At 34.0% G+C, this 56,566-nt stretch carries 49 protein-coding genes and 5 tRNA genes; 40 read left to right on the forward strand and 14 right to left on the reverse strand.

Translation table 11 applies throughout. The features are described from left to right. Window positions 1-139 precede the first annotated feature (139 nt). The 28 genes from gmd (at window position 140) to wecB (ACSSV9_RS14215) (ending at window position 27,443) form a co-directional block, all read left to right on the forward strand. On the forward strand, window positions 140-1,174 hold the full coding sequence (gene gmd, locus ACSSV9_RS14080; RefSeq protein WP_437347950.1) for a GDP-mannose 4,6-dehydratase: 1,035 nt from the start codon (window positions 140-142) through the stop codon (window positions 1,172-1,174). A 9-nt stretch (window positions 1,175-1,183) separates the two neighbouring features. Then, entirely contained in the window at window positions 1,184-1,711 is a 528-nt protein-coding gene (locus ACSSV9_RS14085; protein WP_437347902.1) for a dTDP-4-dehydrorhamnose 3,5-epimerase family protein, read from the forward strand. Beyond that, complete coding sequence (locus ACSSV9_RS14090) at window positions 1,708-2,886, forward strand: DegT/DnrJ/EryC1/StrS family aminotransferase (RefSeq protein WP_437347903.1); 1,179 nt, start codon at window positions 1,708-1,710, stop codon at window positions 2,884-2,886. The genes ACSSV9_RS14085 and ACSSV9_RS14090 overlap by 4 nt, the downstream gene beginning before the upstream one ends. Window positions 2,887-2,975: 89 nt before the next feature. After that, window positions 2,976-3,350: a GxxExxY protein gene (locus ACSSV9_RS14095; protein ID WP_437347904.1), complete on the forward strand. Its 375-nt coding sequence runs from the start codon at window positions 2,976-2,978 to the stop codon at window positions 3,348-3,350. Between the two features lie 85 nt (window positions 3,351-3,435). Beyond that, window positions 3,436-3,675 (forward strand): hypothetical protein, encoded by a 240-nt coding sequence (locus tag ACSSV9_RS14100; RefSeq protein WP_437347905.1) that lies wholly within the window; start codon window positions 3,436-3,438, stop codon window positions 3,673-3,675. Between the two features lie 154 nt (window positions 3,676-3,829). Further along, complete coding sequence (locus tag ACSSV9_RS14105; RefSeq protein WP_437347906.1) at window positions 3,830-4,357, forward strand: GNAT family N-acetyltransferase; 528 nt, start codon at window positions 3,830-3,832, stop codon at window positions 4,355-4,357. Window positions 4,358-4,514: 157 nt separating this feature from the next. Beyond that, on the forward strand, window positions 4,515-4,760 hold the full coding sequence (locus ACSSV9_RS14110) for a hypothetical protein (protein ID WP_437347907.1): 246 nt from the start codon (window positions 4,515-4,517) through the stop codon (window positions 4,758-4,760). Continuing rightward, window positions 4,760-4,999, forward strand: coding sequence for an LbetaH domain-containing protein (locus tag ACSSV9_RS14115; RefSeq protein ID WP_437347908.1), 240 nt, complete (start codon window positions 4,760-4,762; stop codon window positions 4,997-4,999). Before ACSSV9_RS14110 ends, ACSSV9_RS14115 begins: the two co-directional genes overlap by 1 nt. Further along, the gene (locus tag ACSSV9_RS14120) at window positions 4,986-5,969 is read left to right on the forward strand and encodes a glycosyltransferase family 2 protein (protein WP_437347909.1); all 984 of its coding nucleotides are present in this window, start codon (window positions 4,986-4,988) and stop codon (window positions 5,967-5,969) included. Before ACSSV9_RS14115 ends, ACSSV9_RS14120 begins: the two co-directional genes overlap by 14 nt. Further along, the gene (locus ACSSV9_RS14125; protein WP_437347910.1) at window positions 5,956-7,413 is read left to right on the forward strand and encodes a lipopolysaccharide biosynthesis protein; all 1,458 of its coding nucleotides are present in this window, start codon (window positions 5,956-5,958) and stop codon (window positions 7,411-7,413) included. Before ACSSV9_RS14120 ends, ACSSV9_RS14125 begins: the two co-directional genes overlap by 14 nt. Window positions 7,414-7,436: 23 nt before the next feature. Next, entirely contained in the window at window positions 7,437-8,153 is a 717-nt protein-coding gene (locus ACSSV9_RS14130; RefSeq protein ID WP_437347911.1) for a class I SAM-dependent methyltransferase, read from the forward strand. Then, the gene (locus ACSSV9_RS14135) at window positions 8,150-9,346 is read left to right on the forward strand and encodes a glycosyltransferase family 4 protein (protein WP_437347912.1); all 1,197 of its coding nucleotides are present in this window, start codon (window positions 8,150-8,152) and stop codon (window positions 9,344-9,346) included. Before ACSSV9_RS14130 ends, ACSSV9_RS14135 begins: the two co-directional genes overlap by 4 nt. Continuing rightward, on the forward strand, window positions 9,346-10,797 hold the full coding sequence (locus ACSSV9_RS14140) for an O-antigen ligase family protein (RefSeq protein WP_437347913.1): 1,452 nt from the start codon (window positions 9,346-9,348) through the stop codon (window positions 10,795-10,797). The genes ACSSV9_RS14135 and ACSSV9_RS14140 overlap by 1 nt, the downstream gene beginning before the upstream one ends. Window positions 10,798-10,802: 5 nt before the next feature. Next, entirely contained in the window at window positions 10,803-11,843 is a 1,041-nt protein-coding gene (locus tag ACSSV9_RS14145) for a glycosyltransferase family protein (protein ID WP_437347914.1), read from the forward strand. Beyond that, a complete protein-coding gene (locus tag ACSSV9_RS14150; protein WP_437347915.1) occupies window positions 11,843-12,928 on the forward strand; it encodes a glycosyltransferase family 4 protein in 1,086 nt (361 codons plus the stop codon). Before ACSSV9_RS14145 ends, ACSSV9_RS14150 begins: the two co-directional genes overlap by 1 nt. Continuing rightward, a complete protein-coding gene (locus ACSSV9_RS14155) occupies window positions 12,921-13,919 on the forward strand; it encodes a polysaccharide deacetylase family protein (RefSeq protein WP_437347916.1) in 999 nt (332 codons plus the stop codon). Before ACSSV9_RS14150 ends, ACSSV9_RS14155 begins: the two co-directional genes overlap by 8 nt. Then, a complete protein-coding gene (locus ACSSV9_RS14160) occupies window positions 13,892-15,109 on the forward strand; it encodes a carboxylate--amine ligase (protein ID WP_437347917.1) in 1,218 nt (405 codons plus the stop codon). The genes ACSSV9_RS14155 and ACSSV9_RS14160 overlap by 28 nt, the downstream gene beginning before the upstream one ends. Beyond that, window positions 15,106-16,098, forward strand: coding sequence for an NAD(P)-dependent oxidoreductase (locus ACSSV9_RS14165; protein ID WP_437347918.1), 993 nt, complete (start codon window positions 15,106-15,108; stop codon window positions 16,096-16,098). Before ACSSV9_RS14160 ends, ACSSV9_RS14165 begins: the two co-directional genes overlap by 4 nt. Window position 16,099: 1 nt before the next feature. Continuing rightward, a complete protein-coding gene (locus tag ACSSV9_RS14170; RefSeq protein WP_437347919.1) occupies window positions 16,100-17,884 on the forward strand; it encodes an asparagine synthetase B family protein in 1,785 nt (594 codons plus the stop codon). 9 nt (window positions 17,885-17,893) lie between these two features. Further along, the gene (locus ACSSV9_RS14175; protein ID WP_437347920.1) at window positions 17,894-19,045 is read left to right on the forward strand and encodes a glycosyltransferase family 4 protein; all 1,152 of its coding nucleotides are present in this window, start codon (window positions 17,894-17,896) and stop codon (window positions 19,043-19,045) included. A gap of 131 nt (window positions 19,046-19,176) precedes the next feature. Then, the gene (locus tag ACSSV9_RS14180; protein WP_437347921.1) at window positions 19,177-19,875 is read left to right on the forward strand and encodes a class I SAM-dependent methyltransferase; all 699 of its coding nucleotides are present in this window, start codon (window positions 19,177-19,179) and stop codon (window positions 19,873-19,875) included. 1 nt (window position 19,876) lies between these two features. Continuing rightward, window positions 19,877-21,763, forward strand: a complete 1,887-nt coding sequence (asnB, locus tag ACSSV9_RS14185) for an asparagine synthase (glutamine-hydrolyzing) (RefSeq protein ID WP_437347922.1) — start codon at window positions 19,877-19,879, stop codon at window positions 21,761-21,763. An 8-nt stretch (window positions 21,764-21,771) separates the two neighbouring features. Next, a complete protein-coding gene (locus tag ACSSV9_RS14190) occupies window positions 21,772-22,785 on the forward strand; it encodes a lipid II:glycine glycyltransferase FemX (RefSeq protein WP_437347923.1) in 1,014 nt (337 codons plus the stop codon). Further along, window positions 22,785-23,876 (forward strand): DUF354 domain-containing protein, encoded by a 1,092-nt coding sequence (locus ACSSV9_RS14195; RefSeq protein ID WP_437347924.1) that lies wholly within the window; start codon window positions 22,785-22,787, stop codon window positions 23,874-23,876. Before ACSSV9_RS14190 ends, ACSSV9_RS14195 begins: the two co-directional genes overlap by 1 nt. After that, a complete protein-coding gene (gene wecB / locus ACSSV9_RS14200; protein ID WP_437347925.1) occupies window positions 23,873-24,931 on the forward strand; it encodes a non-hydrolyzing UDP-N-acetylglucosamine 2-epimerase in 1,059 nt (352 codons plus the stop codon). Before ACSSV9_RS14195 ends, wecB (ACSSV9_RS14200) begins: the two co-directional genes overlap by 4 nt. Window positions 24,932-25,077: 146 nt before the next feature. Further along, window positions 25,078-25,452, forward strand: coding sequence for a four helix bundle protein (locus ACSSV9_RS14205; RefSeq protein ID WP_437347926.1), 375 nt, complete (start codon window positions 25,078-25,080; stop codon window positions 25,450-25,452). A gap of 57 nt (window positions 25,453-25,509) precedes the next feature. Next, the gene (locus tag ACSSV9_RS14210) at window positions 25,510-26,334 is read left to right on the forward strand and encodes a hypothetical protein (RefSeq protein WP_437347927.1); all 825 of its coding nucleotides are present in this window, start codon (window positions 25,510-25,512) and stop codon (window positions 26,332-26,334) included. Next, complete coding sequence (gene wecB, locus ACSSV9_RS14215; RefSeq protein WP_437347928.1) at window positions 26,331-27,443, forward strand: non-hydrolyzing UDP-N-acetylglucosamine 2-epimerase; 1,113 nt, start codon at window positions 26,331-26,333, stop codon at window positions 27,441-27,443. Before ACSSV9_RS14210 ends, wecB (ACSSV9_RS14215) begins: the two co-directional genes overlap by 4 nt. A 65-nt stretch (window positions 27,444-27,508) precedes the next feature. On the opposite strand, the gene ACSSV9_RS14220 is transcribed toward wecB (ACSSV9_RS14215), so the two are convergent. After that, window positions 27,509-28,315, reverse strand: coding sequence for an O-antigen ligase family protein (locus tag ACSSV9_RS14220; RefSeq protein WP_437347929.1), 807 nt, complete (start codon window positions 28,313-28,315; stop codon window positions 27,509-27,511). Between the two features lie 346 nt (window positions 28,316-28,661). Between ACSSV9_RS14220 and ACSSV9_RS14225 the strand changes: the two genes are divergently transcribed. Next, the gene (locus ACSSV9_RS14225) at window positions 28,662-30,593 is read left to right on the forward strand and encodes a sugar transferase (RefSeq protein ID WP_437347930.1); all 1,932 of its coding nucleotides are present in this window, start codon (window positions 28,662-28,664) and stop codon (window positions 30,591-30,593) included. A 1-nt stretch (window position 30,594) separates the two neighbouring features. Continuing rightward, window positions 30,595-31,281, forward strand: a complete 687-nt coding sequence (locus ACSSV9_RS14230; RefSeq protein ID WP_437347931.1) for a YjbH domain-containing protein — start codon at window positions 30,595-30,597, stop codon at window positions 31,279-31,281. Between the two features lie 1,205 nt (window positions 31,282-32,486). Here ACSSV9_RS14230 and ACSSV9_RS14235 read toward each other — a convergent pair. The 3 genes from ACSSV9_RS14235 to tnpA form a co-directional block, all read right to left on the reverse strand. Continuing rightward, window positions 32,487-33,119, reverse strand: a complete 633-nt coding sequence (locus ACSSV9_RS14235) for a sugar transferase (RefSeq protein ID WP_437347932.1) — start codon at window positions 33,117-33,119, stop codon at window positions 32,487-32,489. Between the two features lie 339 nt (window positions 33,120-33,458). Then, entirely contained in the window at window positions 33,459-34,964 is a 1,506-nt protein-coding gene (locus ACSSV9_RS14240) for a sensor histidine kinase (protein WP_437347933.1), read from the reverse strand. 625 nt (window positions 34,965-35,589) lie between these two features. Next, window positions 35,590-36,051 (reverse strand): IS200/IS605 family transposase, encoded by a 462-nt coding sequence (gene tnpA / locus ACSSV9_RS14245; protein WP_437347934.1) that lies wholly within the window; start codon window positions 36,049-36,051, stop codon window positions 35,590-35,592. Window positions 36,052-38,504: 2,453 nt separating this feature from the next. Here tnpA and nifJ point away from each other — a divergent pair. After that, on the forward strand, window positions 38,505-42,095 hold the full coding sequence (gene nifJ, locus ACSSV9_RS14250; protein WP_437347935.1) for a pyruvate:ferredoxin (flavodoxin) oxidoreductase: 3,591 nt from the start codon (window positions 38,505-38,507) through the stop codon (window positions 42,093-42,095). A gap of 63 nt (window positions 42,096-42,158) precedes the next feature. Continuing rightward, entirely contained in the window at window positions 42,159-43,157 is a 999-nt protein-coding gene (locus tag ACSSV9_RS14255) for a dihydroorotate dehydrogenase-like protein (RefSeq protein ID WP_437347936.1), read from the forward strand. A 415-nt stretch (window positions 43,158-43,572) separates the two neighbouring features. On the opposite strand, the gene ACSSV9_RS14260 is transcribed toward ACSSV9_RS14255, so the two are convergent. After that, window positions 43,573-43,710 carry a hypothetical protein gene (locus ACSSV9_RS14260; RefSeq protein ID WP_437347937.1) on the reverse strand — a complete coding sequence of 46 codons (138 nt, stop codon included), beginning with the start codon at window positions 43,708-43,710 and terminating at the stop codon, window positions 43,573-43,575. Window positions 43,711-43,773: 63 nt separating this feature from the next. Continuing rightward, the gene (locus ACSSV9_RS14265) at window positions 43,774-45,579 is read right to left on the reverse strand and encodes a TonB-dependent receptor (protein WP_437347938.1); all 1,806 of its coding nucleotides are present in this window, start codon (window positions 45,577-45,579) and stop codon (window positions 43,774-43,776) included. 110 nt (window positions 45,580-45,689) lie between these two features. Here ACSSV9_RS14265 and ACSSV9_RS14270 point away from each other — a divergent pair, with 110 nt between their 5' ends. Both ACSSV9_RS14270 and ACSSV9_RS14275 read left to right on the forward strand, forming a co-directional pair. Continuing rightward, complete coding sequence (locus ACSSV9_RS14270; protein WP_437347939.1) at window positions 45,690-46,163, forward strand: GlcG/HbpS family heme-binding protein; 474 nt, start codon at window positions 45,690-45,692, stop codon at window positions 46,161-46,163. Continuing rightward, on the forward strand, window positions 46,160-46,993 hold the full coding sequence (locus ACSSV9_RS14275) for a VOC family protein (protein WP_437347940.1): 834 nt from the start codon (window positions 46,160-46,162) through the stop codon (window positions 46,991-46,993). The genes ACSSV9_RS14270 and ACSSV9_RS14275 overlap by 4 nt, the downstream gene beginning before the upstream one ends. A 362-nt stretch (window positions 46,994-47,355) precedes the next feature. Here ACSSV9_RS14275 and ACSSV9_RS14280 read toward each other — a convergent pair whose 3' ends face one another. The 8 genes from ACSSV9_RS14280 to ACSSV9_RS14315 form a co-directional block, all read right to left on the reverse strand. Further along, entirely contained in the window at window positions 47,356-49,140 is a 1,785-nt protein-coding gene (locus ACSSV9_RS14280) for a M28 family peptidase (protein WP_437347941.1), read from the reverse strand. Window positions 49,141-49,153: 13 nt separating this feature from the next. Next, window positions 49,154-49,876 carry an MBL fold metallo-hydrolase gene (locus tag ACSSV9_RS14285; protein WP_437347942.1) on the reverse strand — a complete coding sequence of 241 codons (723 nt, stop codon included), beginning with the start codon at window positions 49,874-49,876 and terminating at the stop codon, window positions 49,154-49,156. 9 nt (window positions 49,877-49,885) lie between these two features. After that, complete coding sequence (locus ACSSV9_RS14290) at window positions 49,886-51,910, reverse strand: FeoB small GTPase domain-containing protein (RefSeq protein ID WP_437347943.1); 2,025 nt, start codon at window positions 51,908-51,910, stop codon at window positions 49,886-49,888. A 2-nt stretch (window positions 51,911-51,912) separates the two neighbouring features. Next, window positions 51,913-52,140: a FeoA family protein gene (locus ACSSV9_RS14295; protein ID WP_437347944.1), complete on the reverse strand. Its 228-nt coding sequence runs from the start codon at window positions 52,138-52,140 to the stop codon at window positions 51,913-51,915. Beyond that, the gene (locus ACSSV9_RS14300; RefSeq protein WP_437347945.1) at window positions 52,133-52,591 is read right to left on the reverse strand and encodes a Fur family transcriptional regulator; all 459 of its coding nucleotides are present in this window, start codon (window positions 52,589-52,591) and stop codon (window positions 52,133-52,135) included. Before ACSSV9_RS14300 ends, ACSSV9_RS14295 begins: the two co-directional genes overlap by 8 nt. A gap of 95 nt (window positions 52,592-52,686) precedes the next feature. Then, window positions 52,687-53,385 carry an ABC transporter ATP-binding protein gene (locus tag ACSSV9_RS14305; RefSeq protein WP_437347946.1) on the reverse strand — a complete coding sequence of 233 codons (699 nt, stop codon included), beginning with the start codon at window positions 53,383-53,385 and terminating at the stop codon, window positions 52,687-52,689. Next, entirely contained in the window at window positions 53,378-54,604 is a 1,227-nt protein-coding gene (locus ACSSV9_RS14310; protein ID WP_437347947.1) for an FtsX-like permease family protein, read from the reverse strand. The genes ACSSV9_RS14305 and ACSSV9_RS14310 overlap by 8 nt, the downstream gene beginning before the upstream one ends. Before the next feature lie 2 nt (window positions 54,605-54,606). Next, window positions 54,607-55,719 (reverse strand): ABC transporter permease, encoded by a 1,113-nt coding sequence (locus ACSSV9_RS14315; protein ID WP_437347948.1) that lies wholly within the window; start codon window positions 55,717-55,719, stop codon window positions 54,607-54,609. Between ACSSV9_RS14315 and ACSSV9_RS14320 the strand changes: the two genes are divergently transcribed. From ACSSV9_RS14320 to ACSSV9_RS14345, 6 genes are all read left to right on the forward strand, one after another. Beyond that, the gene (locus ACSSV9_RS14320) at window positions 55,706-55,963 is read left to right on the forward strand and encodes a hypothetical protein (protein WP_437347949.1); all 258 of its coding nucleotides are present in this window, start codon (window positions 55,706-55,708) and stop codon (window positions 55,961-55,963) included. The genes ACSSV9_RS14315 and ACSSV9_RS14320 overlap by 14 nt on opposite strands. Beyond that, window positions 55,954-56,028, forward strand: a tRNA-Pro gene (locus tag ACSSV9_RS14325). The genes ACSSV9_RS14320 and ACSSV9_RS14325 overlap by 10 nt, the downstream gene beginning before the upstream one ends. A 48-nt stretch (window positions 56,029-56,076) precedes the next feature. After that, window positions 56,077-56,150, forward strand: a tRNA-Arg gene (locus ACSSV9_RS14330). Between the two features lie 39 nt (window positions 56,151-56,189). Beyond that, window positions 56,190-56,266: transfer RNA gene (locus tag ACSSV9_RS14335), tRNA-His, on the forward strand. 4 nt (window positions 56,267-56,270) lie between these two features. Then, window positions 56,271-56,342 (forward strand) — tRNA-Glu (locus ACSSV9_RS14340). Between the two features lie 28 nt (window positions 56,343-56,370). Next, window positions 56,371-56,442, forward strand: a tRNA-Glu gene (locus ACSSV9_RS14345). Window positions 56,443-56,566: the final 124 nt, after the last annotated feature.

Consider the following 56,566-nt stretch of genomic DNA (forward strand, 5'->3'; position numbering starts at 1 on the left):
ATGATTTATTTTTTCAATGAAAACGACAATACTTATAAATCTGTTCCTCTAATTGAATTTTTCAGATGTCTCTAAAATAAAGTAAGTATAGCAATTATTATATATGTTATCGAACATAATAAGTTAGGATTAATATATGATTAAAAAAGCCCTAATAACCGGAATTACTGGTCAAGATGGTTCATATCTTTCTGAGTTTTTATTAGAAAAAGGTTATGAAGTACATGGAATTATTAGACGTACAAGTGTTTTTAATACAGAACGAATTGATCCTATAGCTGAAAAATATAATCGTGAAGAAAAAAAATTTTTTGGCTATTATGGAGATTTAACAGATTCAAGTAATTTAAATCGAATATTAGAAAAAGTACAACCTGATGAAATTTATAATTTAGCAGCGCAAAGCCATGTAAAAATTTCTTTTGAAGTTCCTGAATATACTGCTGAAGTGGACGCTTTGGGTGTTTTAAGATTTCTTGATGCCATAAAGGAAACAGGTCTAAAAACAAAATTTTATCAAGCATCGACAAGCGAATTATTTGGTAAAGTTCAGGAAATTCCTCAAAACGAAAATTCGCCTTTTTATCCAAGGTCCCCATATGGCGTGGCAAAATTGTATGCATATTGGATAGTCAAAAATTACAGAGAAGCTTATAATTTATATGCATGCAATGGAATTTTATTTAACCATGAATCTCCTAGAAGAGCAGAAAATTTTGTTACAAGAAAAATAACTTTATCTGCAGTACGTATAAAGCTAGGATTACAAAATAAACTATTTTTAGGTAATTTAGACGCAAAGCGAGACTGGGGATATGCTCCCGAATATGTAGAAGGAATGTGGTTAATGTTGCAACAAACTGAACCAGATGATTATGTTCTAGCAACAGGAGAGACACATTCTGTCAGAGAATTTGCCACAGCAGCTTTTAGAGAAGTTGGAATCGAGATTGAATGGGAAGGTGAAGGAATAAGTGAAAAAGGAATTGATAAAAAAAGCGGTAAAGTTTTAATTGAAGTTGATCCAACATATTTTAGGCCTACAGATGTAGAGCTTCTAGTTGGAGATTATACAAAAGCAAAAAAGGTTCTAAATTGGGAACCCAAAACAAAATTTGAAGAGCTGGTTTCTATCATGGTCAAAGCTGATTATGAGCTACTAACTAAAAAATAGGATCCAACAATGAGTATAAAGGATATTAAAATAAGTAGATCAAAAATTTTAACAGAAGTAGTAATTTTTGAACCATCTGTTTTTATAGATGAAAGAGGAGATATTTATACTTCGTATATTAAAGAAATTTATGATCAGTTTCTGCCTGAAGGTACAACATTTATTCATGATAAATTTGCGATTTCTAAAAAAAATGTTTTAAGAGGTTTACATGGGGATACTAAAACTTGGAAATTAATTTCATGTGTTAAAGGGGAAATATTTGAAGTAGTTGTAGATTATCGTCGTGATTCTCCTAATTACTTAAAATGGGAAAGTTGGATTCTAAACGATAAAAACAAAAGGACAATTTTAGTACCCCCAAATTTTGTTAATGGTTATTGTGTTGTCGGAGATGAAGCTGTATTTCACTATAAATTGAGTTATAAAGGAGAATATATTGATGCCAAAGATCAGTTTGTTGTTAAATGGAACGATCCAAGGTTAAATATAAATTGGCCATGTAAAAATCCTATTTTACAGGAGAGAGACAAATGATAAATAAAAATAAACCGATTTTAGCAATAAAAGGCGGTCATCCTGTATCGAATGTAATTATACCTATTCATAAAACTTATCTAGATGAAGAGGATTTTAAAGCGGTAGAAGAAGCTATGCGTTCTACAATAGTTAGTGGTAATGGACCTGCCTGTATGGAATTTGAAAAGAGATTATCTGAATATTTAGGCGTTAAGCATGTGTTTTATACAAATTCTTGCACAACGGCTTTAGATCTAGCCTTTAGGGCAAAAGAATTTCCACCGGATTCAGAAGTATTAGTACCCAATTTTACCTACACATCCACCGCACTTGGTCCTTTGCTTAATAATTTAAAAGTAAAACTTGTGGATGTAGACCCGGATAATGGTAATATTGATGTTAACAAGATCGAAACCTCTATCAGCGAAAAAACAGTGGCTATAGCTCCTGTAGATTATGCCGGGAATCCAGCCGATATGGATCCCATCGTGGAAATTGCTAAAAAATATAACCTTTATGTAGTGCATGATACCGCCCAATCCATAGGATCTGAATACAAAGGACAAAAAACAGGTACCTTAGCGCATGTTTCTACCTTTAGCTTCCATGGCACTAAAAATCTCACCACAGGCGAGGGTGGTGCACTGGTAACCGATGATGATGGTATTGCCGAAAAAGTAATCTACATGCGCGAAAAAGGTACCAATAAGCAATCCTTTTTAGTAGATAATAAAGACCGTGGTTATTATGAATATGTAACGATTGGTAATTCTTATGTGCAGTCCAATATTTTAGGTGCTCTGGGCTTATCGCAATTGAAAAAGATAGACTGGATGAATGCGAGACGTGCTGAAATAGCGGAATATTATATCGAGCAATTGAAAGATTTACCGAACATAAAATTGCCCAAAATTACACAAGGTGCCAAAACCAACTGGCATATTTTTTACATCCTGGTACCACCTGAACATAAATATTGGATCATGGATGCTTTGCGGGCAGAAGGAGTGTATGCCAATGTGCATTATACGCCGCTCCATCGCAATAAATTCTACCAACACCTGGGCACGGATGAAGAATTACCCAATTCCATGCGGTTCTTTTCGGGATTGTTGCGATTACCTATTTATCCATCTTTGACAGAAGAAGAAATGAAAAAAGTTGTTGAAGCCGTAAGAAAGGTATGTGGTTAAATTTTAAAACCACAGATGGCCACAGATATGTCACGGATTTTTCTGTGTTAATCTGTGCCAAAATCTGTGTAAATCTGTGGTAAAAACAAATGGAAACTTTAAACAAAATATCTTATGACATCATCGGCTGTGCTTACAAGGTGCATCGTAACCTCGGCCCGGGTTTATTGGAATCTACCTATCAGGTATGTCTGGCTTATGAGTTGCGGAAAATGAAATACCAGGTTGAGGTAGAAAAAGCTTTACCGGTTGTATATGATGAAATAAAACTTGATGCGGGATACCGTATTGATTTATTGGTTAACAACAAGGTCATCGTTGAGTTAAAATCAGTTGAGGCCATCAACGAGGTTCATATTGCTCAAATACTGACTTATTTAAAGCTTGCCAAAATAAAATTAGGGCTGTTAATCAATTTCAATGTGGCTGACCTTAAAAAAGGAATTAACCGGTATGTCATGTAGATGAACCACAAAAGGCCACAGATATGTCACGGATTTCTTTGTGTTAATCTGTGTCAAAATCTGTGTGAATCTAGGGTAAAACACGATGCAGAAAAAAATTTTAATATTTGGCGCCGGACTGAACCAGTATAGCCTGATAGAAGCTTCAAATAATTTAGGATTAATATCCGTAGTGGTAGATCCCAATCCGGATGCGCCCGGGAAAGCAATTGCCGATTATTTTTATGTTGTAGCAGGTGATGATTACCATACCACAAGGGAAATAGCCTTAAAGCATAAAGTGGCTGGTTTCGTGACAACACAAATGGAAAAACCGTTACGTTAGATGGCGTGTCTGGCACAATATCCTGGATTGCGATACCCGTCTACTGAAGTAGCTAAAATAAGGCTTGATAGGTGGTTAAAGAAGTGGCGTTTCTTGAATGTCAGGCTATCAATGCTAAAAAGAAAATTTTCAATAATTTTGAAGAGATTATAATATGTTTATATATCAAGATTTATCATTTAGGGTAATAGAAAAAGAAGATTTAGAAATATTACGCAAGTTGCACAATGATCCCAGTACCTGGATGAATCTGCTTAATATTGACTTTATCGATGAAGAAGACCAGATCGAATGGTGGAAAAATTTACATAAAAAGAAAAACGATCAACGTTATGTGATTTGCTTTGCCGAAAAACCAGAAGAAATTATAGGTAGACTTCGAATACAAAACATTAACTGGTTGCATAAAAATTGTGAAATTGGACTTGATATTTTGCCGGAATACCGCGGTAAAGGGTTTGGCAAAAAAAGTTATGAAATGGTCTTGGAATTTTTGTTTAACCATTACAATATGCATATGGTTTATCTGAAAGTTGCTGATTTTAATCCCAATGCAAAAAAGCTTTATGAAAAAGTGGGCTTTAAAGAAACCGGCCGACTCCCTCAATTTTATTTTCGGCATGGTAAGTATTGGGATTATATAATAATGAGTATGCTAAAAGATGAATATCAAAAAGCTTAAACTCTTTTTATTGGGGCTTCCAAAAACACTCTTGTTTAATTTTCATTACTTTGATTTTAGAACAGCTATAAAATTACCAGTTTGATTGACGCATAAAGTGCGCCTACAGTCACTAAAAGGGAAAGTTTTAATTGAAACGTCTCACATAAAAAAAGGAATGATCTTCATTGGTTTTGCTCATGTTTCGATTAATGATACGAATGAATATTCTTTATGGAATGTTGAAGGAACAGTTGTTTTTAAGGGTAAAGCTGGTTTTGGCGCCGGGTCTAAGATAGCTGTTGGAAAGAATGCCGAACTTACTTTTGGGCAGAATTTTTTAATTACAGCCAGTCAGAAATCTCTTGTTTTAAAGAAATACATTTTGGAAATGGTTGTTTGCTTTCATGGGATATTTTGGTGATGGATACGGATGCCTACTCGATTTATGATGAACAGAATAAAAGAATTAATGAAGATAAATCCATCATTATAAGTAATCACGTTTGGATTGGATGCCAAACTTTGATCTTAAAAAAAGCTGAAATTGGAGATGGATGTATTGTTGGGGCTAATAGCTTGACCAATAAAAAATTTATTTATAACGAAGTAGTTTTGGCGGGAAATCCGGAAAAATTGGTGAAAAAAAATGTCAAATGGTAAAGAAACCTTAAGAGTATCTGTGGCCATTCCTGTTTATAATGGGGCCAAATTTTTAGAAAGGGCAATTAATAGTATTCTAAACCAATCTAAAAAGGTTCATGATATTATTATTGTAGACGATGCATCCACTGACAATAGCACGGAAGTGATACTATCTATAATAAATAAAAATCCACAAACTAATATTAAGTATTATCGCATTGAGACTAATATAGGTTATCCTTCTAATTGGAATAAATGTTTTGCGTATTGCAAAACGGAATATTTATTAATATTGCATCAAGATGACATGTTGCAAACCAATTCAATTGAAACACTGTACAATTTTTTTCAATCTAATCCTGAATACGCACTTGTAGGTGGTTATGAGGAATTTATTAGTGAGAATGGTGAAATAATTCCTTCAAAAAAAAATCCACAAGCACATTATTACAAAAAGGGGCAAATTTACGAATTTGTGGTTAATCATGGATCCTACATAGCATGCTCCAGTGTAATGTTTTATATGGATAAGATAAAAAAAGTAGGATTTTTTGATGAAGATGTGATTGCTACTGATGAATTATACTGGCCAAAAGTATTAACAAAATATCCAATAGCTATTCTCGGAGAAAAACTTATTTACCGTGGAATTCATAAAAATCAAACAGAGTATGCCCACTTTGTTCAATATGAAAAAGAGGCTTTTGATATTTATAAAAAATTTCAGAGAATCATAAAATATGAAAGCAGAGAGCAATACAAAAAGGAACTTTCAAAATATTTAAAATATAAATTTTCAAAAAGTTGGGTTGGGATTGCCGTCAATGTTGCTAAACAAGGGTATAAAATAATTCCTATCAAATATATTTACCGGGCAATAAAATTAAACCCAGCCATAATATTATATTTTCCAAAAATGTGGAAATCGTTTGGCAAGCTATTCATTTTTTTAATGGGAATAAAAAAAGAGAAAATTGCAAAATCTTAGAAATAAAACTCTAAAAGGTTTGTTTTGGAGCATCTCTGACCAATTTGGTGTATATTTTATACGATTTGGTTTTAGTATTTGGATAGCCAGATTACTCTCACCGGAAGACTATGGATTAATCGGGTTAATGGCAATTTTCATCGCTGTTGCTGGTATGTTTTCCGAAAGCGGTTTACAGATGGCATTAATTCAAAAAAAAAATGCGGATGATAAAGATTTTTCAACGGTTTTCTGGTTTAATTTAACGGCAGGCTCTTTATTTTATATATTGATATTTATTTTTTCAGATTATATTGCCGCATATTTTGAAGAGCCGGCTTTAGTGTCGATTGCCAAAGTGGTATCATTAAGTTTAATCATTGGACCCTTTGCGGGAGTTCAACTTACAATACTTTCCAAAGAAATAAATTTTAAAAAACAGGCAAAAATAAGTTTTATTTCCACTATTTTTTCAGGAGTAACAGGAGTTCTATTTGCAATAAACGGATTTGCAGTTTGGGCACTGGTATTTCAGACTTTGGTAGGAGCATTTTTACGTAGTTTACTGTTATGGATAAAATGCAATTGGAGACCAAATTTTGTTTTTAGTATAAGCCGTTTTAAAGAATTATATAATTATGGTTGGAAAATATTCCTGCAAGGGCTTTCAAATGCAATTTTTACTAATATGTATTTCCCGTTAATCGGTAAATACTTTTCAACTGCTGATCTAGGCTTTTATACCAGAGGTAAAAGATTTTACGATATGTTTATTCAGCAATCAACCATTGCTTATGGACGTGTAACTTTCCCGGTTTTCTCATCAATACAGGATGACAGAGAGAGATTCTTGCGAGCTTATATAAAAACGCACCGATTGCTGATTCTTTTTTCTATCCCTTTGGTTACACTACTTATTGTAACAACCGATCCTTTTATTCATTTATTATTAACAGAAAAATGGATGCCTGCGTCGCCTTATATTAAGTTGTTTTATTTAATGGGGATATACTTTCCTGTTTTTATGCTGAACCAAAATATTTTTAATGCTATAGGTAGGAGTGATCTATCTCTAAAAATCGACATTTTATTAAAATCCATATTATTTGTAGCTTTATTAATAACTTTTAAATTTGGTATTTCTATAATTATTACAGGTCAGATAATAGCTGGATTCATTACTTATTTGGTTACAACTTTTTTAATTAAGATTCAACTTAAGTATCCAGTTACAGAGCAATTAAAGGATTTGTTTACAGTGGTATTTATTTCAATTTTAGTTTATTTTGTGCTGGAGGGTATTAAGCTTTATATAATAGGTGATATATTGATTTTAATAAGTTTACCATTCGTCAGTATAATATTTTTCTTTGTGTTTTTTAAACTTACTAATCTTAGAATTTATAAGGCATTTAAAGATGAAATAATACCATATATTCCTGCAAAGTATAGATTTATTTTTTAACAAATTAATAAATAAGGAAGGATATGTTGAATAATCCTAAAAAACTCGTTCTCTCAAATGTGAAAAGGATCATTAAAAATTTTCCAATTAAAATAAGGAAAATTATTAAGCCTAATCCAAAATCATATAAAGATATAATTTACAACTATTCAAAGTATCTTAAAATACAAACAGAAAAATATAAAAGCCATGAATCACAAAATGTACATTGGGCAAAGGGTCAAGAAAAATATATAAAAAGTGAATTTATTAATATCCCTCGTTATGCAAAAATTTTGGATATAGCGTGTGGCGATGGAGTCGGTTTAAAAGTTTTTAAAGAATTAGGATTTTTGAATGTAGTAGGAGTTGAACTTTCTGAAGAAAAAGTTAAGTTAGCTAGAAGTTATGGTTTTCAGGTAATTAAAGCGGATATGCATAAATTAGAAATGTTCAATGAAGGTGAATTTGATATTATCTATTCTTCGCATACTCTTGAACATGCATATAGTCCTACAATTGTATTAAAACAATTTTTTAAGATATTGAAAAACAATGGGCTTTTAAAAGTAGTATTACCTTATCCTGATTTATCGAAAGAAAATGATGAAGCACATGGTGGAAAATATGAATTACAAACAAATATTAATGATAATGGTGAATCTGTAGTTAAATTTTTTGAAAATATTGGATTTACATTTATTGATAAGAAATTTGATTCTTTTAGAGAACCTGAAATTTGGTTAACATTTAAAAAATGAATAAGATCTTTGTTACCTATTTCCCTAATTATTCTGACATTCATTTATTTAAGGATCCCGGACAAATTCCTTTTAGGTTCAGAAAAACCCTGGGATATGATAGTTATATTATAACTAATGAAAGTTGTGAAAAATTAAAAGAAACGAAAGAATATTTAAAGATAATATGTTTACCAAAAAATAAAATTGTTAGATATTTCAAATTAATTCTATTTTTCTTAAAAACCCGGGGGCGCCTGCAAATATTCAATATATTTCACATTGGATTTCATAATATATTTGTGGCATTATTATGCAAACTGTTCGTTCATGATGTGTTTATTTATTTAAAAATGGACAACTGCAATTACACAGGTCCATATCCCTGGGAAAAAATATTTGACAAAAAAATAATACCTGCAATGGTATTTGAGGAAAATAAAAGGGTAAGTTTTGGGCAAAGAATAAAGAATTTTTTATTAAAGAATTATTTAATTCATATTGTTGACTTGTTTAGCGTTGAAGATGAAGAATCGAAAATATTTTATGAAAACAAATATCCTTTTTTTAAAAATAAAATAATAATCGTTTATAATGGACATGTTGTTGATTTATTTGAAAATAAAAGTAGGCAACATGGAGCTAAAAAAAAGGATAATATAATTTTAAATGTTGGGAATTTGGGAACGTATTCTAAAGCGACAGATCTGTTATTAGAATCCTTTGCGAAAATAAGAGAAAATCATAATTGGGAATTGCATTTTGCAGGTACTATAGATGAAAAATTTAAATCTTATTTGGAAGATTATTTTATTCAATATCCAGAACTCAAATCCAGAATACATTTTCATGGTCATATTGATAAAATTAAGTTGTTTCAGCTATATCAAAAAGCTAGAATATTCTGTTTACCTTCCAGATATGAGGGTTTTGCAAACGTATTTTCGGAAGCAATGTATTTTAGAAATGCTATTATTACCACTAAATATGTTTCCCCGCGTAAAATTATTGAAAATAAAGCTGGTATTATCATTGAAAAGGACGATCCAAAAGCTTTAGCTAATGCCCTGAAATATTTAATAAACAATCCACATTTAATTGAAAAATATGGTGAATACGGTCATCAGTTTGCAAAAGATAAATTGAATTGGGATAATATTGTTAAAAAATTACATCAGGAAATGGTAGAAAGAGGTTTAATAACAGAATCCTAATGAAAAAATTTAAATTAACGAAAAATGAAACCTTACAATTATATGCTCTTTTTGTAATTTCTGTTTTGATCATCTACAAAACGCCGCAAATTATTGGTACCGTTTTTCAAATCATTTTGCTCATCGCCTTCTGGCGATCTAAACGAGATTACTTCTGGTTGGCGTTTGTATTTATTATTTCAAGTGAACCAGGTTTTCTATTTTCTAATAGCGATGCTGTCCATTCTTTTTCACTGCTTTCTAATAGTCCATTTGGTAATCTATATTTTAATTTAGTGTTAATTATTGTTGCATTTCTTAAGTATTTTCAAAAAAAGAGGAAAGTACCGATATTCTTAAAGACCAATTTCGTTTTAATATTTTCCTATTTCATAATACAAATCATTGCTTTTGGTTTTTATAAAACCACTGCTACTATACGCATGACACTCCCGTGGTTGCTTCTGTTTATTTTGCCAAATGCTTTAAAAGATGAAAAACAACTTTTTTCTTTTTTTCGGTTAATATTTTCCTTCGTATTTTTTGTTTTAATCACACAAATTTATAAAATTGTTACCGGGCTGGAATTTTCGACTTTTTTTGGAGGAATGGCCAGTGAAGTGGTAGATGCACCCGGAGGTATTGAAGAAGTCGAAGCTGCATTGCGTCCGGTATATGGCATATTTATTCCATTTATTGCCTTGTGGGGCAGTATTTATTATTTAACTATTAAAAATGAATATTTTAATAAAAAATATCTCAACTCGATTCTGGTGCTGTCTGTTTTCAGTATTTATATAACGGCCACACGTTCCTGGTTGATTGCGTCGCTGTTTCTGGCAGGATTTTACATATTGGTTTCTGTCCAAAATCCACTAAAAACCTTTATTCAGATTGCTACTTCTGCGATATTCATAATAAGCTTAATGATGACATTACCGGTTCTAAAAAAACAGGTGGAACTCTCGTTAGAACGCTATGAAACCTTGGAATATTTCCTTAAGGGAGATATCACCGCAGGGGGAACCGTTCAACGTTTTGATGTACGAGCTAAAAGACCTATGGAAGGTTTCAGAGAAAATCCAATAATCGGTTGGGGAATTGGTGATGAGTATCAGCAATATGGAGACGGGCATGTGGGGTATCATAACCTTCTCATGTCTTCTGGATTGATTGGTTTTACGCTCTGGATGCTTTTATGGGGGAATTTTATTAAGAAGATGTTAGAGAAATATCAACGCTTAAAAAAGGGTAAGACAAATAAAAATGTTCCTTTAGTTTTAATTTCTTTTTCCTTAAGCATTCTGATCATACACACTTCAGTTCAATGGTTTGGCTATTTAATTGGTTTTAATAATGCTTTTGCTATAGCTCTGTTATTTATGATGGGTCAAAGGGTTTTTTATTACGTCAGTACAATAGAATCTATTGAGAGAAATTACAAAACAAACGTAATCACAGAAACGAGTTGAGTAAAATGAAAATATTATTACTAATCCCTTCATTTTATACTTTACATAAAACTATAGCAAGTGGTTTTAAGCGACTGGGTTTTACGGTTTATCATCATGATTATCGCAATTACATAAATAAATGGCAAAATCAGATGAATACCCAGATTTTCCGTTTACCATATAGATACCGTGAAAAATGGGAAACCTATTTTTTGCCCCAAATCAACAAAAAACATCGGGAAATATTCGATCAGCAGAAACCGGATATGGTTTTCATTTACAATAATGAGATGCTCTTACCTGAAACAATAAATTATTTTAAAAAAAATAGTGCTAAAATCTTATTTATTATGGGAGATTCTCCTTATTTTACTCCCACCAATCGTTATTATATGCATTTGTTATTTTTGGCAGATTTAATCATTTCTCCAGATTCCTTCTGGGCAGATCAATTGAAATTATTGGGTATTAAAAATGTGGTGGTTGATTTCCCCGGTTTTGATGAAAGCTTAATGGAATTCAGAGAACCGACCGATTCAGAGCGTAAGGATTATACTTGTGAAGTGTTGTTTGTAGGTACCGGCTATGCCGATACTTGGGGCTATAAACGAACACTTTTTCTAAGTAAATTTGCCCAATTTGACACTCGAGTATATGGTAATAACAAATGGTTGCGTTGGTTGGAATTCTTCCCTGAATTAAAACCTAAGTTTTATTTATTGAAAGATCGAATGAGTTTGGAACAATTGGTTATCATGAGTAAAAGTGCCAAGGTTTATACGGTGGATGCCAATCCAGCCATTTTAAACGGCGTACACTTACGCGTTTTTGATTGCATCGCCATGGGTGTCTTGCCACTGGTGGAATACCGTAAAGATCATGATACCTTTTTCCAAGGAGTAGATTTACCAATAATTCATACCTATGATGAAGCCAGATACGTTGCCCAAAAGTACCTGGAAAACGATAACTTACGAGAAAGAACTCTTCAGGAATTACAGCAATTCGTAAAAACAAAATTTACCGCCGATGTGGTGTTGAAAAGAATCTTGGAAAAACTGTAATGATTAGAACACTTCATATCCGTTCTAGTTTTGATCCCGGGGGAACCGAAAACCTACTATTACATCTATTTAATCACAACCAGCCATTTATTGAAATTCACATGGTGTTTATAAAAAATGGCACATTAATTAATGAATTAAAAAATAAATACAATTTTTATTATTTACTTTTTAGAAAGAGATTTCTTGATTTAGGTGTAATATTTAAAATAAATAGAATCTTAAAAAAAAAACGAATTTATATTGTACATGCTCATCAAGAAATTGAATTATTGTATGCTTTTTGTTTAAAAATACTAAATCCTAAAATAAAGATTTTTTATTCTATTCATCTTATGCGTGAAAAAAAAGATTTGGTTTATTTAATGGAAAAAGTTTTGTTGCCCTTTACATATCAAATTATAGCTGTTAGTTATGCTGTTAAATCACATTTAATTCATTCGGACTATCCGTATAAAAAAATTAAGGTTTTATATAATGCGGTAAAGAAACCGACTAACATAACAGAATATGATAAAGTATATTTTTTAAATAAAATTAAATATGATGTTAAAGATTATTTAATTCTTATGATTGGAAATTTTAGGCCGGAAAAGGATCATTTAACTCTTTTAAAAGCCTTTAATCGGATAAAATCAGTTTATAAAAATTTAAAACTAATCTTTATTGGTAAAATAAATCAATATACAGATGAATGTATAAAACATACCTGTTATGCAGATTTCAATCAGCGTATATTTTATCTAGATAGATTGCCTGATGCTTCAAAATATATTCAACTGTGTGATCTATTTGTTTTTTCATCAAAAAGTGAAACGTTTGGTGTGTCGGTTATTGAAGCTCTTTTAAGCAAAAAGTCAGTAATTGCTAGTGATATTCCTGTTATGAAAGAATTATCCTCAAATGGAAGATACTTTGAACTTTTTGAAACAGGGAATGACAAGGAACTAGCTGAAAAAATTGAAAACTGTATTTCTAATAAATGTCAAATTAAAGAAAAAATTGAGGAAGCATATAATTATGCTTCTTCTAATTTTAATTACGACACTTATGTTGAACATTTAATGAAAATATATAATGCCTAAAAGATTGAAAAATATTTTGAGTAAACTTAATTTTATAATTGGGCGCAATCCAAAAATAGAAAAAGGTAACGATTGGCAAAAATTTATACCGAAGCCATTTAAAGCGGTGATGACGATAACTGCCGATTTTGAGCTTGCATGGGCTCCCAGATACGTAAAAGACATAGACAATCCATATAAAAAAGCAATATTTTTAGCAAGGCGTGAGCGTGAAAATATACTTAAAATATTACAACTGTGTGAAAATTTTAATATTCCCATAACCTGGGCTACTGTGGGCCATTTATTCCTAAAAGAATGTCGATGTTATAATGGGAAAGCGCATCCTGAAATCCCTCAAATTGCACCTTATAAAGGTAAATACTGGGATTTTAATGGAAAAGATTGGTTTGAATATGATCCCTGTTCAAATTATTTAGAGGCTCCCGAATGGTATGCGCCTGATTTAATTGAAATGATTTTAAATAGCAATGTACAACACGAAATTGGCTGCCATACCTTTTCTCACATTGATTGCAGAGATGAAGTTTGCACTCCTGAATTGTTTTGCGCTGAGATTAATGCTTGTAAAAAGGAGGCTTCTAAACTAGGACTTTCATTAAAATCATTTGTGCATCCAGGTCATACAATAGGAAATTTACCCCAATTAGTTGAACTCGGCTTTACTTCCTTTCAAAGCGATACAGGAAATATATTGGGATATCCTGTAAAACATGACAATGGGATATGGGAAATGAAGCGTACCTATGAGTTTGTTTGGCGAGATGGGTGGTCATTGGATTATCATATTTATCGTTATAAAAAAATAATTGATAGAGCAATTAAAACTAATACGGTTTGTAATTTTTGGTTTCATCCTTCATTTGATGAAAAATTTTTAAATAAAGTACTACCAGAAATATTCTCTTATTTAAATATCCATAAAGAAAATATATTCTTAAGTACAGTTGATAATTATATTAGTTGGCTACAGAAGGAAATAGCATATTGAAATATGAATATCCTGCTTTGGTCCTTGGCCTTTTTGAAACCGGCCTTGGAGTAATTAGAAGCTTAGGTCGGAGTGGTATTAAAGTTTTTGGAGTTGATTATAAAAAAGACATTGGTTATTATAGTAAATATGTAGTACCAATCATATTATCTCATCCTCAAAATAAGGAGGCTGATTTTATTGAAGGCCTTTTAAATTTTTTAAAAAAACAAGATAAACCTTTACCGATTTTTATTACCTCAGACGAATATCTGCAAATTCTGATAAAGTATAGGCATTTACTTTCAAAATATTTACTATACAATGGACCAAATTCAACATTAATTCAACAAATCTCCAATAAATACTCACAATATTTATTAGCCCAAAAGGCAGATATAAATGTTCCTAAAACTGTTATTATAGAAGATGAGAGAGATATAGAAAAAATTAAGGAATTAAGATTTCCCATATTCATAAAAGGGATAGATGTAAATGCATGGCGCAAGGCTTTTGGTGGGTCTTTAAAAGGATTTAAAGCGAATACACTCGACGATTATTATAAAATCTATAAAAATATACGTAATTTTAAACTAAAACTATTAGTTCAAGAAATTATTGAAGGTCCAGATACGAATCATGTAAAATATTGTACATATATAAATAAAAATGGGCAAATAACTGCTGAGTTTTGTTTAAAGAAAATCAGGCAAGCACCACCTCATTTTGGTATTGGTTGTGTAGTTGAAAGTATCTATGATACTGAATTGATAGAAATTGGTAGAAAATTATTTACAGGAATTGGCTATCGTGGTGTCGGTTCCGCAGAGTTTAAATTAGACAATAAAGAAAATAATCTTAAACTTATAGAAATAAATCCCCGATATTGGCAGCAAAATAGTCTTGCGGCAGCGTGTGGTATAAACTTTCCCCTTATTCAATATCTCGATTTAACCGGGGAGCCATTCCCTAAACTTACATCTTACCAAGAAGGCATTAAATGGGTAAATATATATTCTGATATTAATTCATTCTTCTCCTATCGTAAAGAGGATGGATTAAGTTTCGGAAAATGGCTACATACACTCAAGGGGAAAAAAATTTTCTCCGATTTTTCCAAGGATGATCTTTTACCGAGTTTGTATGAAATTAGATTTGGAATGAAGTTGTTAAAAGTACCTCTATATTTGTTAAAGAAATACTGGTCATGAAACGGTTAATAATTAAACTTGTTTCATCCTTACATCCTATTAATTGGGAAAGTAATAAATCGTATAAAATTCTTGTGCAGATAAATAATTATTTTTCTATCGAAAAATGGGAAATGAATCTTGCTAAACATTTCCATGCCTATAATCAATCAGAAATAATATATTCTCGCAATAAATTTATTACTGCGAAATTATTAAAAGATGCCGATTTTTGTTTTCTATGGGGACTTAGTCGTTACGTTGATTTAAGAAACAGTCAGGTGAAGTTTATTTATTTTGGCACATCTGGATTAGATTTCTTGAATTCAATATATATCCCAAAGCAAATCACAATTTCCAATCCTAAACAAATTGCATCTGAGGCCATTGCAGAATATACTCTAGCAGTAGCATTAATGGCTCATCGAAAATTGCATGTGGCAATAAAAAATCAAAATAAATGTAAATGGGACCAAAATACATTCCTATCAACAAAGTATGTATCCATAAGTAATAAAATTATCGGTGTTATGGGAGTTGGAAATAATGGAAAGTTGATCGCAAGGAATTTTAAACGACTAGGATGTAGGGTTTACGGTTTTGATAAAAGTAAAGGTTCTAATGAATTCATCGATAAATGGTATATTGGTAATGAATTGAAATCGTTTCTTCAAAATATTGATATATTAATTATAGCACTTCCACTTACTCAGGATACAAAGCACATTATCAACCACGTTAGTTTATCTTACATGAAAGAAAATTCAATACTTATAAATACTTCCAGGGGAGATATTATTAAAGAGGAAGACTTGCTTGTGAGCTTAAAGAGTAAAAAAATACAATGTGCTGTTCTCGATGTGTTTTCAAGGGAACCGTTAAAGTTTTGGGATAAAAAATGGAAAAATCAATATATTGTTATTACACCTCATATTGCTGGCAATATCAACCTTTTTGTTGATGAAATTCAAAGAGACTTTGTTCATAAATTAAACAAAATGGTATCCTAATATGTTTGAATTTTTTGTTTATAAAACTGAAAATAGGATAAAGCCAAATCTTGTATTACCCTATTTTAACGAAAGTTTACACATTAAAAAAACGGTAAAGTTGAAAGATCTTGTTTTGGAATCTTTTTCTTACCAGAACGAGAGAGATACGGCCGAAGATGAAAACACCTTTATTGGGATTTATGGAAGTATTTATCATCCAATTCATGCCATAGATAAGGGACAAATTGATGCACCTTATTTGTTAGAACACCTAGAATTATTAAAAAATCCAACTAAAAATTTACGAGGAAATTATGCTATTTTATTCTATGATAAGGTCAATTCAAAACTGAGTGTTATAAATGATCCATTAGGCTTAAAGCCTGTTTATTATGGCACAATAGGAAAGATACCATATATTTCTTCGTCATTGTATTTTTATAAACAATTTAACCTTACGATAAATGAATCCGGATTACTGGAAAAATTAATCTTTGATTACAATATCAGTAATAGTACTGTCTTTTACGGCATTAGTTCTTTGGACAATGGTGCAATACTTAAATTGAAAAACAATACTTTTGAAGTTAAAAAATATTTTTCTTTATTTGATTTTGCTCTCAGAGATGATCAAAGGAAATTTTCATTAGATGAATTGGCAAACATTTTTAATAGAGTATTTCTTAGCAGGGTTTGGAACCAGAATCAAATTTTAATATCTCTTACAGGTGGTAATGATGGGCGTGCGGTAGTTTCTGCAGCAAGTAAGTTTAATATAAAATTTGACACTTATTCTTTTGGCCAAAAAAATGGTGAAAATACGCTTATTCCTGAAAAAATCGCTCAAAACCTGAATTTCAGACATTTTTCTATTTATCTCCATGACCAGTTTGAAAACAATTATTATCAAAATGCACTGGATACCATAAATCTCTCAGATGGAAACTTGATATTTGAACAGCAAAGTACGTTATATTGTTTTCAACATCTTCCTGTTAGTGATTATGGGAATAAAGTTTATACCGGTTTGTTGGCCGGGGAAATTTTAGGACCTATTCATCTAAAACATGATTATTTTAATGAAGATTATTTTAATATTGTTTATCAAAATAAAAATTTTGACTTAGACTTTTTTCAAAAAAAGTCAGACTTTGCCTCACTCGTTGAAGATAAATTTATCAAGAAAAATTACGAAAAAATTTATCAGTCTATAAAGGCAAGAAGAAAATTTATTAGTACCATCAAATCCTCCTCAAAGCCTCACTTATATTATTATCTCGATTTAATTGAATTAGGATTTAGAAGATTTTATGGTTCTCAAATGCACTTGATACGCTATCAGGCAGAAAATATACCTGTCTTTTACGATTTAGATATTTTAGATTACCTTTTGAATACAAATTTTAATTTTATATTTAGGAATTCATTTAAAAGTATTTTATACCGCTGGAGGGGACGTTTCCCTCAATCGTACATAACATTAAAAAATAATCCACAATTAGCGGCTTTACCTTTAGATCGTGGTTATAAACCGGAACAATTGCTTCATCCTTTGAAGCGTTATTTAATTTTTTTGGCTTATTATAGGCGTAAGTTTATTACAAAGAAAAAACATCCTGATTTTGATAGTCCGCGTTGGTGTAAGAATTTATTAAATGTTAATTTTAAGGATAACCTAAAATTGTCACCTTTTTTTAATATTGATAATTTTAAACAATATATTATTGAATTAAATCAAAATGAAAACCATTATTCATTAGAAAAAAATAAAATTTTATCAAATTATTTATTCATTTTGGATTAAAAAATTAGTATGGAAAATACCGTAGCACATTTTATCAGAAAAAAGAGTCAACTTCGTGCCTCTTTTATACAAAATCAGATTTCCCATCATATTGATTACAAACCAATAATAATTTATCGTTATCAAACTAATAAAGATGATGGTGGATTTGCAGAATATAGCAATACTTATATAGAACTTAATCTTTCAAAAAATAAATTAATTGATATTAATTTTCGATATTTAAAAAAGTTATCCAAGACCGATGTGAAAAAAGTACTAAATTTTTTGGATTATCATAACGTATCGATTTTGCATTTTCATTATGGTTCAGATGCATTAATTTATACCGATATAATTCGATACTCTGGCAGACCATCTGTAGTTTCTTTCTATGGGTATGATGCATCATCCTTTAGAAATAGTTTTGGGGGATATGGAGGTGTACTGCTTAAGAAAAGACTTTTTCCATATGTTACAAAAGTTCTGGCCATGAGCCCGGATATGAAAATTGATTTAATTAAAAGTGGCTGTCAGGAAGAAAAAATTATTATTCATTATCATGGATCGGATGTTCAGCATTTTTATATCAAGAGATCTTATTCTAACAATTCTATAATAAATTTTTTAATTATTTCCGGATTGGAACCACAAAAAGGTCACATATTTTTATTAGACGCATTTCGGATGGCCCGTTCAAAATGTGAAAATATTATATTAAATATTTATGGCAAAGGGAGTTTGGAGAAGAAAATTAGAAAATACATAGCAAAAAATAATATGTTCAAATATGTGAAGATGCATGCAAGTCTTGTTTATGGCTCTCCGGAACATATTTCCGCTTTGAGAAATGCAGATGTTTTTATACATCCAAGTGTAACCGCTCCTAATGGCGATAAAGAAGGCATACCGGGTGCCATTGTAGAAGCTATGGCAACCGGTTTACCTATCATTTCTACTTATCACGCAGGAATACCTTATATTATTGAAAATAATAAAACCGGTATTTTAGTAAAAGAGAATCAAGTTAATTCCTTAGCCGATGCAATTATTGATTTAGCAATTGATCATGAAAGAAGAGAAAGATTAGGAAAAGCTGCACAAATTTTTGCTTTAGAAAATTTAGATTTATTAAAAAAAGAAAAAGAACTTGAAAATATTTATAACAAATTATTGTTATGATTTTATAATGATTAAATTCAAAAAAATATTTAGATCCATAATATCTTACACACCTATTTTAAAAAAAATGTTAAGAAAATCAGGTACGAGTCCAGTTGATGGGGTATATTATTAATATTTATTTTAGTCACATGGAAAAATTAAGAAAAGTTGGTTTTAATAAGATTTCCGGAACAATTGCTGAAATTGGTCCTGGTGACACATTAGGGGTTGGAATTTGCGCGCTTTTAGATGGATTTAAAAAATATTATGCTTTTGATATAATTGCACATGCTTCAATAGATAATAATTTAAAAATATTATTACAACTTAAGAATTACTTTCAGTTGCATAGCACCAAAATAAAAGAAATTATCGCAGGAATAAAAGGAGAAAATGATTTATTTCATTATTTCCCCAATTGCCAAAATAAGGGATCAGTTGAAGAAAATTCTTTAGACTTAATATTATCAAATGCTGTTATGGAACATGTTTTTGACATTTCTTCCTATTATAAAATAATGTTTGATTTGCTCAAACCAGGTGGCTATTGTTCTCATGTTATTGATTATAAAGCGCTCGAATTTTCAAAAATTTGGTATGAACATTGGTATTTAAATAAAACAATTTGGAAGTTTTTAATGCATGGTCGCATGTATTTTATAAATAGATTACCTCATTCTTATCATATATCTACTCAAAAAAATATTGGTTATGAAATTTTACTTGAAGAAAAGATTTTTAATGAAAAAGCCAATTTTAAAAAAATATCTAAAGAAATAAGAAAATATTTCACAGAAGAAGATCTTTCTATTTCTTCTGCTCATGTCATAGCAAGGAAACCAGAATAGGATGTGTGGAATTTGTGGAATAATAAATTTTAAAAATCAACCAGCAGACGTAAATTCCATCAATACTATGATGCTTAAAATGAAACATCGTGGCCCCGATGATAATGGGATTTTTGTAGAAAAAAATGTTGGACTGGGGTTCGTTCGTTTAAGCATTTTAGATCTTAGTTACCAAGGCCATCAACCCATGTTCGATGAGAGTAACCGTTATGTCATTATCCATAATGGTGAAGTATATAATTTTATTGAATTGCGAGATGAGTTAAAGAAAAAGGGTTATTCTTTTTTTTCTAATACCGATACTGAGGTGATTCTTAAAGCATATATGGAATGGAATGAATCCTGTCTGGATAAATTTAACGGCATGTGGGCGTTTGCAATTTATGATAAGATGAAAAATGAACTATTCATCTCCCGAGATCGCTATGGCATTAAACCGTTTTATTATTACCTGGATGAAAATCAATTTATTTTTGCTTCTGAAATTGCTCCCATTCTTTCTGTTTTAAAGACAAAGCCCTCCCCAGATTATCAATCGATCTTCGATTATCTGGTGTTTAACCGCACCGATCAAACCGAGGCTACGTTTTTCCACCAAGTCAAAAAATTGCAACACGGCTATTGTCTTAAGGTGACTCAAGATGCCTTACCATCGTACAATAAAGATGGATGGTACCAATTGGCTCCTAAGGTGTTTGTAAAAAAATGGTATGATTTGAGGGAAAGAGTTGAGAAGGCTGAAGGGTTTAAGAGTTCAGAAGAATTTAAAGATACATTTAGTTCAGCAGTAGGATTAAGGTTAAGAAGTGATGTTCCGGTTGGCGTGTGTTTAAGCGGTGGGTTGGATTCTTCCAGCATTGTGGCTGTTTTATTAAAGGATTATCATAAAAATGATGTTCATACTTTTTCTGCCGTTTATGAGAAGGGGCAATCTGGTGATGAATCCGAATATATCGCCGAATTTAAGCCGGTTCTTCAGAATATGTTCTTTACGCACCCCACAGCGGTTACGCTTTTTGAAGATATGGAACAATTTGTTAAAGCACATGGCGAACCCTTACCCTCAACCTCCCCTTATGCGCAATTTAAAGTTATGCAGTTGGCCAGAGAACATGTGGTAGTTACGTTGGATGGTCAGGGTGCTGATGAGGAATTAGCCGGCTACCACTATTTTTACGGGCTTTTTTTTAAAGATTTATTGCGCCAATTGAACTTTCTTACACTCAATGGCGAAATGATTCATTACCTCATTAAACATCAATCCCTCTATGGCTTAAAAACATTCCTCTATTTTTTACTTCCAAAAGATTTACGTACCAGGGTAAGAGTAAAGGAGAAAGGTTATATAAATCCAGAATTTATTCATGCCTATTCTAAAAACAATACCATTGCGGGTAATTTATATGGTTCACCCAATTTACAACAGGCATTGGTAGACCATTTTGAGTATAAATTGGAGCACTTATTAAAATGGGAAGATCGGAATTCCATGTGGTTTTCTCTGGAATCGCGCGTTCCTTTTTTAGACTATCGTTTGGTTGAAAAGATTTTGTCCATGGATGGGCAAACTAAAATTAAGAAGGGAATGACCAAGGCCATTTTAAGAGAAGCCATGAAAGGTTTATTACCGGAGAAAATAAGAATTCGCAAAGACAAAATAGGTTTCGGTACGCCGCAAAGTGAATGGTTTCGTACAGAAATGTTTCAAAAATTCATCAGACAACTATTACAATCTGATGCGTTCAGGGCCCGGAAAATCATAAACGCCGATGCAGCTTTAGAACTTTATAAACAACATGTAACTGGCAAGATGGATATTGCCAAAGAAATCTGGAAATGGATCCATTTGGAATTGTGGTTCCGAACTTTTATTGATCAAAAGAATTAGTGTCCAACATGATTAAGATTATTACGGTACCTGAAAACATCGATTTTTTAGAGTGGTCGCAATTTGTTTATAATCACCCCTATGGCAATGCCTTTCAAACACCAGAAATGTATCAGGTGTATCAGCATACACCTTTATATGAACCCATTTTAGTAGTTGCCAAGGATAATGAGAAAATATTGGGGATGCTGTTAGCCGTGGTTCAAAAAGAGTATCCTTCTCCGTTAGGATTCCTTTCGGCACGTTCTATAATCTGGGGAGGACCTCTGGTGGTAAATAACGATGAAAAAATTATAAAACAAATATTGCATGAATATGATTCTCTTGCACGAACAAAAGTTATCTATTCCCAATTCAGAAATTTATGGGCGCAAAATTCAGAAAAGAAAGTTTTTGAAGAATTGGCTTTTACTTATGAAGAACATCTGAATATTCTTGTGGATCTTACAAAATCAGAAAATGACTTGTGGAGCCAGATGAATCCTAAAAGAAGAAATGAAATAAGACGAGCTATTAAAGAAAATACGTTTGTTACTATTTCAGGAGACATTGAAGAAATTAAAGAATGTTACTTTATATTAAGAGAAGTTTATCGAAATGCAAAATTACCATTACCAGGTTTTGAATATTTTCTTAATATTAAAAAGTATCTAAATAACCAAGCTAAATCATTTTATTTTGTTGCAAAAAATAATGCTGATATTATTGGATGTATGTTAGTTCTTTGTTATAAAAATGTAATTTATGATTTGTATGCGGGAAGTCTTAACAATTATTATAAAAAATACCCGAATGACATCATTCCATGGGAAGTATTTAAATGGGGCAAGCAACACGGATATACGTTATTTGATTTTGGTGGTGCTGGTAAACCTGACGTACCTTATGGCGTACGCGATTACAAAAAGAAATTTGGTGGTACCATGGTAGAATTGGGAAGATTTGAAAAGGTTCATCATCCTTTGCTTATGCAAGTGGCAAAAACGGGCTTTAAACTCTGGCAAAAGGTAAAATTCGAATAATGCGTATTCTCATCGATATCGGCCATCCGGCGCATGTGCACTACTATCGTAACCTGGCAATCGAATTAGAAAAAAAAGGACATTCTGTTTTCTGGACAGTTAAAGATGTTCCTGTAATAAAACAATTACTGGAAGCTTATGGATTTAAATATACCATTTTGTCCAATAAATCCGATCAATTAATCGGTAAAATCATTAAACAAATTTTTATAAGTTTTTCTTTGTTAAAATTTTGTTGGAGCAATAAAATTGATATTGGGATTGGTACCTCTGCAACTCTTCCACATCTATCAAAACTCTCCAATATGAAATCTATTGTTTTAGATGATGATGATGATGACGTTCAACCTCTGATTACCCGATTTGTCAATCCTTTTGCCGATGTACTTTTATCACCTGCAGCATTGAAATATAAAAGAAAACGCAAAGATACCATTTATTATGCTGGTTATCATGAATTAGCTTACCTTCATCCAAACCGTTTTACTCCTGATCCTTCTGTCTTAAAAGATATTGGAATTAAACAGGGTGAACCTTTTTTTATAATGCGCTTTAATGTTTTTAAGGCTCATCATGATATTGGTGTTAAGGGCTTAGCTTTGGAAAACAAAATTCGCCTGGTAGACCTTCTCAAAACACGAGGGAAGGTTTTCATAACCACCGAACGAGAAATCGAGCCTGAGCTGGCACCTTATCAACTCAAAATTTCGCCGGAAAAGATACACTCACTTATGTATTATGCCACTATGTTTATTGGTGATAGCCAGACGATGACATCAGAGGCGGCTATTTTAGGTACACCGGCAATAAAATGCAATTCTTTTGCCGGTCGTCTGTCCGTCCCAAATGAAATAGAAAATAAGTATGGGTTATGTTTTTCATTTAAACCTGAAAACTTTGATAGAATGATAAATAAGATAAAGGAATTATTAACACACAACGATCTAAAGAAAGAATGGTGTACTAAAAGAGATAGTATGATAAAGGAAAAGATTGATGTAACGGCTTTACTTTTTTGGCTGATTGAGGAATATCCTAATAGTTTTAAAGAATTATTAAAAAATCCTGATATACAATATCAATTCAAATGAAAATTTTGTCAGTAGTAGGTGCAAGACCTCAATTTATAAAGCTATCTCCTCTTTCCAGGGCAATAAGAAAAAACTTTCAAGAGAAAATAGTTCATACAGGACAACATTTTGATGAAGAAATGTCGAAGTTGTTTTTTCATCAAATGGAAATCCCTTTGCCAGACTATAATCTTGGTTTGGGTGGAGGTACACATGCAGAGCAAACAGGAAAAATGTTAATTGCTTTAGAAGAGGTTATGCTGAAAGAAAAGCCTGACATGGTATTAGTATTTGGTGATACCAATTCAACTCTAGCGGGTTCACTTGCCGCAGCTAAGCTTTTAATAAAAACGATTCATATTGAAGCTGGTTTAAGAAGCTTTAACAGAACAATGCCGGAAGAGATTAACCGTATTATAACTGATCACACAGCTGATTATTTATTTGCACCTACAAAAACAGCTGTTAATAATTTAAGTAATGAAGGATTGATTAATAAAACTTATTTAACTGGTGATATAATGGTTGATTCATTAAATCAAAATATAGAAAAGGCTATTCAGAGTTCAAATATAATTTATGAATTAAATTTAACATCTGAAGATTACTATCTTTTAACTTTACATCGTCCATATAACGTTGATGATTCCAAAAATTTAGAATTTTTATTGCAGAAAATTTCCGATCTGGGTAAAAAGATCGTTTTCCCTGTTCATCCTCGTACAAGAAAAGTTATTGTTGAAAATAGAATTAAAATTTCTGATAACATTAAAATTATTAAACCTGTTGGGTATCTTGATTTTTTAAGACTTGAGCAAAGCGCAGCAAAAATAATAACAGACTCTGGTGGAATTCAAAAAGAGGCTTACATATTAAAAAAACCTTGTATTACACTTAGAACTGAAACTGAATGGTTAGAAACTATTTATGAAGGATGGAATATATTATTGTTACCAAATGATGATAATTTCTGTGAAAAAATTATAAATTTTAATCCAATATCAAAACAAAATGATATTTTTGGTAATAATGTAACTGAAAAGATGGTCAAATATATTTTTGAATTAATAAACTAATAATCTATTCTCTTAATTAATCTTGTTCTAAATTTTAATAAATTACATCAAGAGTGTGCGGTTGATACCGGAAAATCCGGAACTGCAGTATCGCTTCAGGTAGATTGTTGAGTTGTTGAGGTGATTGGAATATTGCTTATAAATTTATGCATCAAGAATATCAATATAGCTTTGAGAAGTTAAAGGTCTGGCAAAATGCGCGAGCGTTGACTCTTGAAGTCTATCAGATAACTGAAAAATTACCCCCAAATGAAAAATTTGGTTTAACGGATCAGATAAGACGAGCGGCTATTTCCATATCGTCGAACCTTGCTGAAGGAAGCTCCAGAATAACATCGAAAGATCAGGCCCATTTTTCCAACATGGCTTATAGCAGTTTAATGGAATTATTGAGTCATTTCTATCTAGCTTTCGATTTAAATTATATTGATAAAGATATATTCGAAAATGTAAAACAAAAAATCAACGAAATTTCAAATAAGTTAAATGCATTGCGCAATTATCAATTGAAAAGAAATTAATAAATTCTTCTCTACCTCTAAACAATTCAACATCTAAACAAATAAACCCTGCTGTAAATGGACTTTACTCTAAAAACATATCAAAAATTATTACAATCATTTCTGCAAAATAATTACCAATTTATACCATTTGTAGATTACCTTGAAAACAATTCAACGTCTCAGCATCTCAACAACTCAACACAACAACTCGTCATTCTCCGTCACGATGTGGATCGCCTGCCGCAGAATGCCCTGCAAACAGCAAACATTGAACATGATATAGGAATTAAAGGAACCTATTATTTTCGTATTGTGCCAGAAAGCTATGATTTATCTATCATGGAAAAGATTGTCAAACTGGGACACGAAATCGGTTATCACTATGAAGATGTGGATTTGGTAAGATCTGGAAATAGTTCCAATCACTTAATTGATAGAGCTTATGAGAGCTTCTGTAAAAATTTAGAAAACTTCAGGAAAAATTTTGACATAAAAACCATTTGTATGCATGGCTCACCTCGTTCACCGTATGATAATAAACTAATTTGGGAAAAGTATGATTATAGAACTTTAGGAATTCTGGGGGAACCTTATCTTGACATCAATTTTAATGAATTTGCTTATTTTACAGATACAGGACGAAGATGGAATGGAAATAATGTAAGCCTTCGCGATAAAGTAAATACTAAATTTATATTTAATTATAAAAGTACATTCCAATTAATTAGTAATTTTTCTAAGATGCCAGATAAGATAATGATAACAATCCACCCTGAAAGGTGGACAAATAAATTTAATTTGTGGTTGAAAGAATTGTTATTGCAAAATGTTAAAAATGTTATAAAAAGAAGTTTAATTCTGAGAAGAAATAATACTAATACCAATAAAAAATTAATATGAAAATTGTATCAGTAGTAGGCGCCCGCCCTAATTTTATGAAAATTGCCCCTTTGAAAAGAGCAATAGATGAATTTAATTCAAAGGATCATTCCTTATTTGAACATATTCTGGTTCATACAGGTCAGCATTATGATGAAAATATGAGTAAAGTTTTCTTTGAAGATCTTGAATTGCCTGAACCAGATTATTATCTAGGAGTTGGTGGTGGAAGTCATGCTGAACAAACTGCACGAATAATTCTGGCATTTGAAAAAATATTACTTAAGGAAATTCCTGACATAGTAGTTGTTGTTGGAGATGTAAATTCAACGATGGCTTGTAGTATTACCGCTGTAAAAATGGGTATTAAAGTAGCTCATGTTGAAGCAGGATTAAGAAGTTTCGATAGGACAATGCCAGAAGAAATTAATCGTATTATAACTGATTCTATATCTGATATTTTATTTGTTAGTGAACCGAGCGGTATTCTAAATCTTAATAACGAAGGCATACCAGCTGATAAAGTAGCTTTTGTGGGAAATATTATGATCGATTCTCTTATTTATTATCTGAATAAAAATAAGAATTCAAGTTTATTGGATAGATTTAAATTGAAAGGCAATTCTTACTGTCTGGTAACATTACATCGCCCATCAAATGTTGATAATAAAGAAAGCATTGAAAAAATTATTAATTTCTTGAACGATCTTTCGTCAAAAATAAAAATATTTTTCCCCGTACATCCGAGAACTTATAATAACTTCATAAAATATAGTTTACTTAACAATCTTAAAGATGAAATAATTCTTTCTGAACCATTGGGTTACTTAGACTTTATTTCTGCATTAAAAGAAGCAAAATTTGTGCTCACAGACAGTGGTGGTATTCAAGAAGAAAGTACGTTTCTCGGTATACCCTGCATTACATTAAGAAATACTACAGAGAGACCGGTTACTGTTGAAGTAGGTTCAAATTATCTTGCAGGTGAAAATGTTGAAAAAGCTTTTGAGTATGCAGAAAATATACTGGCAGGGAACTATAAAAACGGGAAAATACCAGAGTTATGGGATGGTAATACAGCTCAACGCATTGTAAATGTTTTATACGAAAAATTAGTTCGATCGTTATAATAAAATACAGCTTTTTAAAAAAATTAGACACACATTAGTATGTCTACCGATTTATTACTTAAAACCTATTTAATAAATGCAATATTGATGAATAATAATGTCTGAGTTGTGATATCCTTAGAAAACAAGGACCACCAGAGTGAAAGCAATGCTATTGAGAAGAGTAAGGGCGATGTACGGTATGCAGAAATTAATATTTTGTAAATCAAAAAAAGAATAAACAACGTTCCCAAAACTCCCATTTCACACTGAACTTCCAGAAATAAATTATGAGGGTATTTGTAAATATGAACAATCGGAAATTTATTTGAGCATTTAAAACCTCCCAAACCGTGTCCTGTAATAGGTTCCATCTTTATTTTTTCCAGCGCAATTGACCATAATTCAAGTCTACTTACAATCGAATAATTCTCTTTGTAATTTTCAGGCGATAATTCTTTATATCTATCCAATTTTGAGGGAAAAATAATAAGTGTAAGAAAAAATGGAATTAATATTGCGAGTGTATTGTAAGTCTTATTTTTTCCTTTAACGACAAAAAAAATTGTTATTAATAACACTCCAATTACACTCGCCCGATGTGCTGTAAATAATAGTCCAGTATTAAAATAACAGGCATATAAAAACAATTTATTTTTTTCTTTTTTATCTGTAGCAGTAGACAATAAATAAAGTGCTATTATACAAACTGGAGCTATAAGACGCGCTGCTATAACATGACTGAATTCCAGGGCTGTCAGTTTGTAACTTCCAGTATAAGTAAATTTGTTTGATATTATTAAGAATGTGATGAATATTGCGGTGAATATGAGTAGTATTCGTGTTAATAATTTTATCATGGTTTCATCAATCAATCGTAAAATATATATCATTAACAATATCGAAAAAGTAGTTCCTATTAAAAAGTTAACTAATTTTAATGAGCCAAATTCCATATTGGAAGAGTAAGATAAAGAAATCAATAAAATAAGAATTGTTATCACTATGTATTTGAATTTTTTTGAGTCTTTCTTTATAATTGTACTGGGTTTAATATGATGCGATTTTATACTAACAATAATTAAGGGCAATATAAATAAAAGTAGGGCAGCTTTAAGGATAAAACTATAGGGCAGATAATTAGAAATCTGAGCACAGCCGACCTGAAGAATAAACAAAAAAGTTAATAAAGTTACTGTTACTCTATTTCTGTTCATAATATTTGCAAAGGGCATTATTATGGCTTCAAAAATAGTTTTTGATCTGTTTGCGTATATTTTTGTCTATTTCTCTTTTAGTTTATTTTTAACGAGCAATTTTAAATCCCTCGCAAATAATCCACTGGTTGTTCTTATACTTCTGGCTTCTGTGTTGATAAGTTCATTAATTACCCGCCAATACTCTGGAGAAAATAATAAAAAATTCTACGATTATGCAAAACAATTACTGCTGACTACCTCTATATTATTAATGATTATTACTCTACTAATATCATTGATAAGAATTACGATACCTGAAATTAGAATACTACTACTTGGTACCATCGTCCTGGTTTTTTCAATCAAGTTATTTTTACTCCTATTTGACAATATTTTTAAAGAAAAAAAGGTGGAATTATTAACCAATTTCTCACCATTAATTCTTATAAGTGAATTTTTATTGATTGGTGCAATAATTTTTTATGCTTATCTGATTGAGGGGAAAGGATTAAATAAGGATGCTGACAAAATAGCCATTGGTATTTTTACTGTCTTGTGGTTTGTAGTTGGTTTATTTGTCCACGGTTTTCATAAACTAAGCGCATACGACAACTTCTGGAGATATATCTGGACGCATGTTAAATCGAACTTATTATTGATTGTATTTGTAACAACAATATTTCTTTTCCTCGAACCAGTAATAAATATTACTGCTTATTCATATTGCATAAATTATGTATTTGCTATTGCATCGATAATATTAAATGCATTTCTTTTTATAATATTCAAAAAACCAGGCGAAGATATAATTAAGTATAAATTATTACGTGCATCGGAAATATATGACGAACCGCTGGTCAAGTATGTAGAAAGAAAAGAGGGTAAATATGCACCGGAAGAGAATCCTTATAATCCCTATTTTTATGACGAGTTATCAAATATCTACCTGAAAAAATTTCCTGACATTCTTGAATTTGTAAACGATACCCTCGACCTTTTCAGAGTAGATTTCAGAAAAGCTGTCGTGCATAGATCGTCAGATACTTATAATGTAGAAGTTTTACCTGAAGAAACCATAGAATTATACATGAATTTGCATGAAATCAATGATATGCGGAGAATTAACAGTTACTTGATTCATGTTAACAAGAAACTTATAGACGGTGGTGTTTTTGTCAGTTGCGTCGAGCCGATCAACCTGAGGCGCAAAAAATTCATGGAAAAATTTCCTTATTATTTGGCAATTGTATTTTATTTCCTCGATTTTATTATCAATAGAGTTATTCCGAAGTTACCTGTATGCAAGCAAGTTTATTTTTCATTGACAAAAGGGAAAAGAAGAGTTATTTCATTGTCGGAGACTTTGGGCAGACTTTACTATTGCGGTTTCGAGGTGATAAATCTTAGAACAATTGGAACAAAAGTCTACTTTGCTGCAAAGAAAATTAAATATCCGTTATCTGATGAATCGCCATCGTATGGACCTCTTATTAAATTAAAACGCGTAGGTAAGGGGGGAAAGATAATTAAAGTATATAAATTCAGAACTATGTATCCATATTCGGAGTATTTGCAACGATTTATATATGAAGTAACTAATCTGCAAGAAGGTGGTAAATTTAAAAATGATTTTAGAATTACAAGCTGGGGAAAAGTACTTCGTAAATTATGGCTCGATGAATTGCCGATGTTGATAAACTTTTTCAGGGGAGAGTTAAAAATAGTAGGTGTGCGACCATTAAGTTTACATTATTTTTATTTATATAACGAAGAACTCCGTAACAGGAGGATTAATTATAAACCCGGCTTATTCCCCCCATTTTACTACGACATGCCTAAAACTTTAGATGAAATAATGGAATCTGAAATAAAATATCTCGATTCGTACGACCTGCATCCAATCTGGACTGATATTAAGTATTTTTGTGTAATAGCTTATAACATAATATTTAATAAAGCACGTTCAGCATAAATTGAAAAAGTATTTTTTTATACTTCTTATAATCTCCATCAACGTAAATATCTTTCCTCAATCGTTAACTGGTATTTCAGGTTTATTTTCAGTGCCATATCCGTATATCGGCAATGATGGCGAGGTATCGCCTGGAGTTAATTTTATTGATAGACATTATACAGATTACTCAAAAGGTGAAAGAGATTTACTTAATGTATTTGTAACTATTAATTATCTTCCATTTGTAGAATTAGGATTCAGGGCTACCCGTCAGTTGAATTATCATGGCAAGGGGCACACAGTGGACAGGATGTTTAATGTTAAGATTAAGATTTATGATGAGAATGAGTACCTACCAACCTTAGCACTTGGTTTTAATAATCCATATAGTACGATTGAAAATGCTAATCATTTTAATTCCACTTATTTTGTAGCAGCAAAACAAATCGACACCGAAGTGGGTGATTTTATTACTGTAATTGGTTATGGAATTGATATCATCAACGCTGCCGATTATCAGTTTATTGGATTATTTGGTGGGCTATCATTTAAGCCGTATGATTTTATTGAGTTAATTGTAGAGAACGATGCGGAGCGATTTAACGGCGCTATTCGATTAAATTTTTTTGAGCATATCCACCTTCTCGCCGGCTTGATGAATTTTAGTGATTTTAGTGGCGGTTTTTCATTTAGTTTCAGGCTCTGATTTATTTGATTTCGAGTGCTAATTAACCGCAGAGAGCGCAGAGAAAACGCAAAGGTTTTTAGTACCCCGTTTTTAAGTCGGGAATTTTTTTTATTTAATAGGGTAAGAATTTTTGTCAAAACTTTTTTATGAGATAAATGCAATTATTATTAAGAAGGTGTAAGATTCTTCAGAGTTTGCTTCGTTTGCTTCGCTCACTTCATTCACTCGCAAAGACATACGTTCCATTCGCTCACAGAAACTACCTTTCACATGTCATTGCGAGTCCCAACGCCGAAGGCGGGGGGGACGAAGCAATCTCATGTAGCTTTTGTAAAGTGTGATGAACTTCACACTGCAGTTGCTGAGTGCGAAGCAAGTCGAAGCAACCGCAATTGTTATTTTCGTAAGTGGCAGTTTTGGATTCTTTAGAGTTTGCTTCGCTCACTTCGCTCACTTGCAAGGACGTTCGGTTTGTGCACATGCAAAGACTGTCTTTTACATGTCATTGCGAGTCCCAGCGCCGAAGGCGGGGACGACGCAATCTCATATAGCTTTTGTAAAGTGTGATTAACTCACAGTGCGGTTGCTGAGTGCGAAGCAAATCGAAGCAACTGCCATTGTTATTTTAGTAAGTGGCAGTTTTGGGATTCTTCAGAGTTTGCTTCGCTTACTTCGTTCGCTCGCAAAGACTAGAGGGATTTGTTCAGTGCTTGCTTCTCAATTTGCCTTAGGCTTATACCTCGTGAAGATTAGGTTATGATTGTTTTGAGTTTGCTTCGCTTACTTCGTTCGCTCGCAAAGACGTTCGGTTTGTGCACATGCAAAGACTGTCTTTTACATGTCATTGCGAGTCAACCTCGCCTAAGGCTGGGGGGACGACGCAATCTCATGTAGCTTTTGTAAAGTGTGATGAACTTCACAGTGTGGTTGCTGAGTGCGTAGCTAATCGAAGCAACCGCCATTGTTATTTTAGTAAGTGGTAATTTGGGGATTCCTTAGAGTTTGCTTCGCTTACTTCGTTCGCTCGCAAAGACGTTCGGTTCATTCGTTCGCAATGAGAAGTGTTTCGCTCACAAATAAATAACACCTTAAACATTCAACGCATAACCTTGAACGTTGAACCTTGAACCTTGAACACAGAACCTTGAGCGTTGAACATTGAATATTGAACATTGAACATTGAACATTGAACATTGAACTCCCTAACCCCTAATCCCTAATCTCTAATCCCTAATCCCTCTAACCACCATCCCCAGCGTTTTAATCATAATTTTGATATCAAGGAGTATATTCCAATTCTGGATATAATGTAAGTCGTATTCAACTCGTGCTTTCATTACATCTTGATTTTTGATTGCGCCATGTAAACCATTAACTTGAGCAAGTCCAGTAATTCCTGGCAGCACAGTATATCTTAAATCGTAATTATCGATAGAAGAAGAGAATTCTCTGTCGTGATTTAATTCATGTGGGCGTGGACCAACTATACTCATTTCGCCTTTAAGAACGTTATAAAATTGAGGCAACTCATCGAGAAATCGAGCTCGTAAAAATTTTCCCATTCTCGTGAGTCTTTTATCCTGATTGTCTGTTTGTATTAATTTACCCTCATCGTCGTATTCAATTGAGGGATATTTCATCGTTCGGAATTTATAGATATAAAATGGCATTCGCTTATAACCGTATCGTGCTTGTTTGTAAATTGTAGGACCTTTATCGAAGATAATAGTATAGATAAAGACAAATAAATAGAAAATAGGAAGGATGAAGACTGTAACAATCAAAGAAATTATTAAATCGATAGAATATTTAACGAATTTGTTGCGAAATTTGTAAAGAGGTGAATCGAAAGTCATCTTTCCGTCTTTTATTTTAATGAATATAACAAAAGATTTATTGAGCCTGAGGCAATGATAGCACGAAAAAATTGTTTTTTCGTATTTAGTAAAAAAATTAACAAACCAACCATCAACTATTCACTAACACACCTAATAACCAGTAACTAACAACTATTAACTATCCCACATTGCTTTTCAGCAAACCATTCACATACCCTAACCTTGAACATTGAACATTTAACCACGAACCTTGAACGTTGAACACTGAACAATTAACCTTGAACCCCCAACCTTGAACGTTGAACATTGAACCCCGAACATTGAACATTGAACATTGAACTCCCTAACCCCTAATCCCTAACCCCTAACCCCTAACCCCTCATTCCCCACCTTTATCGTAAACGAAATTCTTGTCCCTTGACCGGGATAACTATCAATTTCCATTTTACCATTATTCATTTCAATAAAGTCTTTACAAAGCAGCAATCCGAGTCCGGTGCCTTTTTCCTTATTTGTGCCCAATGACGATTCTACTTTGTTATATTTCAGCAGCCCCTCGATTTTTTCTTTGCTCATACCGATGCCTGAGTCTTCAACAATTACTTTAATTTCGTCGTTAAGTATTTTCGTGACAACTTCAACTTTACCACCTTCAGGAGTAAATTTCACTGCATTTGAAATAAAATTTCTCACAATAATATCAACCAAGTCAGGGTCGCCGTATGCCCACAGATTATTTTCCGCATTGTTAATCAAATTGATTTTTTTGGACGAAGCGGCAAAACTCAATAGTCGTATATTTCTCGAAATGACGTCGGATAAGTTGAATTTCTGTGGAGAATAAGAAATGTTGTTTGTTTGTGTGCGTGACCAATAGAGTAAATTTTCGAGCAAATCATAAGCTGACTTAGCAGAGGTTTCAATTTCTGTGAGATATTCTAATTTTTCGTCTTCACTTAAATCGTTATATTCTTCCAGAATGATATTTGAAATTCCGAGCAATGAAATAAACGGATTCCTCAGATCGTGAGCTATTATCGAAAAGAGCCTGTCCTTTGTTTCGTTTAATTCTTTCAATTCCTCGGTGAGGGATTTAAGTTGGTCTTCTGCTTCTTTGAAATGAGTAATGTCTCTTGAGATTCCTACAATTCCTTTAACGTTACCACTCTTGTCAAATACAGGCACTTTAGTAGCTGACACCCAGATAAACTTTTTATCCGATCCACGTCTTACTTTTTCAACTTTGTAGATTAGAGGCTTACCGGTTTTGATAATTTCCTGTTCGTCGGCGTACGCTGCTTCGGCGTGTTCTTTTGTGAAGAAGTCAAAGTCTGTTTTGCCAATAGCGTCTGCGGGATTATTAATTCCCAGTAATTTTGCCTGTGCTTCATTGATCATTGTAAAGCGGGATTGCCTGTCCTTGAAATAAATTGTGTCTGGTACATTGTTCATCAACACTTTAAAGAAGTTGTGTTCACGTTCGTATTGTTCAAGTTTATTGATATGAGGTGTCTCGTCTCGGAAAGCGAATAAATATTTTGTATTCTTTTTGGATTTTGATAGAAGGACAACTGAGCAGAGAACCGATATTTTTCTTTTTTGGGTTGTAAGCAGTTCACACTTGAACTCGGTCGTTTTCGTTGATTTATTAAGTCGTGTTATCTTCGATTTGAGCGAGTTCTTCTGGCCGTCTGCGATTAAATCAAATAGACTTTTGTTGATTAGTTTTCTCCTTTCTAATCCAAGAATTTCTTTGATCGTAACGGGGCAGTCAGTTATTATAAAGTCTGGATTAGTAATTAAAAAGGATGATCTGTTGAGTGAAAGTACTCGGTTGAAGAGTGTTGTCTCGGCTGTTGACATACTCCCTCGCTTAAATTTCAGGGTAAAATAAATAAATATTAATTTAAATCAAATAGTTAGGTTTGATGTTCTTAAAATTTGGGTGTTGTGGTTTGATCATTATGCCACCCCTTCGGGGTTAAGGCATGGATGGTTATAAGGTGTTGTTACAACAATGTCACGCCTTCGGCGTTTGATGACGGGTTACAAAAATGTCATCCCTTCGGGATTAGGTTAGGCATGGTTGTAAGGCGTTGTTACAATAATGTCACCCCTTCGGGGTTAGGATATGCTGGCTCGTAAGGCTTTGTTATAACAATGTCACGCCTTCGGCGTTTTTTAATTTATACAGCAATTGTTATTAATTAATTCATCGAATATGTAACAAGTTATTTATGCGTTGATACAAACCCGTAGGGTTGGAATATTTGTAATAAGAAATAATCGACTAAGATAAGAAAAGAACCGGAAACGGGTGCCATTATAGTTTCAGAGAGAGATACAAGTCCAAGCTTCAGAATATAATGTTTGCATTGGTTGACACAAACCCGAAGGGTTGAATGTTTGCAATAATCATGACTCCGAAGGAGTGATATAATAATAGAATATTAGATAGACAGAAACCACAAAAGGTTTACATTAATATTCAATCTATCCATTCGAAAAGATATTTTTCATTAAATTCAATTTCGTATTTTTTAAGAAAGTCTAAGTATTCTTCCCTGAACGTTTTCTTTTTGTGATGATTTTCTTGGTTTAGTATGTAATTATATACATTTCCTATTTGAGAATGTGAATATGAAAAAACGCCGTATCCTTCCTGCCAGGAGAATTTACCGCGAATGAGTTTCTTGTCGTTGATAAATTTTGACGAATTGTTTTTTATGTCTCTTACTAAATCAGATATTTTCATAGATGGCTTTAAACCTACAAAAACGTGAATATGGTCAGGCATACCGTTAACAATTAATGGTTTTTGATCTTTAGCTTTGATAATTCCGGCAATGTATTTGTATAGTTCATCTTTCCATTCTGGTGATATAAGATTCTCTCTGCCTTTTACTGCAAAGACGATGTGAATATAAATTTGTGAATACGTGCCGGGCATATATACGCTCCTTGGAGGTTTAATAAATTTGCCCGCTTCTTGGAAGAATTTACCATTACAGAATTTAATTGGTAAGATATTACTTTTTTGATTAAATGTCATCTCTATGGGATGTATTTCACGTTTTTATGACAACCAACAATTATGTCATCCCTTCGGGATTAGGTTAAGCATGGTTGTAAGGCGTTGTTACAATAATGTCACCCCTTCGGGGTTAAGGCATGGATGGTTATAAGGTGTTGTTACACCAAAGTCACGCCTTCGGCGTTTGATGATGGATTATAGTAATGTCATCCATTCAGGATTAGGTTGTGCATGTTTGTAAGGCGTTGTTACAATAATGTCACCCCTTCGGGGTTAAGGCATGGATGGTTATAAGGTGTTGTTACAACAATGTCACGCCTTCGGCGTTTGATGATGGATTACAATAATGTCATCCCTTCGGGATTAGGTTAAGCATGGTTGTAAGGCGTTGTTAAAATAATATCACCCCTTCGGGGTTAAGTCATGGATGGTTATAAGGTGTTGTTACAACAATGTCACGTCTTCGGCGTTTGATAAAGGTTCGATAATTATGTCACCCCTTCGGGGTTAGGATATGCTGGCTCGTAAGGCTTTGTTATACCAATGTCACGCCTTCGGCGTTTTATAATTTGTACAGCAATTGTTATTAATTCATAGAATATGTAATAAGTTGTTTATGAGTTGACACAAACCCGAAGGGTTGGAATAATTGTAATAGGGAACAACCGGCGGAGAAAAGAACCCGGAACGGGTGACATTATAATTTCAGAGAGTGATACAATACCGAACTTCAGAATATTATGTTTGCATTGGTGACACAAACCCGAAGGGTTGGAATGTTTGTAATAGGGAATAACCAACGGAGAAAAGAACCCGGAACGGGTGACATTATAGCTTCAGAGAGTGATACAATATCGAACTTCGGAATATAATGAATGTTTGTATTGATTGGAACAAACCCGAAGGGTTGGAATGTTTGTAATAGGGAATAACCAACGGAGAAAAGAACCCGGAACGGGTGACATTATAATTTCAGAGAGCGATACAAGTCCAAACTTCAGAATATAATGTTTGTATTGACTACACAAACCCGAAGGGTTGAAATATTTGTAATAGGAAATAACCAACGGAGAAAAGAACCCGGAACGGGTGACATTATAATTTCAGAGAGTGATACAATACCGAACTTCAGAATATAATGTTTGCATTGGTGACACAAACCCGAAGGGTTGGAATGTTTGTAATAGGGAATAACCAACGGAGAAAAGAACCCGGAACGGGTGACATTATAGCTTCAGAGAGTGATACAATATCGAACTTCGGAATATAATGAATGTTTGTATTGATTGGAACAAACCCGAAGGGTTGGAATGTTTGTAATAGGGAATAACCAACGGAGAAAGGAACCCGGAACGGGTGACATTATAGCTTCAGAGAGCGATACAATGCCGAACTTCGGAATATAATGAATGTTTGTATTGATTGGAACAAACCCGAAGGGTTGGAATATTTGTAATAAGAAATAATCGACTAAGATAAGAAAAGAACCGGGAACGGGTGCCATTATAGTTTCAGAGAGAGATACAAGTCCAAGCTTCAGAATATAATGTTTGTATTGACTACACAAACCCGAAGGGTTGAAATATTTGTAATAGGAAATAACCAACGGAGAAAAGAACCCGGAACGGGTGATATTATAGCTTCAGAGAGCGATACAATACCGAACTTCGGAATATAATGAATGTTTGTATTGATTGGAACAAACCCGAAGGGTTGGAATAATTGTAATAGGGAATAACCAACGGAGAAAAGAACCCGGAACGGGTGACATTATAATTTCAGAGAGTGATACAATACCGAACTTCAGAATATTATGTTTGCATTGGTGACACAAACCCGAAGGGTTGGAATGTTTGTAATAGGAAATAACCAACGGAGAAAAGAACCCGGAACGGGTGACATTATAGCTTCAGAAAGCAATACGAGTCCGCACTCCGGTATATAATGTTTGTATTATTTGCAAAGTCATTCATCCTTTTGTGATTAGTATTCATCATTATACTGCCTTCAGTAAAATTTCAAGATTCCATTTATATACTTAACTCCAAACGGACAATATTTTTTTGATACAAAGCTATGAGAATCTCAAAGGGGATGACAAAATCAACAAAAAATTAAAATTATTTAGACATGTATGTCTTTATTAATTCAAAAATAATTTCTATAATTACCGATTAGATTAAAAAATTTTCTTACAAATAAGAGTTAATTTCCTAAACAATAGGATATTAAGACTTATTTTTAGTGAAAAAAAGAAATAAATTAAAGTGGCAAGGATTTTGACGTATTAAAATATTAGACTAGAATTGTAATTGTTATTAATAAAAGGGACAAAATAAATTTTGTACAATCAAAATAAAGGTGGATTGATGAATAGAAAAAAAGTAACAATAGACGGAAATGAAGCTGCTGCGCACGTGGCTTACCGTCTGAGTGAAGTAATTGCTATTTATCCGATAACGCCGTCGTCACCGATGGGAGAACTGTCGGATGCATGGGCTGCGGCAAAAATTAAAAATATCTGGGGTTCGGTGCCGAGTGTAACGGAAATGCAGAGTGAAGGCGGTGCTGCTGGAGCAGTACACGGATCTTTACAGGCCGGTGCTCTTACTACTACATTTACTGCATCTCAAGGTTTGCTTTTAATGATTCCCAATATGTATAAAATAGCAGGTGAACTTACACCCGCTGTTTTTCATGTTAGTGCTCGTTCAATTGCTGCATCTGCACTTTCGATTTTCGGTGACCATTCAGATGTTATGGCTACACGTCAAACTGGATTTGGTTTGATTGCATCGAATTCCGTTCAGGAAGTTATGGATACAGCATTGATTGCACATGCAGCCACACTCGAATCACGCATTCCATTTGTTCACTTTTTCGACGGATTTAGAACTTCGCACGAAGTAATGAAAATCGAAATGTTGAGCGACGATGATATACGTGCCATGATTAACGACGATTATGTTAAAGCATTCAAAGAAAGAGCACTCAATCCCGATAATCCATTTATCAGAGGAACGGCACAAAATCCCGATGTCTATTTCCAGGGCAGGGAAGCAGTCAATAAATTTTATAACGCCTGTCCAGATATTGTTCAGGACGTTATGAATCGTTTTGCCAAACTAACAGGCAGACAATATAAGCTATTCGATTATTATGGGGCTCCTGACGCTAAACGTGTTATCGTTTTGATGTGTTCGGGCGCTGAAACTGCAGAAGAAACTGTCGAATATATGACCCAGAGAATGGAAGAAAAAGTTGGTATCCTGAAAGTACGACTCTATCGTCCTTTCTCTGCAAAACATTTTATTGAAGCTCTTCCAAAAACAGTTGAAAAAATTGCAGTACTCGATAGAACAAAAGAACCCGGCGCTTTCGGCGAACCTCTTTACCTCGACGTTGTTACAGTCATCAGTGATGCTATGAATTCAGATAATCCCCCCTTTGAAAAGATGCCAAAAATTGTCGGCGGCAGATACGGACTTTCTTCAAAGGAATTTACTCCTGCTATGGTAAAAGGAGTGTTCGATAACCTGAAAGAAAAAAATCCAAAAAATCATTTTACAGTTGGAATTGTAGACGATGTTACTTTTACAAGTCTTGAATATGATCCTTCTTTTGTTATTGAAGGCGACGATGTTACAAGATGTCTTTTCTATGGTTTAGGTGCAGATGGAACTGTGGGAGCAAATAAAAACTCGATTAAAATTATTGGCGAAGAAACCGACAACTATGCACAGGGATATTTTGTTTACGATTCAAAAAAATCGGGCTCTACAACAATTTCACACCTTCGCTTTGGTAAAAAACCAATTCATTCTACCTATTTAATACAGACCGCAAGTTTTGTTGGATGCCACCAGTTCACTTTACTGGAAAAGTTCGATGTGCTTAGCAATATTAAAGAAGGAGGCACTTTCCTTCTTAACTCGCCATACAGCAAGGATGAAACCTGGGACAAATTACCGAAAAAAGTTCAACAGCAAATTATCGATAAGAAACTCAATTTTTATGTTATAGACGGTTATTCGGTTGCGGCTAAGACAGGAATGGGTAGCCGTATCAATACAATTATGCAAACATGCTTCTTTGCAATTTCCGGCATATTGCCAAAAGAAGAAGCAATCGAACAAATCAAGAAAGCAATTAAAAAGACTTATGGTGCAAAAGGCGAAGAAATTGTCAAGAAAAACTTTGACGCCGTCGATCAAACACTCGAACACCTTTATAAGATTGATGTTCCAGACCACGTTACAAGTACAATAGAACTCCCACCAATTGTTTCGGATAAGGCTCCTGATTATGTAAAAAATGTACTGGCTAAAATGATGGCTGGTAAAGGAGATGAAGTTAAAGTAAGCGAAATGCCTGTGGATGGAACATTCCCTTCGGCTACAACACGCTGGGAAAAACGCAACATTGCTCTCGAAGTGCCACAGTGGGATCCCGAATGGTGTATTCAATGCGGTAAGTGTTCGCTTGTTTGCCCCCACGCCGCAATTAGAATAAAAGTATACGACAAGAAATATCTCGAAAATGCTCCTGCTACGTTCAAATATATGGATGCCAAAGGAAAAGAATTTCCTGAAAATAGCGCATATACAATTCAGGTAGCAGTAGAAGATTGTACGGGATGCGAACTTTGCTATGAAGTGTGCCCGGCTAAGAACAAACGCGAGACTAAACTAAAAGCTCTCAATATGGTTCCACAGATTCCAATTCGGGAACAGGAAAGAGCCAATTTCGATTTCTTCCTTGAATTGCCGGAAATCGACAGGACACAGGTTAATCCTGCATTAATCAAGAGCAATCAATTATTAGAGCCATTATTTGAATTTTCAGGTGCGTGCTCAGGTTGCGGTGAAACTCCGTATGTAAAACTGGTATCGCAACTTTTTGGTGATCGTGCACTTATTGCAAATGCTACGGGTTGTTCTTCAATTTACGGTGGCAACTTACCTACTACCCCATGGGCTAAGAATAAAGAAGGAAGGGGACCGGCATGGTCGAATTCACTTTTTGAAGACAATGCTGAATTTGGTCTTGGAATGCGCCTTGCCGTCGACAAGCAGAATCAATATGCAAAAGAATTGTTGCTTACTTTACGCGATAAAGTTGGAGCCGAACTCTGCGACGCAATTCTTAATGCCGATCAAAAAGACGAAGCTGGAATTAAAAATCAACGCGAAAGAGTTGCAGAGCTAAAGAAAAAACTCGAATCAATTAATTCAGACGAAGCAAAACGACTCCTTAATATTGCAGATTACCTTGTTAAAAAATCAGTCTGGATCATCGGTGGTGATGGCTGGGCTTATGATATTGGATATGGTGGACTAGACCATGTATTAGCTTCAGGAAAGAATGTAAATATACTTGTACTCGATACTGAAGTTTACTCAAACACCGGCGGACAGATGTCGAAAGCCACAGGAATGGGAGCAGTTGCAAAATTTGCCGCAGCAGGTAAACCGACACCGAAAAAGGACCTCGCTATGATGGCAGTTAATTATGGCAATGTTTATGTTGCGCGCGTTGCGATGGGTGCGAACGATGCTCAAACAGTACGCGCATTCCTCGAAGCAGAAGCATACGATGGACCTTCGCTTATAATTGCTTACAGCCATTGTATTGCACACGGTATTAATATGGCAAAAGGACTCGAAAGTCAGAAACTCGCAGTTGAAAGCGGTTACTGGCCACTCTTCAGGTACAATCCTGAAAGCCTGAAAGAGGGTAAAAATCCGATTAAACTCGACTCGAAAGCTCCGAAAGTTAAACTCGAAGAATACATCTATCGCGAAACACGATACAAGATGCTAACAAAATCTCATCCGGAAATTGCTAAGGAATTGTTAACTCACGCTCAAGAAGAAGTGAATAAACGATGGAAATTATATGAACAGATGTCGCAGATGGACTTTTCGTCAAACGGAGAAAAGAAAGAATCGGTCAATTAATATTTGGTGGGGCTGTCTGAAAAATGCAGAAGCCCCTATTTTTATAATATAGAGGAGTTTATTATGGATTTAACAACAAAATATATGGGATTGGAACTGAAGAATCCTATTGTTCCTTCGGCCTCACCTCTTTCTCATACAGTCGATAGTGTAAAACGACTTGAAGACGCAGGCGCTGCTGCAATAGTTGTCCATTCATTGTTTGAGGAACAAATACTGCATGAAAGTGGAGAACTTGATCATTACCTATCACACCATACAGAAAGTTATGCCGAGGCTCTCAATTATTTCCCCGAACCCGAGAAATTCAATCTTACACCGTATCAATATCTCGATCATATTGCCAATCTAAAAAAAGCTGTAAGCATACCAGTTATCGGAAGTTTAAATGGCGTTAGCAAAGGCGGCTGGATTCAGTATGCCAGGAATATTGAACAGGCAGGTGCAGACGCTCTGGAATTGAATATCTATTATGTGGCTGCAAACCCAAATATGACTTCAAACGACGTTGAAAAGATGTATATCGAAACTCTGAAAGAAGTTAAAAGCCAGGTGAATATTCCCGTTGCGGTTAAATTGAGTCCTTACTTCACTTCGATGGCTAATATGGCAAAACAACTCGACGAAGCTGGAGCAGATGCATTGGTGCTCTTTAATCGTTTTTATCAACCTGACTTTGATCTCGAAAAACTTGAAGTTGTCCCGAATTTAGTATTGAGTACTAACTGGGAAATGCGTCTACCGCTTAGATGGATTGCTATTCTATACGGACAAATTAAAGCCAGTCTGGCTGCAACAAGCGGCATTCATTCACACGAAGATGCAATAAAAGTAATTATGGCCGGAGCCGACGTTGCAATGGTTTGCTCAGAGTTGTTGACCAATGGAATTGGCAGAATTACTGAGATTTTGAAAGGTATAGAAAACTGGATGGAGGAAAATGAATATGAATCAATTACAATGATGAAAGGAAGTATGAGCCAGAAATCAGTTGCCGAGCCGGCTCTGTTCGAAAGAGCTAATTATATGAAAATGCTTCAAAGTTATAAAGCACATGTCTGATAAATTCGTCAGGGGAGAATTTATTTCTCCTCTGACACCTTATTCTATCAAAATATCCCCCTCACAATTAAAATATATTCTGTCACTCTAATTTTATGCATTAAAATTGTAAAAAGAGTCAAAGAAATCAAAAACACAAACTCATTTAGTCATTGCGTCTTATTAAACTCTCCCAAACTCAAATTGAATATTTTGTAAGTCCCTGTTATAAAACTATCCTAAAATAAAACCACTAACAAAAACTCCAATCAAAAGAACCACGAACCACGAACAAAGACCAAGAACAAAGAACCAAGAACCAAGAACCAAGAACCAAGAACAATTCCATCTACTATATTCTGGCCCCCTGTTTCAACAGGCATGCATAAAGCAAGATGGGAGGATAATAAAAGGAGTATGAATTTAACTTACATTATTATGCAGCTCTTTTTTTCTCTTTTCTGACGTAATGAAAACCTCTCTTGTCTTCATATCCAAAAGGAGCATATTTGAAAGAAAGGAATATGAAAAGAGCAAAAAGAATGAAATAACCAATAATTGCATAGAGTAACATAACTCACCTATAGCTATAGTTACTCTATTATCGAATTAAATATAAAAAAGTTTAGTCTTGCTGTTAAAATTCTGTCGTGAAACCTGCAAGAAAATTAATACCCGGCATCGGGTAACCAAAAACTGTTTGATATTCCGTGTCAAGGAGGTTGTTTATTTTGAGATATAAATTGATATTGTTATTTAAATTAAATCCTCCAGAGGCATTTAAAAGTAAAAAGTCTTCCTTAATAAATTTGTTACTATTGTTAAGCAAATAGAGATTTCCAATGGCTACTAAGTTTAATCCAAGCTGGAACCGATTTATTGAATAGTTTGCATTTAAAATGCCGTGTAACTCTGGCGAGCCTGCTATAGGATTTTTCATATATGTATAATTAAAACCAGTACTGATTATCAGGTTTTTATCTGGCATTATTTTCGCGTTGAGTTCGAACCCTCTGTTTTGAACGCTTCCAACATTCTGATTTTTGATATTTGGAAATTGACCTGTAACTGCGATGAAATCCTCACCTTCTGATAGATAAAATGCTCCGGAAATATCGATTAGATTTTCATAAAATCTCAAATTAAAGCCCGCTTCGTAATTCCATAATTTTTCTGGCAGAAGGTCAATGTTTGCTCCGAAAATAAAAAATTCCGAAAGAGTTGGGTTTCTGTAACCTTTTGCTGAGGAAAGATAAATGTCGGCATTCTTAGAAATTGTGTAATTTAGGGATGCTTGAGGGATAAATTCAGAGCCGTAAACTTCATGGTAGTTCAGACGTGCTCCCGCAATAAATTTTAAATTTTGAATTATCTTTGCTTCAGCGACGAAATAAAAACCGGTTTCATACAAAGTTGTGTCGATTAACTTGCGGATATTTCTTGCATCCCCGCCATAAATTCGTGTATCATTTCCAGCTGTTAGGAGAAAATTGTTTGATATTTCAGCAGTTTGACGAGCGTTTATCCCTGCCACATAATCTATTGAATGAAAGCCGTCGAAGAGGTCGTGAACACCAGAATTGTAATAAATCGTGTAATTTCCCTCAGTTGATTTATATCTGTTTTGAAAGTTTAATGATAGATTTGAACGTGTAAATTCTGTCCAGACAGAATCTTTTGCGAAAGGATTATTAACTGTTCCGGGATTATAAACTTTTGCATATCTAATATTCGACTTTAGATTGAACGACCAGAATTTATTCATTTTATAACCAATAGTTAGGCCAATTCCTTTAGAGTTATAATTAGAAGACGACCTGTGGTTATCGGAAGTATAATTGAATATATTTATAGATGAACTGAAAGTTTGTGTGCTAAATGCGGATTTGAGAGAAATGTTGAATGTGTTGTAAGAGCCGTACGATAGATCGCTACCAAAGGATGTCCCATTTGAAAATGAATTTGAAGTACGAATATCAATTACACCGGCTAATGCTCCCGAACCGTAAATAAGAGAAGATGGACCTTTGATAATTATTACATCGGATATTGCATCGGTGCTGTAAATGTCGGAAACAGGGTGTCCAAAAATTCCTGCATATTCAGGATGTCCATCTATATAAATTGTAATTTGCTGTTGACCGTTAAAACCACGTATTGAAAATTTACCAGCCGCTTGTTGTCCTATTCCAAATCCATAATTTCCAAATTCACTTACAAAAATTCCTGCTGATCTGTGTTTAAGATAGGCTATTAAATTTTTCTGAACAGAAAGGTTAACACCTTTTACTTCAATCAGTTGTTGCGATGGGTTGAGATTTTTAATTAATGATTGATACTTATCAGATCTAATGGTAATTTCATTTAATTCATATGTTTTTATCGAATCTTGTTGAGAGTATGCAACCTGCGCAAGAATAAATAAGAGTAATAAACGTTTCATCTTGGCCCTTTCGTAAAAATTGATTTGTCAAAACTAAAAAAATACTGTAAATATTCAAAAAATTTTTTATTTTACGGATAAATCGTTTAAGTAAATGATTAGGTAACTATATGAAATACAGGAATACTTTCTTACTATTAATTCTTATGACAGGACTAATCTTTGGACAGGTGGGCTCCAAACATACAATAACACTTGACCTTGCAAAAAAAATTGCCATTGCAGCAGAAAACAAAGCAAAAGAGATGAAAATCGATGTAGTAATCGCGATAGTTGATGAGGGAGGAAACTTGCTATTTTTCGAGCGAATGGACGGAGCACAACTTGGAAGTATAAATGTTGCTAAGAAAAAGGCGGTATCAGCAATTTATTTTAAAAGACCAACTAAGTCGTACCAGCAAAGAATATCAGACGGAAACAATGCTTTACTTTCGATCGACGAAATTCTTCCGTTTGAAGGAGGAGTGCCTCTGAATTATAAAGGGAATTATATTGGAGCAATTGGTGTAAGTGGAGGTACTCCGGAGCAAGATGGTATAATTGCAGAATATGCTTCAAATGTTTTAAGGGAGGAAGAAAAATGAAAAAATTAGTTTTCTTAATTACAATTATATTATCATTTACTCTTTTTGCTCAAAAGAATCATGTAAAATTCGAACATATTGCGCTTTTATTACCCAATCCAGAAAAAGCAGCTGAATGGTATTGCTCGAACCTCGATATGCAAATTGTAAATAAAGGAAAAGGTTCTATTTTTGTTACAGATTCAGCAAAAAACATAATGATAGAGTTTTTAATTAATAATGATGTGAAACCACTTAACTTCAGAAAAATAAATATGTTAAGTCTTCACATCGCATTTAATATTAAAGATGCTGAATCGCTAAAAAAGAGATTAATAGAAAACGGAGCCGAAATTGAGTCGGATTTGAAGGTTACAGATTCGGGTGATAAAATAATGAATATGCGTGACCCCTGGGGAGTTCCATTACAATTTGTCGAAAGAAAAAATTCGATGCTCCGCTTTGAGGGACTTTATGTGGAGCACATTGCTTTCAATCTTCTAAATGCTGTTGGGACTGGTGACTGGTTTGTCGATAAACTTAATATGATTATTATCAAGCAGAATAATGCTTCAGATTTTGGCAGGTTTGTAGCTGATAGCGGTAAAAATTTGTTATTTGAATTATATCAAAATAGTGAAGCTCCCGTCCTGAATTTTAATGATATTTTACCTGCACAATTTCATGTTGCTTTTTCAGTCGAAAATATTGATAAGATAAAAGAAATATTAAAAGATTGTGAAATAGCTCAGGATCTATTCACCACAGAGAGCGGCGATAAAATTATGGTTCTTAGAAATAAAGATGGCGTGCCACTTCAATTTGTACAAAGAAAAAAGCCGATGCTATGATTTTGTTATTTGTTCTTAGTTCGTAGTTCTTAGTTCTTGGTTCGTGGTTCTTAGTCTTGGTTTGTGGTTAATTGTTTATGGGTTATGAGTTTGTAAAAGTATAATGTCTGTGGTAGGTTAATAAATAAATTTCAGATTAAAATCATTTGCATTATAGTGTCATTAAGAAATTGAAATTAATTTACAGAATTAATTAATTCTCCGTTCAGGAATTTAATATGCAATCGACACAACTAAATTTGTCATAAAACCATTCAACAATACCCTAACCCCTAACCCCTAACCCCTAAACTCTAATCCCTAATCCCTAATCCCTAACACCCACCTCATCTATAATAACTTTTCTAATTCGATTATTGCTTTCATTTTGAAATAAGTTCAAGTGTAAATTTTAGTTCCTTACCGTTGCGCAGTACAACAACATCAACTTTATCGCCTGGTTTGTATTCTGCAATTGTGTACATAAAATCGTAAATGTTACCTATTTTTTTGTTGCCAAAGCGGATTATTATATCACCGCTAACTAAGCCTGCTTTGGCAGCAGGACTACCCTCCGTGACTCCAGATAATTTATAACCTTCGCCATTATAACCGAATTCCGGTACAGTTCCCACATAAACTTTCGATCTGCCAATTCGTTTATTTGTTGGAGCTGTTACTTTAACGTAATCGGGTTTTTCTTCAAGTTTATCGATGCCATTAATAACGTCGAGGATGTAACTTACAACTTTCTTTTCGCCTTCGTAATTAATTTTGTCGGCATCGTCGGAAGGTTTGTGATAATCGGAATGAGTTCCGGTGAAGAAAAAAAGAACCGGTATGTTTTTATTTGAAAATGCCTGATGATCGCTGCCGCCTGTACCAGAATCGTCAAATGTAAGTTTTAAATCATATTTGTTTTTTTCGTTAAGTAAAGGTTTCCATTTTGAGGAAGTGCCAGCTCCAATTACTGTAAGCGAATTTTCTTCGTTTAATCTGCCTACCATATCCATGTTAACCATAGCAATAATTTTATCGAGTGGAACGGGTGAATTATTTGTCATATAAGTAGAGCCAAGGATTCCAAGTTCTTCGCCAGAAAAGGCGACGAATATGAGATTTCTTTTGAGTTCTGTTCTGGAAGCGGCAAGAGCTTCTGCAAGTTCAAGCAAAGCTGAAGTGCCCGATGCATTGTCGTCGGCACCGTTATGAATTTGACTGTCGTTTCCCCTGTACATCGAAGACGATCTCAGTTGATCGATACCGAGATGATCAAAATGAGCGCCAATAACTATATATTCATCACTGTTGTAATTACTCTTTATTATGCCACCAACATTTCTGGCATAATTTTCAACTTCTTTTATATCGGTATGAATTTCAGCAAAACAATCCTCAAAGTTTATTTGATTACTTTTTCTTGTAGAATCGATTCTTTTTTGAATTTCTGTAAGATCAAGTTTGTGCACTTTGAATAATTTTTCGATTATATCTCTTTTTACATGGATGATGGGGAAATCGTTTATTGCAGGGGCACCGTCGTATCTTAATTCTGTAAGATTATCTTCGGAAGTATAATAACCGTTAATGAAAATTATACCTGCTGCACCTTTATCGCGTGCCGTCGAAGCTTTACTTCTTAATGAAGAGTAGATGTCGAAATCTGAGTGTGCAGAATCGTGTTCTGGATGGTCTTTCAATATAATTACGATCTTGCCAGCAACATTAATTGAATCGTAATCGTCATATTCAAGATTCGAAGAAGAGATACCATAACCTGCAAAAACAAGTGGCGCTTTTAATTTAGCTTTGCCAGAAAAGGAAATGGGGATGTAATCTTGGTTAATTTTTAATCTAAGTTTTTCGTTGTCAATAATAATTTCTGCACTGTTGTTTGATGTCAATTCAAGTCGTTCGATAAATTTAAAGTCCTGGAAGTAATTTCCGTTAAACAGAGGTTCCAGGCCGTACAATTCGAACTGGTCTTTGATATAATTGGCAACAATTTTCTCTTCAGGAGAGCCTGAAAATCTGCCTTTCATATCGTCTGAGGCTAAATAAAAAAGATGCGCTTTTAAGTCTTTGACTGAAATTGATGGATCTGACCATTTCTTTTGTGCATTTATGAGAGAGAGGGAAACCAAAAGTAGCAAGATAATCTTTTTCATAGGAAACCTCGTTTTATTCTTCGGGTACATGGACGAGGAAAAATTCTCTGGCGGTTTTGCCAATTTCCTTAGCTTGTGAAATCGTCATGTGTAAGTCGGTTGAGTCTTCATCGAGAGCACCGGCTTCGATGATTGCCAGATCGCTCCCTTTTGCCATTTTTACCAGATTTTCACAATATGCTGTATCTCCACCATAGCAAATGGATTTAGAATCGTAATAGTATTTAAATCCAAGAGATGGAATGGCTGAACTCGTGCCGTCGGGATTTAATTCTCTGTGATTAACAAAAAAGGGTTTAATTCTTACTGAATTTCTATTGAATGCTTTTTGATTGGAAATAGGTTTGAGCATTATTTTATATGAAAGCTCTTTGCCGTAAACTTCGTTGAAAGCTTTATAAATGCTCTCAATTTCGATGCATCCGTCGGGATAAAAGATTGAAAGGGGTGTTTTTCTGCGGAGTACAGACCAATAAGTTAATAACGACCAGACGCCTCCGACATGGTCGTGATGGCCATGACTTATGAAGATATCGGATACTCTCAAGATTGTTTCGGGTCCAACGTCTTTAGTTAGGTCGCGTAGTATACCGTCGCCGGGATCGATTATAAAGGCAGTTTTACTTGTTGTAAGAAGTATGCCCGTGGATACGTTGGGAATAGAGCTGTAGATTTTAATGAAGAAATCATCTTTACGCCATACTAATGGATACTGATGTAAGTTCTTTTGTTTCATGATTTTCTCTTAGACTATAAATTGAGCTACTAAACCACCTATAAAGAATGCGGTAACCCACGTACCCAACCAGATAGTAATTCCTTCTTTCCAGCCGCGTTCTTTAAGCATAACTACAAAAGAAGCGATGCATGGAGTAAAAATGGTAATAGTAATAATTGCAACGGTTATTTGCATAACTGTAAGATTCATCGTAAAGAGTCCTGCCGCTCCGAAATCGCGTCTTACCATTCCCATAACGAAAGCATTGGCCGCTTCTTTCGGGAGTTTGAGCCAGTGAGTCGTCAGCGGTGCAAGAATATCCTGCCATATGAGCAATAATCCTGTAATGTCCATTAAACCGACAGCCAGTGCACCTACGAAAAACCAGAATCCAGCTTCTTTCATAAAACCGTAAGTTCTGTAAGCCATCTTTTTTAAAACATTAGTTAGCCTGGGTATTCGCATAATCGGAAGGTCTATTAAAAGGGGCGAGCTTTGACCTGGAATTAGCTTATTCAAGATTGTCGAAAGAATTATCAGGAGTGAACCAATTACTCCGACAAAAATTAACAAGGGATACAATCCAGCGCCGCTCAACAATACAGTAATAACCGCAAGTTGAGCTGAGCATGGGATAACGAATTGCAAAATTGCAGTTGCTATCGACCTTTCTCTTTCTGAACCGAGTAGTCGGGTTGTAATATTTGCCATTGTAATACATCCGAAGCCAAGAATAATCGGTATTACCGCTTTGCCATTCAAACCAATTTTATTGAAAGTTCTGTCGAGCATTGTCGCAAGTCGGGGCAAGTAACCGCTGTCCTCAAGTAGAGCCATAACAAAGTAAAATCCAATAACAAGAGGAAGCAATAAGAAGAGGAGGTAGGTAGTCGTCATCGTAATAACGCCAAACTCACCGAAAAATAACTTCACAATTGGATTGGAAAAATGAAATTTTGTTTGAGCACCCGGTTGCGACGAAAAACTTTCAAAATCTGATTTTAATTCCGGATTACCCCGCATACCGTCGGGGAAATTATAAATTTTCTTGTCGATTAGATTTTCGTTTTTATCAAAAATTTCGACGTCGATTATTGAAGAAGTAAAATTCGATACAAAGGATTTAACATTGTATTCAACAATTCCTACACCAACCGTATTTTCGGTAAAATTGACAACACGTTGAGATACGAAATCTCCAATGAAAAAATAGACAAGCGTTAAGATGAAGAATAATATTGGAATACCAGTAATCGGATTTAGTGACATGCGCCCAAGCAGATTCGAGATTTCACCCTTTCTGGAATCCTCGTGTTCTACAATATCGATAATCTCATTTACACGGTTACGACGCGTAATATAAATTTTCTCTCGATCGTCTTTATTTATCGGCTTATTGTATTTACTGGTCGTAAATTCATCACCTTCGAGAATCAACAAAGCTTCAGATTGCGGAATTCCTTCTTCAATGTACTGTTGCATGAGGAAATGTAAATCGAGTTGCTGATTGCCCACACGAGCGTTCTCAATGGCTTTGTCGAGCTGGTCGAGTCCCACTTTGTTTACTGCAGAAGTCTCGTAAACATCGACGCCCAAAAGATCTGATAGTTTTTTAGTGTCGATTTTAATTTTTCTTTTCTTGAGTTCATCAGCAAAATTGAGTATTACAGAAACTTTTTTCCCCATGTCGATTAACTGGAGTGTCAGAAAAAGGTCACGCTCGAGATGAAGCGAATTTACGATGTTAATTACCACATCGCTCTCAAGAATAATATCGCGTGCAACTTTCTCTTCCTCGTTGAACGATGATACGCCATAAATTCCTGGTGTGTCGTAGACTTTTTTCCCTTTGTAATTGCAACGTGTGATTGATATGGTGGTGCCTGGATAATTAGAAACATCTACATATTTTCCGCTAAGATAATTGAATACACACGATTTGCCGACATTTGGATTTCCTACTAAAACTACTTTTTCTGTCTTAACATGTCTTAAAGTTGAGTCAACGTTAGTGGATAGAGAATTAATATTAACAATATTGTCAGATTTCATATTTATCGCAGAATAATTTTAATTTTTTTTGCAAGATCGTAACCGACGGCAATTTCCTGTCTGTTTTTCTGTAAAATAATTGTCCCACCAGGAAGTCGTTGAAGGCAAACGAGAGTTTCACCTTCAGAAATGCCAATTCGTATTAATTGTGCGTTAATTTCGCCACCGGGTAAATTGACAATGGTGATTAAATTTCCTTTACGTGCCTTGTCGAGTGTAATGTTATTCATTGTCTTTATGTTTGCAGTTTGCATTGTTGCACTTTCCAAAAATATTAAATGAATGTCCATGTGGTTTGAAGCCGAGTTTTTTCGCCACTTGAGCTACAATTTCTTCAATTTCAGGTTCTGAAAATTCCTTGATAGCTCCGCAGTTAATACAAATCAGATGGTCGTGCGATTTTCTACCGTAATTCGATTCGTAGCGTGTTTTATTTTCGCCGAAGTTTCGTTTTGCTAAAAGCTCGCAGGCAGCCAATAATTCGAGTGTATTATATACCGTTGCTCGCGATACGTTCGACTTGTTGTTTTTCATTCTGAGATAGAGTTCATCGGCTCCGAAATGTCCTTCGTATTTCAACGCGAAATCGAGTACTTCAAATCTTTCAGGAGTTATACGGTGTTTTTCCTGTTTCAAGTACTTGCGAAAAACTTCGTGCGCTTCGTTTAAGTTTATTGACATAAATATTTTACAAATAATTTAGATTAAGTCTATATAAAATTACTCACTTGCTTTTAAAAAAGCAAATATCTTTGTCTTATTTTTTTGGGGTGAATTTAAACAGGACTTAAATTACCATCGATTATTGTTCCGTCTTTAATTTCATGAACTACATCGCCCAATCTAATCAATTCTGGATTGTGGCTTACAATCAGGAATGTAAAACCGTGATTGGTTTTTAGCTCTTTAAAGAGTGAATGGATGATTTCGCCGTTGGCCGAATCGAGATTTCCTGTGGGTTCGTCGGCGAATATAATCGAAGGATTATTGGCCAGAGCGCGAGCTACGGCTACACGCTGTTGTTCACCGCCAGAAAGTTCGGAAGGTTTATGTGACGACCTATCTGACAGTCCCACTATTTTTAGTAATTCACGACTTCGCTCGACAGCTTTGGAGTACGATTTCCCGTCGAGCATCATCGGAATTGCAATGTTTTCTTCGGCTGTAAATTCCGGCAATAGATGATGAAACTGAAAGATAAAACCGATTTTTTTATTCCTGAATTTCGACAGTTGAGCATCACTCATTTTAGAAATATCCTGAAGGTCGATTAAAACTTTGCCGCTATCTGGTCTGTCAAGTCCACCCAGGATATGGAGTAGAGTGCTTTTGCCAGCACCCGAAGCTCCTACAATCATGGTAATTTTACCATGATCAATTTCAAGCGATATTCCTTTTAATATCTCCAGGCTTTTATTTTTCGAGATTCTGAACGATTTGCGTATTCCTTCGGCAATGATAATTTTTTCATTCATATTTTATTGACTCGATAATGTTTGTCTTAGATGCTCGTTTTGCCGGATATATCGATGCCAGAAATGTCAAAAGCAAGGACATGCTTCCAATCGCTATTATGTCTGTAAACATTACTTTGACCGGCATTGCGTTTATTATATATTTTGTTGGATCGAGCGGGTAAAAATTGTAATTGATCTGTAAATAGCAAACTGTCAATCCAAGAATAATTCCTGCTACAGTCCCGATTATACCAACCATCAAGCCTTCATACATAAATATACGTCTGATTCGATTTGAATCTGCTCCCATCGAACGTAATATGGCAATATCCTTTTTCTTTTCGAGAACAGTCATTGTCAACGATGCAAAAATATTGAATGTGGCTACTGCTATTATGAGACTCAAAAGAATATAAGCCGACCATCGTTCAACCGACATTATGCTATAGAGGTCTTTGTGCAGATCATACCATGTGTAATATGAAAAATAATCGTCACCGAATTTGGTGGTCAATTCTTTCTTTAATTTTTCCGAATGTTCAATATTTTCGAGGCGCACTTCGATACCGGAAATTTCATCGCCATAGCCCAAAAGTCGCTTTGCTTCTTCAATTGAACTAAAAGCGTAAGAAACGTCGTAGTCTCTGTTATTTGTTTCAAAAAGTCCTGAGACAATAAATTTTTGAGAATGTGGTATTGACAAGCTCGTTATCATTCTTTCGATATTCCGGGCAGAAGTAATTGTTACAGTATCTCCGACTCTGAGTGATAGCCTCAAAGAAAGGGGAAGTCCAATGATAATTTTGCCCAACCCTTCGTTGCTCAAGTCATATTTGCCACTTATTATTTTTTCTTTGAGTCCCCAGTTTTCGGCGTCGTTTTCTGCTGGAATGCCTTTGAGGTTTATTATTTCATAACTCTTTTTGTTGTATGCTATGACTTTACTTTCGACATAAGGAAAATAGTTTTTTACTTTTGAATTGCTTCTTAAATAAGAATAAAAATCGTTAATTTTTTTATTGGCTTCGTCACCTGTAACTACAATTCTCAGGTGAGGATCGAAACTTATCAGAATTGATTTAACCAGCGAACCAAATCCATTAAAAACCGAAAGCACTATAATCAAAGCGGCAACTCCGATTGTAATCCCACCCACGGAAAGCGTCGAAATTATCGTAATTAGATTAAATTTGTGTTTGGCTTTCAGATATCGTTTTGCTATGAAATATTCAATCATAATTAGTCAAATTTAATTGCCGAAATTATTTCAATTTTCGAAGAAATATAAGCTGGAATGAATGAGGTTATAAGGGAAATAAATGCAGTTACTAAGCTTATGAGCAAGTAATTGTTAATGTCGATATAAAGGGGCACATGAGTAACGAAATAAACATTTTCGGGCAGTTTAATTATATCGAATTTCATTTGGATTAGAGTAAGTATGTATGCCAGTAAATCGCCCAATATTATTCCAATTGTTGTAAGATAAAAGCCGTGCAGGAGAAATATTGTTGTAATCTTTTTTCGAGTGGCACCCAGAGTTCTCAAAATACCAATACTCCTGGTTTTTTCCAGAACGATCATTAAAAGTGTTCCTACTATGTTGAATACTGCGACGAAAATAATTAAGCCCAGTACAATTGGAATTGGTTCTTTTTGAAGATCCAGCCATGTGAAAATGTTTTGATAAATCTCAAAAACTGAACGGACATAGTATGGATAACCGAGGAAGTCTTGCAATTGCTCTGTTAAAGGCTCAATATCGTTAATGTTTTTTAACTGAAGATTATAACCTGAAATTCTTCCGAACATACCAAAAAAATCGGAAGCTTTATCGAACAGTATATAAGCATTGAGGTCGTCATATTCCGACATACCACTTTCGAATATTGCAACAATTTTGAACATATCAATTGCAGGAGGAGAAGCGGGAGATGGGATCTCGTCTCCATAGACAGAAAAAAGTGTTACCCTATCATTTAACTTCACTCTTAATTTTTCTGCCAGTTTTCTGCCAATAATAATTTCATTTTGCTTCAAACTGTCGATTGAGCCTTCGATTAAATAACCTCCTATGTTATTACGCAGGTCATCGGGATGGAGTCCTGTTATGGTAATTCCGTCTGAAAATTTTTTTGATTTTATAAGTGCAAGTTTAGAGATAAACGGTTCAATTTTTCTAATTTTACTTCCATATTTTTCGCTCAGCTGAGGTATTAACGATTCGGGAGAAGGGAGGTTTCGATTTCCGAATCCAGTTATTTTGATGTGTGCATTTAGTGTAATAATTTTTTCTGAGACAACTTTTTCGAACCCGTCGAGCACAGTCAATGCAATAATGACAACAGCCATTCCGACTGAAATACCAGCAGCAGCAATAGCAGAAATTGATAAATTAAATCTCGATTTACGATACGATTTAATGTATTTGCGGGCGATGAAGAAGGAAAACATAGAACTCGAAAATTTTTTATCCAAAGATAGAGAAAATAATCAAGAAAATGGTGCTGAAATTGACATTTCGTTTCCAAACATTTATTTTTGTAAGCCGTATAAGAATGAAGTTCTTTTTGTAGCTGAAAAAAACGGGGAGTAGCTCAGCCCGGCTAGAGCGCTTGGTTTGGGACCAAGAAGTCGCAGGTTCGAATCCTGTCTCCCCGACTCTGGTACAATCGAAATAATTTCTTATTTTGATTGTAAAATCGAAGTGCGCCAGTAGCTCAACAGGATAGAGCATCAGCCTTCTAAGCTGAGGGTTAGTGGTTCGAGTCCACTCTGGCGTACAATTTTTTTATTTCTTTGATTTTTTGACATACTAAATGGTGAGCATAGCTCAGTTGGTTAGAGCACCTGGTTGTGGCCCAGGAGGCCATGGGTTCAAGTCCCATTGCTCACCCCAGTCAGGCCCCATCGTCTAACGGTTAGGACATCACTCTTTCAAGGTGAAAATACGGGTTCGATTCCCGTTGGGGTCACTTCTTTTTTTTATGCTCATTTTTTTATGGCCCCATCGTCTAACGGTTAGGACATCACTCTTTCAAGGTGAAAATACGGGTTCGATTCCCGTTGGGGTCACAGTACTGGTTGCACATTTCTTTAATTCAACGCCATAATATTTTCCCAGAGACATCTGAAAAATTCAATTAGAGGAACAGATTTATAAGTATTGTCGTTTTCATTGAAAAAATAAATCATGTAT

Source organism: Melioribacter sulfuriphilus, from assembly GCF_051488685.1.
In the GTDB taxonomy this organism is placed as follows: Bacteria; Bacteroidota; Ignavibacteria; order Ignavibacteriales; family Melioribacteraceae; genus Melioribacter.

Bases quoted from the DNA above. Each gene is read 5' to 3' on its own strand.
- ACSSV9_RS14135 (WP_437347912.1), top strand. From the start codon at position 8,150: ATGAATAAGATCTTTGTTACCTATTTCCCTAATTATTCTGACATTCAT.
- ACSSV9_RS14315 (WP_437347948.1), bottom strand. From the start codon at position 55,719: ATGGCTGTTGTCATTATTGCATTGACTGTGCTCGACGGGTTCGAAAAA.
- tnpA (WP_437347934.1), bottom strand. From the start codon at position 36,051: ATGCCCGGCACGTATTCACAAATTTATATTCACATCGTCTTTGCAGTA.
- ACSSV9_RS14265 (WP_437347938.1), bottom strand. From the start codon at position 45,579: ATGAAACGTTTATTACTCTTATTTATTCTTGCGCAGGTTGCATACTCT.
- nifJ (WP_437347935.1), top strand. From the start codon at position 38,505: ATGAATAGAAAAAAAGTAACAATAGACGGAAATGAAGCTGCTGCGCAC.
- ACSSV9_RS14170 (WP_437347919.1), top strand. From the start codon at position 16,100: ATGTTTGAATTTTTTGTTTATAAAACTGAAAATAGGATAAAGCCAAAT.
- ACSSV9_RS14150 (WP_437347915.1), top strand. From the start codon at position 11,843: ATGATTAGAACACTTCATATCCGTTCTAGTTTTGATCCCGGGGGAACC.
- ACSSV9_RS14305 (WP_437347946.1), bottom strand. From the start codon at position 53,385: ATGAATGAAAAAATTATCATTGCCGAAGGAATACGCAAATCGTTCAGA.
- ACSSV9_RS14165 (WP_437347918.1), top strand. From the start codon at position 15,106: ATGAAACGGTTAATAATTAAACTTGTTTCATCCTTACATCCTATTAAT.
- ACSSV9_RS14145 (WP_437347914.1), top strand. From the start codon at position 10,803: ATGAAAATATTATTACTAATCCCTTCATTTTATACTTTACATAAAACT.
- ACSSV9_RS14085 (WP_437347902.1), top strand. From the start codon at position 1,184: ATGAGTATAAAGGATATTAAAATAAGTAGATCAAAAATTTTAACAGAA.
- ACSSV9_RS14195 (WP_437347924.1), top strand. From the start codon at position 22,785: ATGCGTATTCTCATCGATATCGGCCATCCGGCGCATGTGCACTACTAT.
- ACSSV9_RS14255 (WP_437347936.1), top strand. From the start codon at position 42,159: ATGGATTTAACAACAAAATATATGGGATTGGAACTGAAGAATCCTATT.
- ACSSV9_RS14210 (WP_437347927.1), top strand. From the start codon at position 25,510: ATGGACTTTACTCTAAAAACATATCAAAAATTATTACAATCATTTCTG.
- ACSSV9_RS14155 (WP_437347916.1), top strand. From the start codon at position 12,921: ATGCCTAAAAGATTGAAAAATATTTTGAGTAAACTTAATTTTATAATT.
- ACSSV9_RS14220 (WP_437347929.1), bottom strand. From the start codon at position 28,315: ATGATATATATTTTACGATTGATTGATGAAACCATGATAAAATTATTA.
- ACSSV9_RS14300 (WP_437347945.1), bottom strand. From the start codon at position 52,591: ATGTCAATAAACTTAAACGAAGCGCACGAAGTTTTTCGCAAGTACTTG.
- ACSSV9_RS14275 (WP_437347940.1), top strand. From the start codon at position 46,160: ATGAAAAAATTAGTTTTCTTAATTACAATTATATTATCATTTACTCTT.
- ACSSV9_RS14260 (WP_437347937.1), bottom strand. From the start codon at position 43,710: ATGTTACTCTATGCAATTATTGGTTATTTCATTCTTTTTGCTCTTTTC.
- asnB (WP_437347922.1), top strand. From the start codon at position 19,877: ATGTGTGGAATTTGTGGAATAATAAATTTTAAAAATCAACCAGCAGAC.
- ACSSV9_RS14175 (WP_437347920.1), top strand. From the start codon at position 17,894: ATGGAAAATACCGTAGCACATTTTATCAGAAAAAAGAGTCAACTTCGT.
- ACSSV9_RS14180 (WP_437347921.1), top strand. From the start codon at position 19,177: ATGGAAAAATTAAGAAAAGTTGGTTTTAATAAGATTTCCGGAACAATT.
- ACSSV9_RS14105 (WP_437347906.1), top strand. From the start codon at position 3,830: ATGTTTATATATCAAGATTTATCATTTAGGGTAATAGAAAAAGAAGAT.
- ACSSV9_RS14310 (WP_437347947.1), bottom strand. From the start codon at position 54,604: ATGATTGAATATTTCATAGCAAAACGATATCTGAAAGCCAAACACAAA.
- ACSSV9_RS14130 (WP_437347911.1), top strand. From the start codon at position 7,437: ATGTTGAATAATCCTAAAAAACTCGTTCTCTCAAATGTGAAAAGGATC.
- ACSSV9_RS14100 (WP_437347905.1), top strand. From the start codon at position 3,436: ATGCAGAAAAAAATTTTAATATTTGGCGCCGGACTGAACCAGTATAGC.
- ACSSV9_RS14270 (WP_437347939.1), top strand. From the start codon at position 45,690: ATGAAATACAGGAATACTTTCTTACTATTAATTCTTATGACAGGACTA.
- ACSSV9_RS14295 (WP_437347944.1), bottom strand. From the start codon at position 52,140: ATGAATAACATTACACTCGACAAGGCACGTAAAGGAAATTTAATCACC.
- ACSSV9_RS14110 (WP_437347907.1), top strand. From the start codon at position 4,515: ATGATCTTCATTGGTTTTGCTCATGTTTCGATTAATGATACGAATGAA.
- ACSSV9_RS14090 (WP_437347903.1), top strand. From the start codon at position 1,708: ATGATAAATAAAAATAAACCGATTTTAGCAATAAAAGGCGGTCATCCT.
- ACSSV9_RS14205 (WP_437347926.1), top strand. From the start codon at position 25,078: ATGCATCAAGAATATCAATATAGCTTTGAGAAGTTAAAGGTCTGGCAA.
- ACSSV9_RS14290 (WP_437347943.1), bottom strand. From the start codon at position 51,910: ATGAAATCTGACAATATTGTTAATATTAATTCTCTATCCACTAACGTT.
- wecB (WP_437347928.1), top strand. From the start codon at position 26,331: ATGAAAATTGTATCAGTAGTAGGCGCCCGCCCTAATTTTATGAAAATT.
- ACSSV9_RS14140 (WP_437347913.1), top strand. From the start codon at position 9,346: ATGAAAAAATTTAAATTAACGAAAAATGAAACCTTACAATTATATGCT.
- ACSSV9_RS14240 (WP_437347933.1), bottom strand. From the start codon at position 34,964: ATGTCAACAGCCGAGACAACACTCTTCAACCGAGTACTTTCACTCAAC.
- ACSSV9_RS14095 (WP_437347904.1), top strand. From the start codon at position 2,976: ATGGAAACTTTAAACAAAATATCTTATGACATCATCGGCTGTGCTTAC.
- ACSSV9_RS14115 (WP_437347908.1), top strand. From the start codon at position 4,760: ATGGATACGGATGCCTACTCGATTTATGATGAACAGAATAAAAGAATT.
- ACSSV9_RS14320 (WP_437347949.1), top strand. From the start codon at position 55,706: ATGACAACAGCCATTCCGACTGAAATACCAGCAGCAGCAATAGCAGAA.
- ACSSV9_RS14190 (WP_437347923.1), top strand. From the start codon at position 21,772: ATGATTAAGATTATTACGGTACCTGAAAACATCGATTTTTTAGAGTGG.
- ACSSV9_RS14280 (WP_437347941.1), bottom strand. From the start codon at position 49,140: ATGAAAAAGATTATCTTGCTACTTTTGGTTTCCCTCTCTCTCATAAAT.
- ACSSV9_RS14235 (WP_437347932.1), bottom strand. From the start codon at position 33,119: ATGACTTTCGATTCACCTCTTTACAAATTTCGCAACAAATTCGTTAAA.
- ACSSV9_RS14285 (WP_437347942.1), bottom strand. From the start codon at position 49,876: ATGAAACAAAAGAACTTACATCAGTATCCATTAGTATGGCGTAAAGAT.
- ACSSV9_RS14225 (WP_437347930.1), top strand. From the start codon at position 28,662: ATGGCTTCAAAAATAGTTTTTGATCTGTTTGCGTATATTTTTGTCTAT.
- ACSSV9_RS14120 (WP_437347909.1), top strand. From the start codon at position 4,986: ATGTCAAATGGTAAAGAAACCTTAAGAGTATCTGTGGCCATTCCTGTT.
- wecB (WP_437347925.1), top strand. From the start codon at position 23,873: ATGAAAATTTTGTCAGTAGTAGGTGCAAGACCTCAATTTATAAAGCTA.